This window comes from Methylophilus sp. VKM B-3414, assembly GCF_032248435.1.
Lineage (GTDB): Bacteria > Pseudomonadota > Gammaproteobacteria > Burkholderiales > Methylophilaceae > Methylophilus > Methylophilus glucosoxydans.
Genome location: NZ_JAVTLI010000010.1, coordinates 168,883 through 225,837, shown reverse-complemented (window position 1 = coordinate 225,837; position 56,955 = coordinate 168,883). Strand labels below are relative to the sequence as shown.

Genomic DNA, 56,955 nt, shown 5'->3' with positions numbered 1-56,955 from the left:
ATAGGCAACCGGATCTTTGGTGGCCAGCCACAGGTCAAGTGCATATTTGCGCAGGGCAGGGCTGGCCTGAATGTTTTCCTGGATTACCTTGGCAAAACTGTTTAGCTGGTCAAACTGGAGGATGTCGGCTGGCACATTTGAAATCAGTTGGTCTACATCATGAAAGCGCGTATCAAAAATCAGGGATTCCATAATGTCGTGTGCAGGCGGCACCACGATTGGAATTTCCATCATGAAACGGTCGCGCGCTGCTGAAGGAATATCAAAGGTTTCTTCACGCTCTACCTGGTTGCGGTCAGCAAACACCAGCATGTGCGGGAAATAATGTTCTTTGTTAAACGCGGTCAGTGTCCGTTCCGCCATCACGCGCAACATGAGGGAGTGCACTTGTGGCCGCGCGCGGTTGATCTCGTTAAAGAAGAAGATCGACAAGTCCTGGCCTGACATCAGCAGCGGACCGGGGCTGACATGAGGTTTGCCATCTTCGCCCAAATAAGTGTGATACACCAAATCATTCGGCATCAGGTCTATGGTGCCTTCAATTCGCTGGTAGCCACCGCCAATGCCACGGGTGAATGCGCGCAGCAAGGTGGTTTTGCCGACGCCCACATCACCTTCCAGCAGCACATGGCCACGCGCAAACACGGCCGTGGTAATCAGGCGTACCGGGGTTTCCTGACCGACGACCACTTTGTTGACTTCTGACTCGAGTGTGAGCGCATGGGTACGCCAATCGTTGAGTTGTTGTTCTTGCATGCCTGATTTCCTGATGATTTGAATGTATTAAGTGATTCTGATTGTAACTAAATTGTAACTTTAACGGGGTGAAAAAATCACGAATCCTTTTTTAAACCCCGTCAGACAGCCGGTTTTTAATATGTAAAATTCAGTAACAATTTTGGGAATGTTACCTGTGTTTTGAAGAAAAGTATACAGGTCTGTATAGTCTTTGCGTGACAAAAGGCTTTCACTAAACGCAATTTCCGGCGAAAATATTGTTTTATACTAAAAATCTAAAAATACATGACTAGAAAAAGTAGTTTCAGTAAAGAGGAGTTGCTGTCTTGCGGTCGCGGCGAAATGTTTGGTGAAGGCAACGCGCAATTGCCACTGCCTCCTATGCTGATGTTTGACCGGATCGTAAAGATTTCTGATGAAGGTGGAAAATATGGCCAGGGCGAAATTATTGCTGAGCTGGATATCCGTCCTGACCTGTGGTTTTTTGAATGCCACTTCACCGGAGACCCTGTGATGCCAGGCTGTTTGGGTCTGGATGCGATGTGGCAGCTGGTAGGCTTTTTTCTGGGTTGGAAAGGTGGGCCTGGACGTGGCCGCGCGCTGGGTTCAGGCGAGGTGAAGTTTACCGGTCAAGTCCTGCCCAAGGCCAAGTTGGTGCGTTATCACATTGATTTAAAACGCGTGATCATGCGCAAACTGGTGATGGGGATTGCAGATGCACGGATGGAGGTGGATGGTCGTGAGATTTATTCTGCCAGCGATTTGCGTGTTGGGCTGTTTACCACCACAGACAATTTTTAGTACGGATCATTTTTAGTATTCGTGACCGTTTTTTGAAGTTTAAGGGAGGCGCAATGCGTCGCGTAGTGATTACAGGATTTGGTATCGTATCAAGTCTCGGTAATAACAAACAAGAAGTGCTGGAGAGCCTGAAAGCCGGGCGCTCTGGCATAAGCTATCAGCCGGAGTATGCCGAGCGCGGTTTGCGCTCGCACGTGGCGGGTTCGATTAAAAATTTGGATATCGAAGCCCTGATTGACCGTAAGTTGTTGCGTTTTATGGCCAAAGGCCATGCTTATGCCTGGTTGGCCATGCAGGAAGCGATTGCTGATGCGCAACTGCCAGCGGAACTGGTGTCCAATGTGCGTACCGGCCTTATTGTCGGTGCCGGGGGGACCTCCACCGAGAGTATGCTGGAAGGCACCAATACACTGGCCGAAAAAGGGATTCGTCGTGTGGGACCTTACATGGTCACCAAAACCATGAGCAGTGGCATTGCTGCCTGCTTGGCGACCGGGGCGAAAATCAAGGGCGTCAATTACGGTATCAGCTCTGCCTGTTCAACCAGTGCACACTGTATCGGCGCCGGTGTAGAGCAAATTCAATTGGGTAAACAGGATATTGTGTTTGCTGGCGGCGGCGAAGAAGAGCACTGGACCATGAGTTATCTGTTTGATGCCATGGGCGCCTTGTCGAGCAAGTATAACGAGACGCCTGAAAAAGCTTCCCGTACTTACGATGTGGATAGAGATGGGTTTGTCATCTCCGGTGGAGGCGGCATTGTCGTGCTTGAAGAGTACGAACATGCCAAAGCCCGCGGTGCGCAGATTTATGCTGAAGTGATCGGTTACGGGGCAACCTCTGATGGCTACGACATGGTCGCCCCTAGTGGCGAGGGGGCGGTGCGGTGTATGCAACAAGCCCTGCAAGGGATTAGTCCGGACGAGATTGATTACATCAATACGCATGGCACCAGTACCCCGGTTGGTGATACCAAAGAGCTTGAAGCCATTCGCGCTGTTTTTGGCACGCAAAGCCGGGCAGCGATTGCCTCCACCAAATCACTGTCTGGTCATGCGCTTGGGGCCGCCGGTGTCAATGAAGCCATTTATACCTTGCTGATGATGCAGCACGGATTTATTGCGGCCTCTGCCAATATTGATCATCTGGACCCGGCGGCTGAGGGCTTGAATATTGTGCGTCAGGCCATTCCATCTGCCAAGGTGCAAACCGCACTTTCAAACAGCTTTGGTTTTGGTGGCACCAACGCCACATTGACCTTGTCAACCAAACATCTTTAAGCTTGGGTTGAGCTGTGAATAGCCGTGTGTGATTTCAACACACGGCTTTTTTATTTTTGGCGCTTGTTGGAGGTGTTATTAGCAACCGCTGCTGTCTGTCTGGATCGTCAGGGGCTGAGTGCTGTTTGCACCAGAGGTCAGGATATATTCCAGCTTGCAGTGTGCGCTGTTTCTGGCCCCTTGCAAATAATAGGTGGCATGCTCACGATCTGACAGGGATGGCTGGATAGCAAATTTCCCAGTGTCTAGTAACTGGTTGAGGGTGCCTGCACCATCACTATTGCCCAGCCAGCCGACAGGATAGCTTTGGCTGAAGTAAATAACATTGCCCTCTATCGTAGTTGACGGTGCCACTTGCTGGCTGTCACATTGCGGGTCGGACATGCATACGCCTTTGGCCATGATGGCAGTCGCTTGTACGTTAGCTTTGAAGGCTGACAAGCTGGCTTGTCTGGCCTGTGAGTCGACCTGTGAAATACGTGCATAGGCAGTCACAGCCAGCGCTGATAGAATCAGCATGACCACAATCATTTCTACCAATGTAAATCCAGGCTGGAGGCGATGTTTAATTTCCATAGCGCACGATCTTATCGTATCCTCTGTGAAGTGTTTTCGATTTTTGTTGAATGTTACAAGTGTTAAATAGGGCTTACAAATGCGTCAATTAATCGGGCTTTGCCTCAGTGTTTTGCTAGTGTTACTCCTCTCGCACTGTGTGAGTCTGGGCGAGCGCACCTTGCATATTAATACGGCACAATTACAGCAAAAGTTGAATCGAAAACTGGAAAAACCGATCACACTCATGCGTATATTTCATCTTCAGCTTTCTAATGCACTCGTGTCGGTCGAGCCTGGCTCTGGCCGCATACATGCCTTGATGGATGCGAATGTCCGTAGCGATTTGCTGGCCAACTCTGCGACCGGCAAACTCGGTCTCTCTGGTTTGTTGCGGTTTGATCAGGCGCAACAGGCGGTGGTGCTGGATCAGCCTGAGGTGGATTCGTTACAGCTGGATGGTGCCGGCAGTGAGTGGAGCAACCTCGCCCAGCAGTTGGCTAAAGACATAGGTCGGCAATGGTTTAAGCAGGTCGTGCTATATGAAGTGAAGCCGGAAGATTTGAGTTATGCCGGGAGAAAGTATCAACCCGACCAGTTTAAAGTCACCCCGGATGGGCTAAGCGTGACGCTCAAGCCGCAGTAAGCGGCTAACTTGCGTCCGAGAGGTGTTTTTCAAGTAGCAGGGCAGCCACCACTTTTCTATTTTCTGCGCTCAAAATGTTGAAGGTACGGCAAGCGGCTGCAGTGGTCATGCATTCCACAGCGATCAGTTCAGATAAAAAGGGCTGCAGGTGTTTGGGGTGAATAAAGCGCTGTTTGTCTCCCGTCCCCAATAACACGACTTCTGGTTTGAACTCCAGAATGACTGATAAAGCTTGAGCGTCCAGCTTTTCCCATGGGCCATGAAACCAGTCAGTGCGCAGTGCTTGATCGCTGACAATGACTGGTTGTGGATAGCACTGCTGATTGATGGTGACCGCATCGCTATCGACGCCATGAATCTGGTATTGCTGTTCACCGGTATGCAGATGTAGTTTCATAAGTTTGAAGCTCAATTGTGAGGTGGCTGAATGTGCAAGGACTATCCAATCCAGACCCGATGCCGCGTACTAGGTTCATTGATGTAGCAAGGGTTTGCAGGTAGAATGAAAGTTTTACTTTAAGAGCTTAACACACGCCAGATGTGTTTGTTAATCCGCTATGCAGCCAGTCAATAAATCCAGCAAACTCAGTAATGTCTGTTACGACATCCGCGGCCCTGTATTACAGCGCGCACGCCAGATGGAGGAAGACGGGCAGCGCATTATCAAGCTGAATATCGGTAACCCGATGCCGTTCGGTTTCAACGCGCCAGAAGAAATTGTTCAGGACGTGATTCATAATATGGATCAGGCCTCTGGCTATACCGATTCCAAAGGGTTGTTTGCCGCACGTAAAGCCATCATGCATTACACCCAGCAAAAGAATATTACTGGCGTGACCATAGACGACATTATTATTGGCAACGGCGTGTCCGAGCTGATTGTCATGGCTATGCAAGGCTTGCTCAATAATGGTGACCAGATTCTGGTGCCCATGCCCGATTATCCACTGTGGACGGCGGCTGTCAATCTGGCGGGCGGCACCGCACGGCATTATGTGTGTGATGAGCAGTCTGGCTGGTTGCCTGACCTTGAGGATATTGAGAACAAAATCAATGCCAATACCAAAGGTATTGTGATTATCAACCCCAATAACCCCACCGGTGCCTTGTATCCTAAAGAGACGCTGGAAGGCATTATTGAGATCGCCCGCCATCACGGCCTGGTGATTTTTGCCGATGAAATTTACGACAAGGTCTTGTACGACGGCAATACACATACTTCGATTGCCTCTCTGGCCGATGACGTATTGTTTGTGACCTTCAATGGCTTGTCCAAGAACTACCGGGCTTGTGGCTACCGGTCTGGCTGGATGATTATCTCTGGCGATAAAAAAGATGCCAAGGACTACATCGAAGGCCTGAATATGCTGGCCTCAATGCGCTTATGCGCCAATGTGCCTGGCCAACTGGCGATCCAGACTGCGCTGGGTGGATATCAGAGTATCAACGACCTGGTGGCTCCCGGTGGCCGGCTGTGCAAACAGCGTGATCTGGCCTATGACATGTTGACCGCGATGCCGGGGGTGACCTGTGTCAAACCCCAGGCTGCCATGTATTTGTTCCCCAAGCTGGATGCCAATATGTATCCGATTGCGGATGACCAGCAATTTATTCTCGACTTGCTGCTCGAAGAAAAAGTGCTGCTGGTACAGGGGACCGGTTTTAACTGGAAGTCGCCAGACCACTTCCGTGTAGTCTTCCTGCCTAATGTGGACGACCTGACCGAGGCCATGACACGTATCGGGCGTTACCTTGATGGGTATCGAAAGAAACATTCAAAATAAAAGGTGTGCCAGTGGGCATGCCATCAATGGTGAGTATTAAGTATGAAAGAATTAAAAGTTGGATTGTTGGGCATAGGCACAGTAGGCGGTGGTACTTATACCGTGCTCACCCGTAACCAGGCGGAAATCGCGCGCCGGATTGGGGGCAATATCCGTATTGTGCAAGTGGCTGACCGCAATCTGGAGCTCGCCAAACAGGTCACGAATGGGCAGGTTGCACTGACTGACGACGCCTTTGCCGTGGTCAATAACCCGGAGATTGATGTGGTTGTCGAGTTGATCGGCGGCTACACCATTGCCAAGGAGTTGGTGCTGCAAGCCATTGCCAATGGCAAGCACGTGGTCACCGCCAACAAAGCCTTGCTGGCCGTGCATGGTCACGAAATTTTCAAAGCTGCGGCCGATAAAGGCGTGATCGTGGCGTTTGAGGCGGCGGTCGCAGGTGGTATCCCCATCATCAAGGCTTTACGTGAAGGCTTGAGTGCCAACAGAATCGAATGGGTGGCTGGCATTATTAATGGCACCACCAACTTTATCCTGAGCGAAATGCGTGACAAAGGCCTCGCCTTCGCAGATGTGCTCAAAGAAGCGCAGCGTCTGGGATATGCCGAGGCTGATCCGACGTTTGACGTCGAAGGCATTGATGCCGCACACAAGCTGACCATCATGGCCAGTATTGCGTTTGGCATGCCCATGCAGTTTGAACAAGCTTACACTGAGGGCATCACTCAACTCAGCATTCAAGATATTAGCTATGCGGCAGAGTTGGGCTACCGCGTTAAATTGCTGGGCATCAGCAAGAAAACCAGTGAGGGCGTCGAGTTGCGTGTGCATCCGACTTTGATCCCGGAAAAACGCCTGATTGCCAATGTCGACGGCGCCATGAATGCCGTTGTGGTGAAAGGCGATGCCGTTGGGCCTACCTTGTACTACGGCGCCGGTGCGGGCGCTGAGCCTACCGCGAGTGCTGTGGTGGCTGATTTAGTCGATATCGCTCGCTTGCAGGGCACGCAGGCCGAACAACGCGTGGCCTATTTGGGCTACCAGTTAGATCAGCAGCAAGCTTTGCCCGTGTTGCCGATTGCAGAAGTGTATTCTGATTACTACTTGCGTTTGCGTGCATCGGATAAACCCGGTGTCATGGCCGATTTGACCAAGATTCTGGCTGATCTGCAAATTTCGATTGATGCCATGCTGCAGAAAGAGCCCGCAGATGGGGAGTCAGAAGCGGATATCGTCATTCTGACCCATACCACCCAGGAAAAAACCATGGATACCGCGATCGCCCGTATCGAGGCCTTGCCCGCCTTGACTGGTAAAGTGACAAAAATCCGTGTCGAATCCTTGTCGCGCTAAGTCAGTCTAATGTTGACCCGGCCAAATTCAGTGAGTGTCATACAATGAAATATATCAGTACCCGCGGGCAATCGCCTGCTTTGAGTTTTAGTGAGATTTTGCTGGGTGGCCTGGCGCCAGACGGCGGCTTGTATCTGCCTGAGCAGTATCCGCAATTCAGCGATGCTGACCTCAATGCCATGCGTGGCATGAGTTACCGTGAGCTGGCGTTTGCGGTTTTGTCACGCTTGGTTGATGACAGTGATATTCCACACGCAGATCTCAAAGCCATTATTGATAAAACCTACCGGGCTGAAGTCTATCAATATGCGCGTGCTGGCCAAAATGCCGAGGACATTACACCTACACTCAAGCTCGAGGATAATCTCTACCTGCTGAGTCTCTCAAATGGGCCAACGCTGGCGTTTAAAGACATGGCGATGCAGCTGCTGGGCAACCTGTTTGAATACGTGCTGGAAAAAACTGGCCAGACCACCAATATTTTGGGCGCAACGTCCGGTGATACAGGCTCAGCGGCCGAATACGCCATGCGTGGCAAAAAAGGCGTGCGTGTCTTCATGCTATCGCCTTACCAGAAAATGAGCCGCTTCCAGACGGCGCAGATGTTCAGCCTGCAAGATAAAAACATCTTCAATATTGCGGTTAAAGGGGTATTTGATGATGCACAGGATATGGTCAAAGCCGTCTCAAATGATCATGCATTCAAGGCGCAATACAAAATCGGCGCAGTCAACTCCATTAACTGGGGGCGCATTGCAGCCCAAATTGTGTATTACTTCAAAGGCTATTTGGCTGTGACCACAAACAACAGCCAGAAGGTCAGCTTCACCGTGCCGAGTGGCAACTTTGGTAATGTCTGTGCAGGGCATATTGCGCGCATGATGGGCTTGCCCATTGATCAATTGATCGTTGCTACCAACGAAAATGATGTGCTGGACGAATTTTTCAATACCGGCGTTTATGCGCCGCGTGGTTCAGCCAATACTTATCATACCTCCAGCCCGTCCATGGATATCAGCAAAGCCTCCAACTTTGAGCGCTTTGTCTATGACTTGGTGGGGCAAGACAGCGCAAGGGTACGCGAGCTTTGGACCGCTGTGGATCATGGGGGCAAGTTTGACCTGAATGCAGATGGTTATTTTGAGAAAGTGGCTGACTTTGGGTTTGTTTCAGGCCATAGTAACCATGCCAACCGGATGCAAATCATACGCACTACCAAAGAAAAATATGGCGTGACTATTGATACGCATACTGCCGATGGCTTGAAAGTCGCTCTGGAACACCGTAAGCCAAATGTGCCCATGCTAGTATTGGAAACGGCATTGCCGGCCAAGTTTGAAGACGCCATCGTGGAAGCTCTAGGAGAAAAACCTGAGCGGCCAGCCAGCCTGCAAGGCCTGGAAGACTTGCCGCAAACCTCGACCGTCATGGACGTCAGTGTCGATGCGATTAAAGCATTTATCGTCGCCAATACCTAAATTAGCGGGAGCCTGTCTATGCAACAGTATCATGATTTACTGAACCACGTACTTGCGCATGGTCATGTCAAAACTGACCGCACCGGTACAGGCACGATCTCGGTGTTTGGCTATCAGATGCGCTTTAATCTGGCAGAAGGTTTTCCATTATTAACGACCAAAAAGGTACACCTGAAGTCGATTATTCATGAGCTCCTCTGGTTTTTGCAAGGCAGTACCAATATTGCCTATCTCAAGGAACAAGGCGTCACCATTTGGGATGAGTGGGCAGACGAACAAGGCAATCTCGGCCCGGTCTATGGTTATCAATGGCGCAATTGGCCCAAGCCGGATGGCAGTCATATTGACCAGATTTCGCAGGTTATAGAGCAGATCAAAAAGACCCCTGACTCTCGTCGCTTAATTGTGTCTGCCTGGAATGTGGCCGATGTTGAGCGGATGAAGTTGCCGCCATGCCATGCTTTTTTCCAGTTTTATGTGGCAGATGGCAAACTGTCCTGCCAGCTCTATCAGCGAAGTGCGGATATTTTTCTCGGCGTGCCGTTTAACATTGCCTCATATGCTTTGTTGACCATGATGGTCGCGCAGGTGTGTGATTTGCAGCTGGGGGATTTTGTGCATACGCTGGGCGATGCCCACATATACAGCAACCATATGGAGCAAGTCAAAGAGCAGCTTGCACGCACACCACGTGCCTTGCCTAACATGCGCATTAACCCGGCAGTTAACGATATTTTTGCCTTTAAGTTTGAAGATTTCACACTGGAAAACTACGATCCTTATCCTGCTATCAAGGCGCCAGTTGCGGTCTAAAGAGGCTGGTGAAGGGCGTGAAATGGTTGATTTAAACCATTTTGTTAATAAGGTGTAATATTTGCAAAACCCCTGTTTGTTTTTGATATCCTTTGCATCGTTGTGAATGTGTCAAGATGCGTCCCTAGCGCAGTCTTGCACGATGAGTTCATGACTTAATCTTAGGAGATCATTATGCAAATCAAAGCGTCATTCATCATTGCCGCTGTATGCGGTGTATTGTCAGCGCCAGCATTCGCTGACCATGAAACTATCAAACCAAAAGCCTACGACAGCCTGGGTAAGTGCGTAAAAGCGGCCTTGTCTGTGCATGATGGCAAAATTGTAAAAGTCGAAGCCAAATCTGAGCGCAAGCAATTGGTATACGAGTTTGATGTGCAGTCCAAAGACGGCACTGCTTGGGATATCGAGTGTAGCGCCAAAACAGGTAAAGTCACAGAAGTAGAGCAAGAAGTGACCGCGGATGACGAGAAATTCAAAGCCTTGGCTAAAGTTTCAGAAGCCGATGCCAAAGCCACAGCTCTGGCGGCGCATGCCGGTAAAGTGGTTGAAGTGGAGTATGAGCTTGAACCAGATGGCAAAGCCTCTTACGAATTTGATATCCTCGAAGCAGACAACGAAGAAGTCAAAGTTGAAGTTGATGCGACAACCGGTAAGATTGTGGAAACCAGCTACGAAGTGTACCAAATCGGTCAAGAGTAATTGGGTTGTGTCTGTCTCTCCGTGAGGCAGATCCAGTCTCAAAGGCAGAATAAAAAAGGCAGCGCAATTGCGTTGCCTTTTTTATTCTGACTAAGATCAATATGCAAGTTTGGGAGTGTCTACCCCGATACCGGCGGATATGCAGTCTGCTGGTATCGGTCCTAGTGATAGCTCACTCCCGGCTTGAACTTAGCATTTCTCATGCCAACTCTATAAATTCAATTTAACTCAATGTTTTAAAAATCTATTTTTAAAGTAAATAGGATTTTTTCCCGAAAATTTGGTGGTTATTAATAGCCGATTTTCGCCTTTGTTTGGTTCCTTTCAACCAATTTGGTGCGTGGCTGATTGCTTAGTGTGCGTTTTTGTTTAAGCCATGGTGCGATGTATTGTGGTCACCAGTTTTTTATACTCACCGCGTTTAATCAGGTCACTTTGCGCCAGCATATTCAAGAGCAACGGAGATTGTGAATGGGCGTCCATTTCATTCAAGAACTTGTCTGTGAATCCCAGATTGCTCGCCACATAGCAAATGTTGAACATCTCGCAAAAGGTACCATAGAGGCTGCCGAGTAGCAGGCTGCGTGCGTACTTTGCTGCTAGTGGCGGTTGATGCTCAAGGCCCAGGGGGAGGCGGCTACGCTGGTCATCAATGAGCAGCAGGCCATAATCGGACAATTTTTGTGCAATCAGGGTGTGCTCGGCTTCCAGGTGGTCTGGTGACACAATCTTGCTGCTATCACACCACACTGCGGATACCGGAAAATTGATGCAGTATTTTTCAACCTGATCAATAAACTGCTGAGTCTGGTTACATGCCATTTCAGGCAGTTTCATGACTGGAATACCGTGCTTTTTCAACGCGCGCTCCAACCCTGTCCCGACTTCGGCATCAATCAATACATAACCATGGGCTGCATCCAGATTGCAGAGGATCGCCTGTTGCAGGCCATGCCGCGCGCCACAGGCAATATGTTCCGGCGGCACCAGATAGCGCCGTTCATGTGCCAGCAAATTTGCCAGCAAATGCTTGAGATGATGCAAGCCCGTGACATCGTAATCTGCTTGCCGCAATTTGTGCAGATGCAATGCTGCCCGGCGCAGATGATGAATACTGCTTTTTTGGATCAGGCTTTCTATGTTGCTGGTTTCGGTGAGTGGTGCGGGAGATGACTGGCTCTGGCCCGCCATCACTTTGTCTGCTGAGCCGGCCCGTTTGGTGGTCTCGGCCACAAAAGTGCCGCGCTTGGGTTGAGTGTAGATCAGTCCTTGTGCAGAAAGCTCTTCGTATACGCGTGAAACCGTTTTTCGGTTGATCCCCAGGCGTTGCGCAATATCGCGTGAGCTGGGCAAGGGACTACCGCCTAACCAGTCACCTGCTTCTATCATAGACCTGAAGTGATCTATGAGTTGCTGATGTATGGAGGAAGGGGAATCTTTATCTAATACCAGTGAGTAATACCAGGGTCTCAGCACGTCTGCGTTTGCCTTATGTTCAAGAAAAGGGTGCCTGCACATCACATTGGGCACGCTTACCTGAAGGGCACACTAGGACATGGCCTTCCGTTACCAGATGATACAAAAAAAAAGCAATTCAATAAAGTTTTCGGAAAAATTCCCGCTCTGGCCCATGAATAAAACCTTAAACTGGCTGGCTGTCATGGGCGGTTATTTATATTACAGTTACAAGCGCTTAATAAAGTGACATATATCCGTTACAGGATGTTTCAGCTCTGGAAATCCTAGTGCCAGTGGCAACTTAAGCACCGCGCAATTGATGTTAACAATTGCTACCTTGTGATTATCTCGGAGATATAACTATCATGAAAATCAAAACTGCTTTTGGTATTGCTGCCAGCGTTGCGCTTGCCGTGCCAATGCTCGCATTCGCTGCTGCTGATCAAGAAGCTGCGATGAAAGATCCCAACAACTGGGCACATCCACGTGGTCAACATAATAACCAAGGCTACAGCGCTTTGGCACAAATCAACAAGGGCAACGTTAAAAACCTGAAAATGGCGTGGACATTCGCGACTGGTGTAAACCGTGGTCACGAAGGCTCTCCAGTCGTTGTTGGCAACATGATGTATATCGTGACTGCTTTCCCAAACAACGTGTACGCACTTGACCTGAACGACAACCAGAAAATCGTTTGGACCTATTTTCCTAAACAAGACCCAAGCGTACAAGCAGTATTGTGCTGTGACAACGTGACGCGTGGTCTGGGTTTTGGTGACGGTAAAATCTTCTTGCAACAAAACGACGGCATGCTGGTTGCTTTGGATGCAAAAACCGGTGCTAAAGTTTGGGATGTTAAAAACACTGATCCAAAAGTCGGTGCAACTAACACCAACGCACCACATGTGATCAAAGACAAAGTACTGACCGGTTGCTCAGGTGCTGAGTTCGGCGTACGTTGCTTTATCGCTGCATACAACCTGAAAGACGGTTCGCTGGCATGGAAAGCCTACTCTACAGGTCCTGACGCTGAAACACTGCACGACGCTAACACAAACAAAGATAACCCGCTTTACAACGCACTGTCTGTTTATCAAGACGTGAATGGTGGCAACAAAGAAGGCGGTTCTTTCAAGCGCTTGTCAGCTGACCAAATCAAAGGCGGCGAAAAAGAGTTGGGTACTCGTACCTGGTTGAAACCACAAGCGATTAAAGACGGCTGGCAACATGGTGGCGGTTCCGTATGGGGCTGGTGGCCATATGACGCACGTACAAACCTGGTTTACTACGGTGCGGGTAACCCATCCGTATGGAACCCAGATGTACGTCCAGGTGACAACAAATGGTCTATGACTGTGACTGCGCGTGATCTGGATACTGGTGTTGCTAAGTGGGCAATGCAAATGACACCACACGATGAGTGGGACTACGACGGTGTGAACGAAGTGATTCTGTTCGACAAAGGTGGCAAAACATACGCATGGCACCACGACCGTAACGGTTTTGCTTACACCTGGAACGCACTGACCGGTACTTTAATTGCCGCTGAAAAAGTACATCCATTCGTTAACTGGGCAAATGATGTAGACCTGAAAACAGGTGTGCCAAGCAAAGATGGCCGTTACTCAACACACCAGGACTATAATGCTAAGGGTATCTGCCCAGCAGCTTTGGGAACTAAAGACCAACAGCCAGCAGCCTACTCACCAAAAACCGGTTTGATGTACTCTCCACTGAACCACGTATGTATGACATACGAGCCCGTTGAGTCCAAATACGTTGCTGGTCAACCATGGGTTGGTGCGACACTGACCATGTTTGCTGGTCCAGACGGCGTGATGGGTGGTTTCGGTGCTTATGACCCAATGACCAACAAAAAAGTTTGGTACAACAAAGAGAAGTTCTCTGCTTGGAGTGGTGCTCTGACTACAGCTTCAGACATCGTGTTCTACGGTACATTGGATCGTTGGTTCAAGGCGGTTGATGCGAAAACCGGTAAAGAACTGTGGAAATTCCAAGTCGGTTCCGGTGCAATTGGTAACGCTTTCACTTACGGTAACAAAGGCAAGCAATACGTGGGTATCTTGTCTGGTATCGGTGGTTGGGCTGGTGTTGCGATGAACTTGGGCATGACGACTGACACAGACGCACTGGGTGCTGCTGGTGGTTACAAAGAGTTGACCAAGTACAACGCTGCGCCTGGCGGCGGTGCATTGAACGTATTCGCACTGTAATCAACTCAGCTTATGACCGATCAAGTCATTGGTCGGTTAAAAGACTAAACACCCTGCTTCGGCAGGGTGTTTTTTTGTATCTAACGCTGAGGAGTGTAGAAGATAACGGAGGTTAACCGTAGACTTGTACGCTATTTTCGCTACGGATTTGCTGGAATATTTGTAAGCGTTCGGGGGGGATGCTGCCTGCTTGGACAGCCTTCAGAATTGCGCAGTCTGGTTCGTGCGTATGCGTGCAATTATTGAATTTGCAGTGACCAATAAAAGGCCTGAACTCGACAAATGCATATTCAAGCTCGGTCTCATTAATATGATACAGCCCAAACTCCTGCAGGCCTGGCGAGTCAATAATGGCGCTGTCCTGATCAAGATGGTAGAGATGGGTGGCTGTCGTGGTGTGTTTGCCACTATCCAGTGTGGTACTGATCTCCTGTGTTTTGCTGCGTGCTTCAGGGAGTAGGCTATTGATAATCGTAGATTTTCCCATGCCAGATTGTCCTACCAGCACACTGGTATGACCTGCCAGCAACGGTTTCAGTGCCTCTACCGATTGCCGTGCATTGAGTTGCAAAGTGAGGTAGCCAAGCGCTGCATATTGCTCCAGCTTTTGTAGGGCTTGCGGGTTAGGCAAGTCACATTTGTTTAGCAGAATGACAGCCCGAATGCCAGCGGCTTCTGCAGCGACCAGGCAACGGTTGAGCAGGTCTTCATAAAAGCTTGGCTGTGTTGCCAGCACAATCAATATCTGGGTGACATTGGCTGCCAGCACTTTGCTTTTATAAGCATTGCTGCGATAGAGCAGGGTGGTCCGCTCTGCGGTTTTCTCGATGACGCCTTCATTGCTGGCAGTGAGGGTCACTGTGACGCGATCACCTGCTGCATTATCGACTTTTTTGCCACGCGTGACACAGCTAAGAATACGCCCATCGGGCAATTCTACGTTATAGCGCTTGCCATAGGCAGCGACAATCAGGCCTGGATACGACATGCTAGAAATGATAGTAGGTATGATTCAAGTACTGTACCACTTGCTGCTCTTCATCATCGAACCATTTAAGGTTGAGCATGGTATTACAGTTGGTGACTTGAGCTTTTAAACCATTGAAAGAACGCACTTTGCGGTAGTCACGTGTATAAATGCCGCTACCATCGCCGCCATAGCTGCTGGCATGACAACTGATGCAATGGGTGTCGATCAGTTTTTTTCCTGCTTGCAGCTGGGCTTCAGTTGCGCTTGCATCATGGCTGGCGAGCAATAAAGACCAACTGATCAGCAGGAGCGCTTTCATGCGTACGTTTGTAACTTGGCAATCCGCAGGCTCGCCGGTGGATGCGAGTCATAGAATGCAGAGTGGAGTGGATCCGGCGTCAACGTAGACGCATTGTCACGATACAGCTTGACCAGTGCATCAATCAGAAACTGTGGTCTGGATTGTTGTGCCGCGTAGTGGTCGGCTTCAAACTCATTGGTTCGGGAGTAAGCCGCCATGACTGGACGCAGAATAAACATGAAGACGGGCGAGACCAGCACGAACAACAGCAAAGCCATGTGGTTACTCGGTGCCGAAATCCCCAGCCCTGTAAAGAACCATTCCTGTCTGATCAGGTAACCCAATAACGCCAGTCCTAACAGGCTTAATCCAAACATCATGATAATGCGTTTAATGACATGCTGGTGTTTGAAGTGACCAAGCTCATGGGCCAACACCGCTTCAATTTCATCGGCACTGAGCTTTTCCAGCAAGGTGTCAAAGAACACAACACGTTTGTTTTTGCCAAAACCGGTGAAGTAGGCATTGCCATGACCAGAGCGGGTGGATCCATCCATCACAAACAAGCCTTGGCTGGCAAAGCCGCATTTTTGCAACAGGGCCTCAATACGTGCCTTAAGGGATTGATCCTGCATGGGCGTAAATTTGTTAAACAGTGGCGCAATCCAGATGGGATACACTGCCAGCATAAACAGGTTAAACGCACTCCAGATCAGCCACAGGTAGAGCCACCATAAGTCGCCAGCACCTTGCATAAGCCAGAGCGCGACAAACAAGATTGGTCCGCCCAGCATTAAGCCAACAACGGTGTGTTTAACCAGGTCACTAAAAAACATGCTGCGTGACATCTTGTTAAAGCCAAATTTCTCATCGACTTTAAAAGTCTGAATGTAATCAAACGGCAGGGTGGCTGCACCCGAGATCAACATGGCCGAGCAAATGACCAGTGCACCACGAATGATTTCATGGTCAGGCAGCCATTGTTGCCAGGCCTGATCTAGCAGTTGTAAAACGCCGCCTAGCGTGAGTGCCAGCAAAATCAATGACTCCATGACGGTTTCACTCAGGCGCAGTTTTACCTTGGCGGTCGTATAGTCTGCAGCGCGTTGATGTGCCTCCAGGCTGATTGTTTGACTAAAGGCAGCAGGCACTTGTGCACGATGTTGCTGGATATGGCGAATATGGCGCAAGCCCAGCCAGACACGTACTGCCAAGCTGATTACAATCACAGCGACAAAAATTTGAGTAAATAATCCGGACATAACAGTAATGAGGATGAATGATTTCAGTTAGCTATTTTGATGGATTTAACTCCACCTTGTTCACTGAACTGAATATAATGTTTCATTTTAATGGAAATCATGACGAGAGGCACACAATTGGCAACTAATCAGGACAATTTAATCTGGCTGGATATGGAGATGAGCGGTTTACTGCCTGACACGGACCGCATTCTGGAATTAGCTGCCGTCGTCACCGATGCACAATTAAATGTGATTGCAGAGTCCCCTGTGCTGGTCATTCATCAGTCTGATGCAGTACTCGATGGAATGGATGCCTGGAATAAAGGCACGCATGGCCGGAGTGGCTTGATTGATAAGGTCAAGGCATCGACCCTGGATGAAGAAGCGGCAACAGATGCCATGCTGGCATTCTTGAAAGAGCATGTGCCTGCAGGCAAGTCGCCGATGTGTGGCAATTCCATCTGCCAGGACAGACGCTTTATGGCGCGTTACATGCCACGCCTGGAGTCATTTTTCCATTACCGCAATCTTGATGTAAGCGTGTTTAAAGAGTTATCACGTCGCTGGCGCCCGGATATTTATGCGGGATTTAAAAAAGCCAGCCGTCACGAAGCCCTGGCGGATATTTATGAGTCGATTGATGAGCTCAAGTATTACCGCGAACACTTTTTGAATATGACACCACCTGCGGCTGCTGAATAATCGACTGAGTCTGAATTCAGGCAAAAAAAAGACGCCTATTCGGCGTCTTGAGGGAGGAGAAGTTAGCTTTGGAGAAGCTTGATTAGTAATAAGCAGCTTCCGTGCCAACTTCTCCTTTTTGTCTCTCTGGCTTTAAAAATCAGGCTTTTGGGCTTGAAAGCACGTTTTGGTACAGCGTTTGATAGTGTTGGGCGCTGGTTTCCCAGCTCACATCCTGTTGCATCGCTTGCCGTTGCAGCTGTTGCCACTGACCAGAATTGGCATAAACCTGTATCGCAGTTTGTAATGTGACCAAAAGTGTCGATGCGTCATTGTCAGCCATGACCCATCCAGTCATCGTGCCGGGAACTCCTTGTGCATTGATTTCGCCGCCATGCACTGAGTCTGCCAGTCCACCAGTATTGGCGACTACCGGAATCGTGCCATATCGCAAGCCATACATCTGGTTCAGCCCGCAGGGCTCAAACCGCGAGGGCATGACAAAAATATCGGTACCGGCCATGATACGGTGCGAGAGTGGCTCGTTATAGCCGATGGTCACGGCCACTTGTCCAGGATAGCGTTGCATTAAACTCAGATACTGCCGTTGCATGCTGGCCTCACCACTGCCAAGCACGGCTAATTGACAACCGCTGCCAAGCAGTGAGTCAGCAATCTCGATCAGCATATCCAGCCCTTTTTGATAGGTGAGGCGACTAACGACCCCCAATAGTGGCGTATCTGCTTGCTGACGCAGTCCTAATTCTGCCTGCAAGGCTTGCTTGATCGCTTGCTTGCCGGATAACGCACTGGCAGTGTAGTGTGCTGGTAAGTAAGGGTCTTGTGCGGGATTCCAGATTTCGGTATCGATGCCATTCAAAATCCCGGTTAAATCTGCCGCACGATGCTGCAGCAAGCCTTGAAAACCAAAACCAAACTGATCGGTTTGAATTTCACGAGCATAGGTTGGGCTGACGGTTGATAAAGCATCGGCGTAAAACAGGCCGGACTTCATGAATGAGACCTGGCCATAAAACTCGTAGCCTTCTGCCTGATAGTCCTCAAGGTTGAGGGTTAATCGATAGCGCCAGTCAGCATGAAAGTTGCCTTGAAACGCCAGGTTGTGGATGCTGAACACGGACTTGGCCTGACTGCCCATTTGCTTGAGGTAGTAGGGTGTTAATCCAGTTTGCCAGTCATTGCAATGGACGATCTCTGGCTGCCAGGCCTGCAGCATGTTAGGCATCGCCAGCATAGCTGCCACTTTTGACAACACCCCAAACCGCAACGGGTTATCTTCCCACTCCCCATGAAGCGGGTGATGGTAAGGGCCGCCATCCCGGTCATAGAGCGCAGGGCAGTCTATGAGCAGCAAGGGGATATTGGTGCCTGGTAACAAAGTTTTGTAGAGCTCGCAGCGGATATCATGGAGGGGCTGTAAGCTGCCCAAGTGTTTGGGTGAACTACATTGCGCCAGCATGCCACGATAAGCCGGTAACAGAATTTGAATCTCTGTGTCACTGCTAGCGAGGGCGGTGGGGAGTGCACCACTGACGTCTGCCAAACCACCTGTTTTGATTAACGGGAAAACTTCTGAAGTAACGAATAGTAAACGCAAGGCAATCTCTTTAAATCAACGGGCGGTTGAAGCTGAATGTTTTTAAACTTATGATACATTGCCTGTTCACGTTTTAGAAGGATATTCAAATGAAATCATGGCTAGCAGTCGCATTCGGTGCCAGTGTTGGTGCATGGATCAGATGGGGCCTGTCATTGAGCTTGAATCAAGGTGGACTGATCCCGCTCGGCACTTTTCTCGCCAATGCCATTGGTGGCCTGTTAATGGGCATTGCGTTGGGTATCTTGCAGGTGATTCCAACCCTGTCTATGGAGTGGCGCTTGTTGATGACAACCGGTTTTTTGGGCGGGTTAACCACTTTCTCAACCTTTTCGGCAGAAGCTTTCAGCTTGTTACAAAAGCAAAATTACGGTGGAATGTTGCTTTATGTCACCTCGCATGTGGTGGTCTCTATCTTGCTGACGATAGTCGGCTATTGGAGTATCGTGCGTTGGCACTCCAGTTGGTAATACCATTGATGCCATAAAAAAAGAGGGCCTGACAGGCCCTCTTTTTTATCAGACTCAGTTTGATTACTTCTGCGTCTCTACCATGACCAGTCCATCTTCACCGGTGCTGGCTTCGTCTTTTTTCCATTTAGCCGCATTACGTGGCTTTTTGGTTTTTTGGGTGGCTTCCACGCCCGTATTCACCACTTCTGCTTTGGTCTCTACCAGTTGAATGCCACTGTCTGCCTGGGCTTCTGTGGTTTTTGCCGTGGATGGCTTGCGTTTACGGGCCGGTTTCTTTTTCGCGTCCGCTGGAGCTTCAGTGGTTTCAGTCACCACAGGGGAGGACGTTGCAGCGGTTTCCACCAATTCAATCCCGCTGGTGTCTACCGCCTGATCAGCCTGTTTCGCTTTGGCTTTTCCTGCTGGCTTGCCTGCTCTTGAACGATTGCGCGCAGGTTTTTGTGCCTTGGGCGCTTCAGTCTGATTGTCATCTGCGCTTTGGATGGCGGTGTCTTCAACGGGCGCTTCCACTGCGGCAGCCGGGTTCTCTACGATTGGTGCGGCAGCCACTACTTCTACTGGGCTAACTGCGGCAGTTGTTTCTGCCACCGCAAACGTAGGCACTGTGTCAGCAACAACTGGTGCAGCGGCAAGATTGACGGATGCAGCAGTTTCAGTCACCACACTGTTTTCAGACTCTACAACGTTCTGGTTGAGCGCTTCATCACGGTTACGGCGATCACGGCGGCCATGACGGTTACGGCGGTTGCCGCGCTCACCACGTTCCTGCTTATTGTCGCCTGATTGCGCGGTCAATGCGGGCTGATTGGTCTCTGCTTTGACTTCTTGATTGGCTTGGCGCTCTTGACGTTCTCTCTGCGCAGGTTTTTCCTGTGCCGGACGCTCCTGGCGAGGTTTGCTACCATGCTGCGTTTCCTGTTGCTCTTTGCCTGCACGTTCATTGGCTGGACGCTCATTACGCTCTTGGCCGCGGTCACGCTGACGGTCACGACGGTTACGGTTTTTGTTCCGGTCACGGCCATGCTCTTTGCTTTCGCGCGCTGGTTTTTCAGGTTCTGAGGGCACCACTTCTTTTTCGTCCAGACCAAGCCAGGACTTGATCACGCCAAAGAATGATTTTTTCTGCTCAGTCACTTGTACCGGCGCAGGCGCAGGTTTCTCTTCTACAATCGGGGCAGATGTCGCAGGCGTAATGCCTTTGACTAAAGCTTCTGCTTTGGCAGGGGCTGCAGCCTGTTCCAGGCGATGCTGGTAATCAGACTCGCTTGGCAAGTCCACCATCTTGTAGCTGGCTTGCGTGGTTTCTTCGTTCACATCATCATGGCGGATACGCAAGATGTTGTAATTTGGCGTTTCCATATGGATGTTAGGAATCAGGATCACTTCCACGCCGGTACGTTGCTCAATCTTGTGGATGTCGGCACGTTTTTCATTGAGCAGGAAAGTGGCGGCTTCAACCGGCAACTGTACCTGAATGATGGCGCTGTTGTCCTTCATGGCCTCTTCCTGCGTGATACGCAGGATATGCAAGGCCGTGGATTCGATACCGCGGATATGACCTGTACCGTTACAACGTGGGCAGGTCATGTGGTTGGTTTCGCCCAGGCTAGGACGCAGGCGCTGGCGGGACATTTCCAACAGGCCAAAGCGTGAAATCTTGCCCATTTGCACGCGTGCGCGGTCGTGATGCAAGGCGTCGCGCAGGGCGTTCTCGACATCACGCTGGTTGCGCTGATTTTCCATGTCAATAAAGTCAATGACCACCAGGCCACCCAGGTCACGCAGACGCATCTGACGTGCCACTTCTTCGGCCGCTTCAAGGTTGGTATTAAACGCGGTTTGTTCAATATCTGCGCCTTTGATGGAGCGGCCAGAGTTGACGTCGATGGACACCAGTGCTTCGGTGTGGTCGATCACGATGGCCCCACCGGAAGGCAGACGTACTTCACGCGCAAACGCAGATTCGATCTGATGTTCGATCTGGAAGCGGGAGAACAGCGGAATTTCGTCCTGATACAGTTTGACGCGGGTGACATTGCCTGGCATCACGTGGTTCATGAACTGCAAGGCTTGCTCGTGTACGTCAGCGGTATCAATCAGGATCTCGCCGATATCAGCACTGAAGTAGTCACGGATGGCGCGGATCACCAGGCTGCTTTCCTGGTAAATCAGGTAAGCGCCAGGCTGGAAATTGGAGGCATCTTCAATCGCTTGCCACAATTGGGTCAGGTAATTCAAATCCCATTGCAGCTCTTCTGCATTGCGGCCAATGCCAGCGGTGCGGGCAATGATGCTCATGCCGTTAGGCACTTCCAGTTGCGCCATGGTGTCGCGCAACTCATTGCGATCTTCACCTTCCACGCGACGCGAGACACCGCCTCCGCGTGGATTGTTGGGCATCAAGACCAGGTAACGGCCAGCCAGCGAGATAAAGGTAGTCAGCGCAGCGCCTTTGCTGCCGCGCTCGTCTTTGTCTACCTGCACAATGACTTCCTGACCTTCTTTGATCACGTCCTGAATACGGGCGCGTCCTTGATCCGGTTTTTCCTGGAAGTAACTGCGGGCGATTTCCTTGAACGGCAAAAAGCCGTGTCTGTCAGTGCCGTAGTCGACAAATGCGGCTTCGAGAGACGGTTCAATACGGGTGATCACCCCTTTGTAGATATTACTTTTGCGCTGTTCTTTACCAGCGTGTTCAATATCCAGATCGATGAGTTTTTGTCCATCGACGATCGCAACGCGCAATTCTTCTGATTGCGTTGCGTTAAACAACATTCTTTTCATGCAGGGCTCCTAGACGAAGCCACAGAATAGAGATGTGCGCAGGGCGGGCCGTGGTCGTAAACAACCACCAGAACTTAACGAAGTGACCAAGATGTCACCGGGGATGTGCAATGGCTTTTGCAAGGTGCGCTACAAGATTGTCAGCGCAGCAGGCAGGCATCAATATGCACTTGAGTGCAGCCAACACTGAATGTGGCTGAAGACTCGGTTTCTGCAAGGGGCAGTGTGTGCGTGGCAGGAGTGTGTGACCTGTATTGTCCAGCGCGATAGACTGCAAAAATAAAACCCTAAACAGAGGGCAATTTCGTTAAAATTCGGGTTGGCTAACGCCGAGCTCATTTCTTTGGTTATTCTGCGTGAGCTTCGCGTTAAAACATTTCTAATTAATTATCGCTACTTGATGGCGAGCGGTATTCACCAAAATTTTTTTGATTCTGAATGCAGTGACGAGACCCAAAATCTGGCGAGTCCGGATATCAGGGCTCACAGGTCAGAGATGAAAACAGTTTGTCATCTCGAAATCGGCATGGCAATGTTGTCGCTTTTGCCGGAAAACCATTGATTCAGAATCTCGACAGTATATCCATAAGTCCTGATAAAGCAAAGCACGACCTGCAACTATGAGCTCACAATTACGATCATCCACATCCGCGACGGCCGCAATGGCTTCCAGCCTCGATTCCGAGCCCAGGCCCGCCAGTGATCGAGTCACATTCTTGATGGTGGACGAGGCGTCTGAAACACAGCGGGTAGATAACTTTCTGACCAAGGTGCTCAAAGGCGTGCCTAAAAGCCATATTTACCGGATTTTGCGCAGTGGCGAAGTCCGCGTCAATAAGAAGCGCGTTGATGCAGAATACCGATTGCAACTGGGCGATGAAGTGCGCGTGCCGCCCATTCGCCTTGCGGAAGCCGCAGCCAAGCCAGCCGCTCCAACGGTCAAGGCCAAGTTGGCCGAGCAAGTGATTTATGAAGATGATGCCATGTTGGCGCTGAATAAACCGGCCGGGATGGCGGTGCATGGTGGCAGTGGCATCAGTCTGGGCGTGATTGAGCAATTGCGCCTGGAGCGGCCGCAAGCCAAATTTCTCGAGTTGGTGCACCGTCTGGACCGTGAAACCTCTGGTGTATTGATGATTGCCAAAAAACGCTCGGCCTTGACTGCCTTGCACGAAGCCATGCGCCATCATCATATGGATAAACGCTATTTAATCCTGGTGCAGGGGCAGTGGACAGAGGCGAAAAAGAAAGTCACCCTGGATTTGCAGAAATACGTGACAGAAAGTGGTGAGCGCAGGGTGCAAGTCGTCGATGAACCTTTGCTCAATCACGAGGCGGGCGGCAGAAAGTCACTCAAGGCAAGTGGCTTCACCGCCAAGCGACACGCGGCCAAAGGCAAGTTTGAGGTAGAAACGCAAATCTCTGAAACCTGGTTTTACCTGCAATCCGTGTTGGGACAGTACAGTTTTTTACAAGCCAAATTAATCACTGGACGTACGCACCAGTTGCGGGTGCAGTTGTCTCATTTGGGCTTCCCGATTCTGGGCGACGATAAATATGGTGACTTTGCCTTGAACAAGCAATTAAGCAAGCAGGGCTTGAAACGTATGTTTTTGCATTCCAGCGAGACACGGATTGGCCATCCGCTGACGGGCGAGCCCTTGCATTTGGTGGCACCGTTGCCGGCAGAATTAGAAAGCTTTTTGCAACAACAACGTCAACTTCAGGCCGTAAAATAAAGTTGGTCGTGTGTTCTGGCCGCATCAATGTTGAGTTTTAAAGAAAGTTTGCTGAGTGAAGAAGTCTGATTTAGTGAAACAGTTTGATTTAATTGTCTGGGATTGGGATGGCACCATTGCAGATTCTACCGGTTTGATTTCTCAGGCGCTGATCAAGGCCGCAGAACAGGCAGGCCTACCCGGCCTGACCGAAGCTCGTGCGAGCAGCATCATCGGCCTGGGCCTGCGCGAATCCATAGAAGTACTGTTTGGAGATATTCCAGAGTTTCAGGCACAGGCCCTGGTCGCCAATTACAACCGTAACTATTACAACAATGAAAACAATATTGTATTGTTTGAAGGAATTGCCGAAACGATTATTGCCATCGACCGCAAAGGCTGCAAGCAGGCGGTCGCGACAGGCAAAGGGCGGCGTGGCTTAAATACCGCTTTGCAACAATCGGGCCTGGCCAGGTGCTTTAATGCCACCAAAACCGTGGATGAGTGTTTTTCCAAACCGCATCCGCAAATGCTGGATGCGCTCATGGACGAACTGGTGGTGATGCCAGAGCGTACCTTGATGATAGGCGACTCACAATATGATATGCAAATGGGCAAAAACGCAGGGGTGATCACGGCTGCGGTCAGTTATGGGTCGCAAACAGCTGAGCATTTACAGCAGTATTCCCCGGATTACTTGTTTCATGATGTGGCAACATTAAGCGCCTGGTTATTGGAGCAGACATGAGCCTGAACGCCGTCACTTTTGACAGTGCCGCCTTGCCTGAAAAAGGCGATGGGTTACGCTTTGATATCCCGGCGCTCGGTCCCCATGCGACCGGCTTTGTTGTCCGCTTTGAGGGCAAGCCCTATGCGTATGTTAATCGCTGTGCGCATGTGCCGGTGGAGCTGGACTGGGAGCATGGTAAATTTTTTAACATGACACAAGAGTGGTTGATCTGTGCGACGCATGGAGCCATGTACGCGCCAGAAACCGGCTATTGTGTGGTGGGGCCATGCCAGGGCAAGCGCCTGTCATCCATCCCTGTTACTGAAGCAGATGGCATGATCACGGTCCATCTCGATCAGTTTTAGTGATGAGGATTCGTCCGTGTGACAGCCTCTGCCTCATTGCTTAAATAGCCAACGGCGAGCACACAAATATTGCTAGAATAGCTAAAAATTAATAGACGAAAGTTGAATGATGCAAGAAAACCATACGCCATCCTCAGACACACAACCGAGCCCTGCCTCGCAGGATTGGGCTTTGCGCACGGTAGAAAAAATTGCACTGGCCGGATTGCAGGAGCAAAAAACAGCCAGACGCTGGTCTGTGTTGTTCAAGTCGCTGACGTTTATTTATCTGTTCTTCCTGCTCATGATGTTGTTGGGCTGGGTCGGGCAAAGCAAAAGCACCTCTATTGCCCACACCGCCCTGATCGACATTTCCGGCGTGATTGAGGCCGGTGGCCAAGTCAATGCCGATGCGGTGATCAGCAGCCTCAATGATGCTTACGACAACAAGGGCACCAAGGGTATTATCTTGCGTATCAACAGTCCAGGTGGCAGTCCGGTACAAGCAGGCATCATCAATGATGAAATCCACCGTCAGCGCAAATTGCACCCGGAAATTCCCGTTTACGCTGTGGTTGAGGATATCTGCGCTTCGGGTGGCTATTACATTGCCGTCGCAGCGGACAAAATATTTGTCGATAAAGCCAGTATCGTTGGCTCCATCGGCGTGCTGATGGATGGCTACGGTTTTACTGAAGCCATGAAAAAGGTGGGGGTAGAGCGCCGTTTGATGACCGCTGGCGAAAACAAAGGCATGCTGGATCCATTCTCACCGGTCAATCCAAAGCAGCAGGCGTTTGCGCAAAGCATGCTCAATCAAATCCACCAGCAATTTATCACCGTAGTGCGTGAAGGCCGCGGTAGCCGCCTCAAGGAAGATGCAGACACCTTTAGTGGCCTGTTCTGGAACGGCGAAGAAAGTATCAAGCTGGGTCTTGCGGATGCGCAAGGCAGCGCAGAATACGTCGCCCGTGAAGTGATCAAGCAGGCTGAGATCGTTGATTTCACCTACCAGGAGACGGTTGTGGATCGCTTTGCCAAGAAGTTGGGGGCCAGCATGGCACAAGAGCTGGGCGTGAGCGCAAAAAATCTGCTGCCCACCTTGCGATAACCTTTGAAAGGGATACAAAGGGACCGCAAGGTCCCTTTTTTTGTTTGCCGTATGACTGAAGGACTCTCATGACACAACCATCCCGTTTCCATATTCGTCCAATCGCTGGTGAAGATCATGCCGAGTGGTCAGCCTTGTATGCTGACTACGCCAGGTTTTATGCTGTGAATCAGTCAGTCGCCATGCGGGAACAGGTCTGGCAGTGGTTACACCAGCCGTCTCCCGCCATATTTGCTTTGGTGGCAGTGGATGCGCAGGGGCGCCTGATTGGATTTGCACATTATCGTGCTTTTGTTAGACCCTTGGCGGCGAGCATGGGCGGTTATCTCGATGATTTGTTTGTAGCATCCGCGGTCAGAGGGCAGGGTGTTGGCACCGCTTTGATCAAGGCAGTGGTGCAGATTGGACAACTGCAGGGATGGTCGGTGATCCGTTGGGTGAGTGCTGAGGATAACCAGCTGGCACGTGCCTGCTATGATAAGCTGGCAAGGCATACAGGCTGGCAAACCTATGAAATCAGCTTGAAATAAGTCTGATTTCAAGTTGAGCACTCAAGAGGCGTGCTGCCAGTGCGTGTGAGCTTGACTGCGCAGGATGGAATAAAGCAAAAGCCCATCCTGAGCGCCCAAGCAATTATTTTTTGGTTTTATTTTGCTCGTTGCGCGCTTTCAGCTTGGCGCGCATTTCATTTTTACGTCTACGCATGGTGACCAGGCCTTCGCCTTTTTTGCGCTCTTCTTCTTTATCAAACGGGTTTTCACCCTGATGGTATTGCACGCGCAGCGGTGTGCCTACCAATTGAAAGGCTTTTCGGAACACCCCTTCGAGAAAACGCGTATAGCTCGCTTTGACGCCATCAATGTGGTTACCGTGTACCACCACAATTGGCGGGTTGCTGCCACCCTGGTGTGCATAGCGCAGTTTGGGGCGAATACCACGGCTGATGGGTGGTTGATGCTGGGTGGTGGCCTCGCCAAGCACGCGCGTCAGTTGTGGCGTGGCTAACTTGGCCATGGCTGCCTTAAAGGCAACATCAACTGAGTCCAGTAACTCATTCAGGCCTTTTTTACGCAGCGCCGAGATGTAGTGGAATTTTGCAAAGTCGAGGAATTGCAGTTTGCGGTCGATTTCGCGTTTGATCCATTCGCGCTCATCATCCTGCAAGCCATCCCATTTGTTAATGGCGACGACCAGAGCACGTCCGGCATCGACAATATAGGCCGCAACGTGTGCATCCTGCTCGGTAATGCCCTCTTGGGCATCCACCACCAAAATAGCCACGTTGGCGTCTTCAATCGCTTGCATGGTTTTGATCACGGAGAATTTTTCAACCGCTTCAAAGACCTTGCCGCGTTTGCGTACGCCCGCAGTGTCAATAATCGTATAGTGCTTGCCGTTCTTTTCGAGCGCGATTTCAATCGAGTCGCGAGTCGTGCCTGGCTGGTCAAAGGCAATCACGCGGTCTTCTCCCAGCAGCGCATTCACCAGTGTCGATTTGCCTACGTTAGGGCGGCCAACAATTGCAATGCGGGGATTGTCCGGATTCACAGGCTCGGCAGCTTCGATTTCCTTATCGGCGATGGTTTCCAGCGCCAGTTCAATCAAGTCTCTGACCCCTTCGCCATGCGCGGAAGAGATGGACAGGGGTTCACCCATGCCCAGTTCATGAAAGTCAGCGCTGACGATGGCTTTGCGCATGCCTTCGGTTTTGTTCACTGCCAGCAGTACCGGCCGCTGGGCCTTGCGCAAGGTTTGCGCAATGGTAAATTCTTGCGGTGTCAGGCCAGCACGGGCGTCGACCAGGAAAATAATGACATCGGCTTCATCAATGGCAAGCAAGGTTTGCTTGGCCATTTCTTTCAAGATACCCGTATCTGCGGTGGGCTCAAAGCCGCCAGTATCAATGACCAGATAGGGCTGGCTGGCGCCCAGGCCTCGGCCGTAATGCCGGTCACGCGTGAGACCAGGCAAGTCGGCGACCAGCGCATCTCGCGATTTGGTCAAACGATTGAATAATGTAGATTTGCCGACATTGGGTCGGCCAACAAGCACGATGGTAGGTAGCATTATTTATATGTCACTGCGTAAAGGTGACCGTCACGCGATTGTGCAAGAAACTGGTTGGCATTGGTGCCTGCGATCAATGCCATAAGGGGTTTGGAACCTAATTGCAGACGACCAACAAAGCTGCCGTCATCCTGGCTCAGTAAATGGACATAGCCTTCCAGGTCACCAACAGCCACAATATTGCTGAGTGGTAGAGGCACAGTCAGGTTGCGGTAGCCCAGGTTGCCCTGGCGCCAAAAAGTTTTGCCATTGCTGGCATCCAGTGAGTAGACTGAGCCGATGGTGTGGCTCAGGTACACTTTGTTATTTTCTGCGGTCAGGCCGACATAGCTTGAAATATCGCGGCTCCACACCACTTGTCCACGCTGACGGTCAACGGCGGCGACTTTGCCCTGATAAGCTACCACATACACCAGCGGGCCATCGACAAACGGCAAGCTGGTGATGTCTGCAATGCGTTCGATTTCGGTCACGCCTTTGGGTTGGGCAACCGTTGCTTCCCAAATTAGTTTGCCATTGTCGGCACGAATCGCCACCAGTTTTCCACCTGGAAAGCCTGCATAAATCGCGCCGCCATCTACGACGATGCCGGCATGCGTTTTGAGCGAGAGGGAAGGGGTGGCACGTTCATAAGACCATTTGCGTCGGCCATCCGCCGCATCAATACCGTAAATGTGGTGATCGGTGGTACGCACAATTACCGTACCATCATAATAGCGCGGGGAGCCTTGTATTTCACTGGAGAGCACGGCGCTCCAGAGCTTTCTGCCATTCAGGTTGAGTGCATAGACGTGGCCTTTGCTGGTCCCGACCAACACCAGGCCACCGCCCAGTCCTGCACCACTGCTGATGGGCTCGCCTAATTCTGTTTGCCACAGCGTTTTGCCATTTTCTGCAGAAAGCTGCATCACGCTGCCTTCAGCATTGACGGCATATACCATGTTGTCAGCCAGGACAGGCACGTAGCTGAAACGGCCTGCCTCGCCCACATCGGTGGACCACTGTACGCGTGTCTCGTAAGAGGATTTGATATCCTCAAGCTCTACAGGCGGGTTGGCAGGCTCGGCACCAAAAATACTTTCACTTAAATTGGTTTTAACGTCGTTGAATGCCGTACACGCAGTCAAACTGCTCCCGATGACACACAGGGCAACCAGTGTCCATTGTTTGAGACGGTGAGACGGGACAGGCATGGCGGCAACATTCAACTTCATTAGCAATTATCCTAAAGCATCCAGCTTCTGCTGGGTCAGGTAAAACAATTTTCCTTCAGGATCAAGCGCTTGCAATGCTTTGGTATAGGCTTGTTTCGCTTCTTTTTCCTGTTTTTTCGCCATCAGGATATCGCCAAGCAAACTGTTTTTAATGCCATCAAAGCCTGGGTCATTGATGCCTTCCAGGGTTTTCTTGGCATCGTCGAGTGCATTGCGCTCAATTTGCAAGCCGGCAATTTCAATGGCGGCCATCTGTTTAATGGCGGGTTCTTTTGCTTCAGCCATCGCCCAGCGCAATTGCTTTTCAGCGGCTTCTGACTGCTTGGCTTCATGCAATGCGCGCGCTGCAAACAGGGCGGCACGGCCTGCATAAGGGGTCATGCTGTAGTCTTGCTCAATGGCTTGCGCTTCTTTGCTAATTTGCTCGGCTTTTTTGCTATCAACATCCAGCAATGAGCTGCTGATCAAGGTCTGATAGGCGGTAGAGGCGGCAGTGGCCTTGCTATTCATGTAAGACTGGTATCCTTGCCAGCCGCCATAGACGACGACCGCTGCAATCACCAGGCGGGTGACCAGTTTACCGTTTTTGTTCCACCAGGCTTTAAACTCGTCTAGTTGTTCCTGTTCTTCCAAATCGTATGCCATTGAATTTCCTGCGTATTCTTGTATTAGGATCTTAATTATGCGGCAGCCCCGCGCATGCCTTGACCAGGAATTGCGCTGAGCAGCTGTTGGGTATATTTTTGTTGGGGAGCATTATAAATGGTTTCTACGCTTCCTTGCTCAATTACTTTGCCTTTTTGCATGACCAGAACCTCATCGGCAATATGCCTGACCACGCGTAAATCATGCGTGATAAACAGATAACTGAGCCCCATTTCTTGTTGCAGTTGCTTGAGTAATAACAGGATTTGCGCCTGCACTGATACATCTAGCGCCGACACCGGCTCATCGCAGATGACCAGCTTGGGCTGCAGAATCAGGGCACGCGCGATGCCGATACGCTGGCGTTGGCCGCCTGAAAACTGGTGCGGATATTTGCTGGCATCTTCAGCTTTTAGCCCGACTTTTTCCAGCATCTCAAAGACGCTGTTTTGTTGTTGTTTTTTATCGCCGACGCCATGGATCACCAGGCCCTCGGCAATGATTTCACCCACACGCATTCTAGGGTTGAGTGAAGCAAATGGGTCCTGAAACACCATTTGCATATGGCGGCGTGCATGACGCAGGCTGCTTTGGTCTAGCGCGAGAAAGTCCTGACCATCGAACAGCACCTGGCCTTGGTCTAGCGGCAACAGGCGCAAAATGCCGCGAGCCAGTGTCGATTTTCCGCTGCCAGATTCGCCGACCACAGCCAGCGTACTGCCGCGTTTGAGTTGCAGGCTGACATAGTCGAGGGCATGTATGGTCTGGGTATTCAGCCCGAGCGTGCCCGTCCGCTGACGGTAACTTTTGCTTAGATGATGGGCTTGTAACAGGAAATCCGTCATATCGACCTCACGCAGGCGTCAGCCAGTCATAGCGCATGGGCTGCAACACTTTTTTGCCCTCAGCATCGGGCACGCAAGCGAGCAAGGCACGGGTATATGGATGCTGTGGCGCATCCAATACCTGGCTGACCGGGCCAGCTTCTACGATTTCACCTCTGAACATGACGATGACATCGTCGGCAATATCCGCGACCACACCGAAGTCATGGGTAATAAACAGCATCGCCATATTCAGCCGTTGCTTGAGTTCATCGAGCAAGCGCAGCACCTGTGCTTGCACGGTAACATCAAGCGCAGTTGTCGGCTCATCGGCAATCAGCAGGGCAGGTTGGCAAGCAATGCTCATGGCTATCATGACACGCTGACGTTGCCCGCCTGAAAGTTCGTCGGGATAACTGTTGGCGCGCGTGGGATCAATGCCCACTTGCGTTAGTAATTCAGCGACTTTTTGTTTAAGTGCGGCACCTTTAAGCGCTAAATGCGTTTGCAGTGGCTCACCGATCTGAAAGCCGATGGTGAGTACCGGGTTTAACGAGGTCATGGGCTCCTGAAAAATCATGCCGATTTGTCGACCACGGATGGCTTGCATTTTGCGCTCGCTTAATTGGCTGAGATCCTGGCCCTGAAATACCACGCGGCCTTGCATGCGCAATTGCGGGGAAAGTAGCTTCATGATACTGAGCGCAGTGAGGCTTTTGCCGCTACCAGACTCACCCACGATACAGGTTGTCTTGCCACGGGCGAGGCTGAGCGAGCCCTGTTTGACCAAGTAGCGCCCTGGCGCATTGGCCGGGTAAATATTGAGGTCCTGGATATTTAAGATTTCGCTCATGTTGATAGATCAATCACCAGATTCACAAAATTACGGATTTATCGCCATGCCAGCGACCGTTGTTGATATTTACCAGCCTTGCTATTCAGACCAGTCATCATTTAAACAGAACACTGCCGCCAATCAGCCCGCATTAACGATGGAGGCGACTTGATCAAAGCTGACACGTGCTTGCTCGCCTTGACCGAGCATGGGTTTTAAGGTCAGTTCGTCAACGGCTGCTTCATCATCCCCAAAAATGCCGGCAAAGCGCGCACCACTGCGGTCGGCCTTTTTCATTTGTGATTTGAAGCTACCGCCACCGGCGTGCAAGACCACCTTGAGTCCCATGCTACGCAGTCTTTCGGCCAGCGTAAAGGCTTTTTGTGTCGCCAACTCGCCCACATTGACCAGGTAAATATCGGGTTGGTTCTGGGCGGTGACGCCATATTCCTGCATCAACAGGAATACGCGTTCCAGACCAATGCCAAAGCCGCAAGCTGGCGTTTCGCTACCACCAATGCGTTCTACCAGCGTGTCGTAGCGTCCGCCGCCGGCAATGGTGCCTTGCGCGCCAAGTTTGGTGGTCACCCATTCAAAGACTGTGCGGTTGTAATAGTCCAAGCCACGCACCAGTCTATGGTTAATCGTGTAAGCAATGCCTGCCTGATGCAATATATTGCAAAGGCCATCAAAGTGTTTTTTACTCTCATCTCCTAAAACGTCTAAAAGCTTAGGAGCTGCTTGACACATGTCTTGCATGCGAGGGTTTTTACTATCTAGGATTCTTAAAGGATTTGTATACAAACGACGCTTAGCATCTTCATCCAATATATCTACATGGCGTTCGAAATATTCAATGAGCCAGTTTCTATATTTTGTACGCTCTTCGGCATTTCCAATGCTATTTAACTGTAATTCAACGTCGGCAATGCCCAGCGCTTGCCACAGTCTGGCCAGCAATACGATTTGCTCGGCATCCACATCGGGCCCTTCAAAGCCAAAGGCTTCTACGCCGATTTGGTGAAACTGGCGCTGACGGCCTTTTTGTACGTTTTCATGACGGAACATGGGTCCCATATACCACAGGCGTTGCGGGCCATTGTAAGTGAGATTGTGTTCCACCACGGCACGTACGCAACCGGCCGTGCCTTCCGGGCGCAACGTCAGTTTGTCGCCATTGAGCTTGTCTTCCCAGGCGTACATTTCTTTTTCTACGATATCTGTATGCTCGCCTACGCTGCGCACAAACAACTCGGTCGGCTCGACCAGTGGCATGCGGATATTGTTGTAACCATACTGGCTCAAGATCCGGCGTGCCGTATCTTCAAGCTTGAACCACAAGGGCGTGGCTTCTGGCAGGATGTCGTAAAAACCTTTAATGGATTGAAATGTTTGACTCATCTTGTACGAATGGGGGAGGTGGATGGCTTATACGGCCACAATCGGGATCACGGGCGCTTTGTTTGTGCGGAGTTTGCCACCTTCGGCATAATGCGTGCGCACATACTCATCCACGATCTGTTGAAACTCTTCAGCAATATGGTCGCCTTTAAGGGTGACGGTTTTTTCACCATCAACAAACACCGGCGCCACCGGCGTTTCGCCTGTGCCCGGCAGGCTAATGCCGATATTGGCTAATTTGGACTCGCCAGGGCCATTGACCACGCAGCCCATGACTGCCACATTGAGGGTTTCCACGCCGGGGTATTGGCTACGCCAGATTGGCATCTGATTACGTAACCAGCTCTGGATTTGCATCGCCAGCTCCTGGAAATAGGTGCTGGTGGTCCGGCCGCAGCCAGGGCAGGCGGTCACCAAGGGCGTAAATGAGCGGATACCCATGGTTTGCAGGATTTCTTGGGCGACCACCACTTCTTTGGTGCGGGACTCATTCGGCTCGGGGGTCAGTGAGACGCGGATGGTGTCGCCTATGCCTTGCTGTAACAGAATCGCCAATGCGGCAGTGGAGGCAACAATGCCTTTGGAGCCCATGCCCGCTTCAGTCAGTCCCAAATGCAGGGGATAATCACAGCGTTGCGCCAGCGCCTGATAGACCAGTACCAGATCCTGCACGTTGCTGACCTTGCAAGAGATGATGATCTGATCGGGGTTTAAGCCTAAATCGACGGCTTGCTGGGCACTTTCGAGCGCGGATTGAATCAGGGCTTCGCGCATCAAGGCATCGGCCGAGAGCGGGTTGGCAGACTTGCCATTCTCATCCATCATTTGTGCCATTTTGGCTTGATCCAGGCTGCCCCAGTTCACGCCGATGCGGACGGCTTTTTTGTATTGGATGGCGGCTTCTATCATCGCCGCAAACTGTTCGTCACGCTTGCTGCCTTTGCCGACATTACCAGGGTTGATCCGATACTTGGCCAGTGCTTCGGCGCAATCCGGGTAAGCTTGCAACAGCTTGTGGCCGTTAAAGTGAAAGTCGCCCACCAGCGGCACAGAACACCCCATCGCATCCAGGCCTTTGCGGATGGTGGCGACTTGCGCGGCAGCTTCGGCGCTGTTGACGGTAATCCTGACCACTTCAGAGCCGGCCTGCCATAAGGCATAGACCTGCGCGATGGTGGCAGCCGCATCGGCGGTGTCGGTATTGGTCATGCTTTGCACGACCACAGGCGACACCTGTGTACCATATAAGCCACCGCCGACCGCAACGTGTCCGACCATGACCTGACGGGTATGTCTACGGGATATCATGATTATTTCAATTGAATACGCGCAACACGACCACGTGTGGCTTGGGTTAAATCGTAAGGCTGGTTATCAATGGTCAGTTGGGTGCCTGCGGCATGTCCAACCGTGATATTGACCGGTTTGTCTGTCACTACCTGACGTTCTGAACCGGCTGGGAGTACCTCACTAAATAATTTTTTGCCTTGCATATCTTCAATGCGCACCCAGGAGTCTTCAGTCACTTTAAAGCTCAGATTTGCCTTTTGCGGATCCACGGCTTTGAGCGTGGTCGTTTCAAGCGACTGACCAGCCGCCGGTGTCGGTGTGCTAACGATGGTAGGCGTGCTGGCAACCGTATCAGCCGGGCTCGCTGGCGGCATGCCTGCGGCCGGTTGCATGGCTAGACTGGCTTCTGCGGGCGCCTCTGCCGAGGCTGTACTCGCAGTATTACCGGTTTCTACGGTCGCGCTATTGCTTGCTTCGGGGGCGGTCGCAGTTGCCGGAGGCGCTGGAATTTCGATTTGCTGCCCCGTTGTTTCACTGATTTCTTCCACATCCAATGCCAGTGAAGCATCTTTGAGTGTGTGCGGCTTGATATGGTTGATATAAAAATAGGCGGCAATCGCGGCTAATATCAAAAAGATCAGCAAGGTGAGCAAGCGTTGCGGACGCAAGACGCGCACCGGTTTATCAATCACCGAACGGCTGGCATTCGAGCGGACACTCAAGGGCAGCGGGGTCTTGTTAGGCACGATGCGTTGATAGGCCTCGATGATGGGTGCCACATCAATATTGAGCAACCGTGCGTAGTTACGGATAAAGCCGCGCACAATGCTTGGTTGTGGCAACTTATCAAAGTCATCCTGCTCAATGGCCTGGATTTGCTTGACGCCCAGGCGCAATTGGCCAGACACTTCATGGATACTCAAGCCCTGTGCCTCTCGTGCCGCTTTGAGGACATTGCCGCAGCCAGAACCATAAGCGATGGACGGGTTCACTGCTTGTTGCGGGATGCTTTCCAAGCCCATGGCGGCACCGTACTCTTCAGGCGCATCGGTAGGTATTGGATTGAGACTGCTAGTATCGTCAGGTGTGATATCCATGCGCGAAGCTTCTGCGGCTGCTGCTTGCGCAACCGAGACTGCTGCAGGCGTTTGCTCCAGGCTCACCGCAGTCTCTGTTGTGGGCGCCTGGCTGGCTGCCGTCTGCGTGGTGGCAGCATTCTTGGGCCGACGGCCACGTCTGGGTTTTTCTGCCGGTGCAGGATTGACGTTGGTGGTATCTTCTGACGTCACGTGCATTTACTCCGTTTTCAGCAATTGTTTGGTTTCATTGGCATTCGGGAACAGTTTGTGCAGTTGCACACTGTAATAATTTGCATCATCGGCCAATTGTAAGGACCGGCAAATTCGGACTGCCAAAAAGAGGGACTCTGGTGTCGGGGCAACGTTCACACTATTTTGCACGGTGTTGAGTGCCAGTTGTGCCTCGCCGCGTGCAAATTGCAGGTTGGCCAATTGATAAGCACTGGCGTGGGCCAATGGGTCCACTTGCAGTGCCTGATAAAAATAGTGCTCAGCCTGTGGTTTTTGCTGGGCACGCAAGGCACAGACGCCGGCGTTATATAGCGCAATTTGCGGTGTTTTATACAACGGATTCTTCACCGCGAGCAAAAACTCTTTTTGTGAGGCGTCGTATTGACCTTGGTCACACAAAAAACGGCCATAGTTGTTGTGTGACTCCGAGTTAGCTGGTTGCAGTTGAATCGCCCGCTTGAATGCGGCTTCTGCGCGTGCTTTTTCACCGAGGGCCGCATAGACCAGGCCTAAACCGTTGTAGGCAAGGGCATAGGTCGCGCTGCGTTCAAGCGCGGTATTAAACTCCTCAAGCGCCACATCGTATCGTTTGAGCCGGAAATACTCCGCGCCAAGTTCGGTATGCACGCGGGCAGATTCCATATCGCCGCTTTCGCGTCCGATAGGCTGCTGGTCATAAGGTTGAGCTTGAGCGTTGGACGAAGGGTTTTGCGCACACCCTGACAGCCACAGTAACAAGGTCACTGCAGAGATGACCACGAAAGGCTTGTACAAGGGGGCTGTCATCACTTACTGTTCCGGGTGTATCGCTATGGTTTTCTCGGTGCGGCGGGTTTTATCGAGCACTTTACCTGCCAGTTGCCCGCAGGCCGCATCAATGTCGTCTCCGCGGGTTTTACGCACGGTGACTACAAAGCCTGCCTGCATTAACATATCACGAAACGCACGCACCTGCATGGGCTTGGACGTCCCGTAACCACTGTTAGGGAACGGGTTGAATGGGATCAGGTTAAATTTGCAAGGGACATCGCGCACGATATTCATCAGTTGCTTGGCGTGTTCCAGGGTGTCATTGACGCCGTCCAGCATGACATATTCAAACGTCACGAAATCACGTGGTGCTTTGACTAGGTAGCGCTCGCAAGCGGCCATCAGATCTTTAATTGGATATTTTTTATTAATTGGGACGATCTCATCACGTAGCGCATCATTCGGCGCATGTAACGACACCGCCAAGGCGACGGGGCAATCTTCTTTGAGTCTGTCCATCGCTGGCACCATGCCGCTGGTCGACAGGGTGACGCGGCGACGGCTTAAGCCATAAGCGCTGTCATCCAGCATGATTTGCATCGCCGTGACGACGTTGTCATAGTTGGCCAATGGCTCACCCATGCCCATCATCACCACGTTGGAGATAATGCGCTCACCGGGTGGCAGCAAGTCATAGCCAGGCGCCTGGCGCAGGGCGTGATTGGCAATCCATAGTTGGCCGATAATTTCGGAGACGTTGAGATTGCGGTTGAAGCCCTGGCGACCGGTGCTGCAGAATGTGCATTCGAGTGCACAGCCTACCTGACTGGAGATACACAGCGTGCCGCGGTCATCTTCAGGGATAAAGACGGTTTCCACACTGTTAGACGTGCCGTCTCTTAAGTTGTTTGTGCCGATCAGCCATTTGCGGGTGCCATCATCTGACACTTGTTCCAACTGCACGTCTGGCAGCGCAAATTCGGTTTCCTGACGCAGTTTTTCGCGCAGGGTTTTGGCAATATCTGTCATCTGGTCGAGGTCAAGTACCCCGAAATGATGCATCCAGCGCATCAATTGTTTGGCGCGGAAAGGCTTCTCGCCGAGACTGGTGAAGTACTCGGCGAGTTGCGATTGGTTAAAATTCAGTAAGTTAACCAAGTGTATTCCTAGTTCGGTATCAATGTGATCGTCGTTAAGTGACGAAGGGTGTGATTAACCGAAGAAGTATTTGATTTCGATGGCCGCATTTTCCAAAGAGTCGGAACCGTGCACGGCGTTAGCATCAATGCTTTCAGCGAAGTCAGCACGAATGGTGCCAGGGGCTGCGTCTTTAGGGTTAGTTGCACCCATCAGTTCACGGTTTTTCAATACCGCGTTTTCGCCTTCCAAAGCCTGGATCATCACTGGACCGGAGATCATGAATTTAACCAGGTCGTTGAAGAAAGGACGCTCTTTGTGCACAGCGTAGAAGCCTTCAGCTTCAGCTTGAGTCAGGTGGGTCATTTTAGCTGCAACAACTTTCAAACCGGCGTTTTCAAAACGGGTGTAGATTTGACCAATCACGTTTTTTGCAACGGCGTCTGGTTTGATGATGCTGAGTGTACGCTCTAAAGCCATGAGAACTCCAAATAAAGTAATGAACAAGAAAAACAAACGACTATTCTACTATTTTTACTGTGATTGATAAACCTTAGATACGGATGACAGGCTTTTATTGCGTTAAATAGCAGGCATTCATTGCTTTATTTTTTTTATCTATTGTCAGCAGATGTTTTATGATGTGATGGTTTCCCACGGTCAGGTGGATATTCAGGATTGAATACATAAAGATCAAAACGAGAGACTATAAAGCCATGACAAATCAACAAAACAGTATGCATGCATGCCCGGCTTGTGGCTTGCTATGTGACGATATTTCGGGGGAGGCCATTGCCAAACAGCAGTTTTCGTGTGGCAAAGCCGCAAAGTTCTATGCGCGAACGAGTAATGGTGCGCAACCTAGGGTGGCGGGGCAACCCGTGTCGCTGACCCAGGCCGTACATACCGCCGTCGAACTGCTCAAGCAAGCCAAAACGCCATTGATCGCCGGCAGCAGTACCGATGTCCACGGTGCGCGTGCTCTGGTCAGCCTTTCGCATCATACGCATGCGTCGATGACGCATATCAATGCCAGCAGCACGCTGCGCAACATGCAGGTATTACAGCATCGCGGCTGGCAGACCACCACCTTGACCGAAGTACGCAACCGCGCAGATGTCATCCTGATGATAGGCACTGATGTGGTGAGCCACAATACCCGTTTTTTCGAGCGCGTGGTGTGGGTGCCTGAGGCCATGTTTACCGCGCCTGCCGCCCGCAAGATCATCTACCTGGGCGGCGATGACCTGAATACCAAGCCTGGCGTCTCTCCCGATGGACGCGCACCTGAAGTCATTCCTTGTGCGAGCGAACAGTTACCGGAGGTGGTCGCCACCTTAAGGGCCCTGGTGATGGGCAAGCCAGTGACTGCGGAAACAGTGGCCGGGGTAGACGTGAGCCGTTTGAGAACCGTGGCTGAGACCCTGAAGGCAGCCAAGTACGCCACTTTGGTGTGGGTGTCCAAAGACCTGCATTATGCGCATGCCGAATTAACCATTGAAAATATCACTGAAACCGTGGTCGCCTTGAACCAGAAGAGCCGCGCCATGGGTTTGTCGCTTGGCGGCAGTGATGGCGATACCAGCGTCAACTACGCACATACCTGGCTCAATGGCGTGATTATTGATACGCCAGACTGGGAAAGCCATGACGCGGTGGTATGGGTCAATAGTTACAGCCCGGATGCGATGCCGCCTGCAGGCACTAAACCTGTGATTGTGCTCGGTGCTGCTGACAGCCAATTTGAAGAGACGCCAGCGGTGTTTATCCCCGTTGCGACGCCAGGGCTAGACTGCAACGGCCAGCAATTCCGTGTCGATGGCTCGGTTACCTTGCCGCTCAGCGCAGCCAAGCCTTCTGACCTGCCTACCTTGTCACAAGTGATTGCCATGATAGAAACAGAACTTAAAGGAGTGACGGCATGATTACCGTACTCAAGAACGCGAAAGTGATTGACCCCGCGCACGGTAAGGATGGCGTGGTGCAGGATATTTATATCCGTGATGGCCGCATTATTGCCAAACCGGCCGACAGTGAAAAAATTGCGCAGGTGTACGACCTGAATGGCAAGATCGTCATGGCAGGGGCGATTGATATGCATAGCCATATCGGCGGCGGCAAGGTCAATATTGCGCGCATGCTGCTGCCTGAATACCAGGCCATGCGCAAGCTGGAAGAGCCTGAAGCTCACATCTGCGGCGCCAACTGTAGCCACCATGCGACACCGAATACCACCGATACCGGCATGCGCTATATCGAGATGGGCTATACCGCTGCCTTTGAGCCGGCCGTGCTCGCCGTGAATGCGCGTCAGGCGCATATGGAAATGGGTGACACGCCGATGATTGATAAAGGCGGCTACGCCATGCTGGGTAACGATGATTACCTGCTGCGTTTGCTGAGCCAGAATGCTGACCAGAAAACCATTAATGACTATGTGGCGTGGACTCTGCATGCGACGCAAACCATAGGCATCAAAGTGGTCAATCCGGGCGGCATTTCCGCGTTTAAATTCAATGAGCGCCGCCAGGACCTCGATCAACTGCACAGTTATTACAACATCACGCCGCGCCGCATTTTGCAGGCTTTGAGCCGTGCCGTAAATGAGATAGGTATTGCCAAACCTTTGCATGTGCACTGTAATAACCTGGGCGTGGCTGGTAACTTTCAGACCACGCTGGATACCATGGGCGCCAGCGATGGCATCCCCATGCATTTGACCCATATCCAGTTTCACAGTTATGGCACCGAGGGCGACAAGAAATTTTCTTCTGCCGCCGCCAATATTGCCGAAGCGATCAACAACAACAAACACATCACTGCGGATGTCGGCCAGATTCTGTTTGGACAGACCGTGACCGCGTCTGGCGACAACATGATGCAGCATTTAAACGCCAAAGTGGCCAACCCGAAAAAATCGGTGATCATGGACATTGAATGCGACGCAGGTTGTGGCGTGGTGCCGTTCAAATACCGCGACCAGAACTATGTCAACGCCTTGCAATGGGCGATTGGCCTCGAGGTATTCCTCAGTGTGGATGACCCCTGGCGCATTTTCCTAACTACAGATCACCCGAACGGTGCGCCGTTTACCAGCTATCCGCATTTGATCCGTTTGCTCATGGATAAAACCTTCCGTAATGATGCGTTTGACAAGCTCAACCTCGATGCGCAAGCCATGAGTAACCTGAAATCATTGGAGCGCGAATATAGCTTGTATGAAATCGCCACCATGACCCGCTCAGCCCCGGCCAAGTTGATTGGCCTGCAAGACCGTGGCCATTTGGGTGTGGGCGCTGCGGCTGATATTACCGTCTATACCGATCAGGCTGACAAGGAGGCCATGTTCGCCAAGCCAGACCTGGTGTTTAAAGACGGTGAGCTGGTGGTGAAAGAGGGCAAAGTGGTCAAGGTGGTGTGGGGCGCAACACATAGCGCCAAACCAGCCTTTGATCTGGGTGTGGAAAAAGACATCAAGCAGTATTTTGACCACTACCACACCATGCAAATGCACAACTTTAAAATTTCGGATGACCAGATTGCGGAAGATGGCCGCAACCATGTCATTAACCATAGCCAGGGGTGAATATGCAGTTAAATGGCGTAGACATAGACGATACCTTTGCTGAAGCATTTAATATGCGCGGCACGCGTATCCTGATTACGGCGCAAAATTTGCGCTGGGCATATAACGCCGCCAATGCCATGACGGGTTTTGCCACCAGTGTGATTGGCTGTGGCGTCGAGGCGGGCATAGAGCGGGAGTTGTCCGAGGATGAAACCCCGGACGGTCGTCCGGGCGTTAGTGTGCTCATGTTTGCCATGGGCAGCAAAGTGCTTATGCAACAACTCGAAACGCGCATGGGCCAATGTATTCTCACTTGCCCAACCGCGGCCGCCTTTGCCGGGATTGAGTCAGAAGACATGATTAGTCTCGGTAAACATTTGCGCTTTTTTGGCGATGGTTATCAGGTGTCCAAACAAATCCCCGATGCCACGGGCAAGCTTAAGCGCTACTGGCGTATTCCGGTGATGGATGGCGAGTTTTTAACCGAAGAAACCACCGGCATGGTACGTGCCATTGGTGGCGGTAACTTTCTGGTCTTGGGGGCCAGCCAGGCACAAGTGCTGACGGCCTGTGAAGCTGCCATTGATGCCATGCGCAAACTGCCCAATGTCATTATGCCTTTCCCGGGCGGGGTGGTGCGCTCTGGTTCCAAGGTGGGCAGCAAGTACCCCAAAATGTTTGCCAGTACCAACGACGCATTCTGCCCAACCCTTAAAGGCGTGGTTAAGAGCGAGCTCGATCCACGGGTGGAAAGCGTGATGGAAATTGTGGTCAATGGCCTGACTTTTGAAGATATTGCTGTTTCGATGAAAGCTGGGATTGAAGCGGCCTGTAGCCTGGGTAAAGACAATGGCATCTTGCGTATTTCTGCCGGTAACTACGGCGGCAAGCTGGGCCAGCATCACTTTAAACTGCGTCCAATTTTAAGCGGGGAGGTGACCGCATGAGCCATATCGTATTAACCGCCAAGCCACTTTCGCGCACGGTCGATTGCCGTGCCTTATTGCCGCTGGCTTTGCAAGGCAAAACCGAGACCGATATTGGCGCCATCAAACTGGCCGCCAATTTGTCTGTTGCCGACGCGTTTGAGGTGAGTGTGGACGCAGCCACAGAGGCAACTAAGCTGACTTTTAAAAACACAACTTCTTCGCACCAATACATCGGCTTCGGCATGACGGCTGGCCAGCTGGTAGTCGAGGGGGATGCGGGTGACTTTTTAGGGGCGCAACTGCAAAACGGGATTCTCATTTGCAAAGGCAACGCTGGCGCACGTGCAGGCGACCGTATGCGTCGCGGCATGCTGTTGATTGAAGGTAATGCCGGTGACTATTGCGGCTCGGATATGATGGCGGGGACGCTGGGTGTACTGGGCAGCACAGGTGTCTATCTGGGTTACGGTATGAAACGCGGGACTTTATTATTGGCACAATCGCCAGCGCCGCAGGCGACCTGGATAGACTGTGGTTTGCACAAGCTGCCTTTCCTCAATATTCTGTATAAATCCTTTAAGTTGCTAGATAGCCGCTTTGCGCAAATCAGCAGTCAGCGCGTACAACGCTGGATGGGGGATATGGGTGGCCTCGGTAAAGCCGAGATACTGGTGATTCAGCCTTAAAGCCAATCAGTGTGCGTATGAAAACGGGCCGCGTGCCCGTTTTTCTTTTTGCATCAGTGGGTTAGAGTGGTAAAATCGCGCTTTTGCAATCAAGCCAGATTTATCATGAGCCAATATCTCACCGCTGCCCTCTATAAATTTGTCACGCTGGATAATTACAAAGACCTGCAACAACCGATTTTAGAGACTTGCCAGCAACACCAGATTAAAGGCACCTTGCTGTTGGCCCATGAGGGGATTAATGGCACCATTGCTGGCAAGCCGGAAGATATCCGCGCCGTGCTCACCTACTTGCGCCAGGATCCGCGACTGGCCGATCTCGAGCACAAAGAATCCTGGGCCGATTCTCACCCGTTTTACCGCATGAAGGTCAAGCTCAAAAAAGAGATCGTCACCATGGGCGTGCCTGAGGTAGATCCGAATTTAGTGGTAGGCACCTATGTAAAACCGGAAGACTGGAACGCCATTATTTCTGATCCTGACGTGATCGTGCTCGATACCCGCAACGATTACGAAGTACACATTGGGACTTTTAAGGGCGCGGTTGATCCTAAAACCACCACCTTCCGCGAGTTTCCCAAATATGTTGCCGAAAACCTGGATAAAACCAAGCACAAAAAAGTAGCAATGTTCTGTACCGGCGGCATCCGTTGCGAAAAAGCCTCTTCTTTCATGAAGCAACAAGGGTTTGAAGAGGTGTATCACCTGCAAGGCGGCATCCTTAAATATCTGGAAACCGTGCCCAAAGAGCAAAGCCTGTGGGAAGGCGAGTGTTTTGTCTTTGACCAGCGCGTGGCGGTCAAGCATGGCCTGGAAGTAGGGGACCATGACCAGTGTTATGCCTGCCGCATGCCACTCACCGCAGAGGAAATGCAAAGTGAGCAATATGAAGCCGGTATTTCTTGCCCTTATTGCTATGACAAATTGACCGCAGAAAAGAAAGAGTCTTTGCGTGAGCGTCAAAAGCAGGTGAAGCTGGCCAGATTGCGCGGCCAAAATCACATCGGCGACAGTCAATAACCCTTTGATCAGCGCGCTTGCGCTGATGGCATAAAATTAGTAGTGTTACAAAAAATTTAATTTTATGAATTGACATAAAAGCAAATTGACATGTCATTCATCTATGCTCTTTGCCTAGGGGGTTGTGATGAAATGCCCAGTAATACTTGCTAATGAACCGCAAAGGTTGCAAGCGCTATTTGACCATGGCCTGCATCAGCCAGAAGTCATTGCCAATCTGGAGCCGGTAGTAGACATTGCGGCACGCATGTTTCGCATGCCGATTGCGGCCGTCAATATGATCGGTAGCGACCATGTGTTTTTCGCCGCCGCCGTCGGTGCTGGCGAAATGGATATGCGCCGTGATGTTTCTTTTTGTGCCCATGCTATCAACGAAAACCAGGTCATGGTCGTCCCAGACGCCTTGCTGGATGAGCGCTTCCATGACAATCCGCTGGTCACGGGTGAGGCGAATATTCGTTTTTATGCTGGGGTCAGGTTGCTTTCACCAGAAGGCCTGGCCTTAGGCGCCTTGTGTATTGTCGACCACCAACCTCATTTTGATTTTTCTTTAGAAGACCAGGCCAGATTGAGGGCGCTGGCGCAAATGGTATCTGACCGGCTTGAATTACGCCGCATTGAAATTTCAGCCAGCCGTACCCGGCCAAACTTTGAAGAATATGCGGCGCATGCTGCGACCCCTATCGTCTGGTTTAATGCCGCCAAGCAGATCATTGCCTGGAATCAGGCCGCGGCCAATATGTTTGGTTACCGTCTCATCGAGGGTGAGGGCCGCCCACTGCAAACATTGTTTTCCAGCTCGGATGCTGCGCTTTTACAAGAGAAAATAGACACCATATTGCAGTCTCGGTCACTAGACCGTGTGGCGAGTTCGTGTGAGCTCACAGGGCTTCATAAAGAGGGGACGAGCTTTCTGGTCAATCTATCGTTATTTTCCTGGCAAGCTGAAGGCCAGCTGCAATTCGAAGCAGTGCTCAAGCCCGTGCCAGCCACTGCAGCCACGCTGCAAGCAGAAAGCAAGCAGTCGTTGCTCGATACACTCACCGGCCTGTATAACCGGGTCCGCTTTTACCGTTTTGTTGAAGAAACACTCAGCCAGCCACATGCTGCCGCGGTGTTTATGATAGATCTGGATGGTTTTAAAGATATCAATGACACCATGGGGGGGACCGTTGGCGATGCCGTATTGAGAGAAATCGCGCAACGGTTATTACGGATTGTCCCTGCGCATGGTCTGGTGGCGCGTATGGGTGGGGATGAGTTTGCGGTCGTCGTGCCCGGCCTGCAAGTGCCAACTGATGCCACTCAGTTTGCGCAGCAACTGATTGATGGCATTGAGCAACCGATGCAAATGCAAGGCCAGTCTGTGAGGGTGATTGCCAGTTGCGGGATTGCGCTTTCGCCCTTGCATACGCTTGAAGCCTTAGAGTTAGTCAGCAATGCCGACCTTGCTTTATTCAAAGCCAAGGCACAAGGACGTGGCCGTGCCTGTTTGTTTGTGCCTGAGCTGCGCCAGGCCGCGGTATCGCGCCGCCAACATGCACTTGAATTGCATCGTGCTGTCGATGAAGGCGAGTTTTTGTTGTATTACCAGCCTCAAGTGAACCTGCAAACTGGCCTCATCACTGGCGCTGAGGCCTTGATCCGCTGGAATCATCCACTACGCGGTCTTCTGCCGCCAATTACTTTTTTATCCGCACTAGAGAGCGGGCCACTGGCCGCCACGGTGGGCAGCTGGGTACTTGATGAAGCCTGTAGCCAGTTGGCATTTTGGCGCCGCCAAGGTGCCGGGCATTTGCAGGTAGGGGTGAATTTGTTTAGCGCGCAGTTTCATACCGGCGAGTTGGTCGATGAGGTCATGCTGGTGTTGGCAAAACATGGCCTACCCGCGCAAGCGCTGGAACTCGAAATCACCGAAAATATCGCGCTGGATCAAGATGAGATTGTGTTAGCCACGCTACGCAAACTCAAGCAGCACGGCGTCGGCATTGCCTTTGACGATTTTGGGACCGGTTACGCCTCGCTCAGCCTGCTCAAGACTTATCCCCTCACACGCATTAAAATCGACCGCACCTTTGTCAATGGTATGCTGCAACACAAAGAAGACGACTCCGTGGTGTGCGCGACCCTCGATATCGCCCATGGCTTTGATTTACAGTCGATTGCCGAAGGCATAGAAACGGCAGAACAATATCAATACCTTAAAAGCAAACAATGCGAAGAAGGGCAGGGGTATTTGTTTGGCAAACCCATGCCCGCGGATCAATTTTCCCAATTAATCGGCTGTGAAAATCTCTCGATGATAAAGCAAACGCCTTAGCGGGACTTGATTACACAATTGGTTTGATCACATCAAGCGGACTGGACACACCGCTCCCGCCAGTGTTGACCAGTTGCGCATAGACTTTGGTGTTTGCCTCATTGGCATGACCCAATAAGCGCTGCACGGTCTGCAAGTCGTGGCCACCTTCCAGCAAGTGTGTGGCAAAGCTGTGCCTCAGTGTATTCGGCGTCACGGTTTTTTTAATGCCTAATTGCTTGGCCACATTTTTCACCGCCCGCTGTATTGGCTTTTCATCCGCATGGTGGCGGTAAACTCCGCCTGATTGCTGCGCAACCGATAAGCGGCTGGAGGGAAACACATATTGCCACTGCCAATCCTTACCAGCATTGGGGTAGCGTTTAGCCAACCCCTCAGGCATCCAGACTTCCCCTAAACCTTTACTCAAATCCTCGGCATGTAATACCTCAATATACGCCAAATGTGTTTTTAAAGGATGCACCAACGTTCCTGGTAATAATGTCGTACGGTTTTTATAACCCTGAGGGTCGCGCACCAAAATTTCCTGCCGATCAAAATCAATATCCGCCACCCGCAAGCGCAAGCACTCCATCACCCGCAAGCCGCTACCGTATAGCAAGCTCACCATCAACCACATCGTCCCCTCCAACCCAGAAAGTACGGCCTGTACCTCCTGCTTGCTCAATACCACAGGCAACTCTTTTTTTGCCGGGAGCTTGGTCAAGTTTTCAAGTTTGGGTAGATTCCGCTCCAACACCTCATCATACAAAAACAGCAGGGCGCTTTTAGCCTGGCTTTGCGTGCTCGCCGCCACTTTTTTCTCTACCGCCAGATGATTCAAAAACGCCTCAATTTCAGCCGTGCCCATGTCTCTGGGATGGCGCTTGTCATGAAATAAAATAAAGCGTTTAATCCACTGTATATAAGCTTCTTCGGTGCGGTTGCTGTAATTTTGTGAACGTAATCGCTCTACAATTAAAGGAAACAACTTTGGGGCCGGTTTTACCTCAGATGTTTTTTCCATACTGCGATCCTTTTTTCAAGGTGTAATAAAAAACGACTAAGTATTAATTTTATTATGACAGATTATTTTATTATTTTTATAGCCACTGACCTGAATAAAATTTTAGGTTCGTTTTTGGGGTCTAATTAATGTATGCCTACTGAATTCGACCTACTCATCATTGACGACTCTGGTTTGCTCGGACTCGTCGATTGCGCAGCCTACAACTCCTATGTTGCAGAGGATTGGGAGTACGAGCAACTAATGCGTCACTTCGTGTCAGAGATGACAGGGCGAAGTATCCTTGTGTGGGACTGCGGGGATGGAGGCGACAACTACCGCATACGAATTAGAAATCAAATAACCGCGCAAACTGGTTGGCGAGAGACGTTTGGTGAAATACTCGCTACTGGAGAGCAATTCCACTTGGCGTCATACACCGCATTGACCATGTGCGCTCAATTCAACGACTATCATCTACCGGAGAAACATGAAAGCAACCTTGTCGTGTCGGTCAGTCCCGGCCTGTACAGGGTTCGTATTGCGCAGATGTACGATCCTGCCAAGGTTGGAAATTTGAATGATGACGAACCCCACTTCCTCGTCGAACTGGAACGTGGTGACGGCCCCTCATGGTCAGAGGTGGCTTGGCGTGCGGCATAACATGGCGCTCAACCTAGATCCCTTCGGTCGCTGGACGCTGCAAAATAAAGCCGCGCAGCGCTGGTTAGCTCTATGTTAGACGGCAAAACCAATGTTTATCCTTGAAGCCATATTAGCTGTTCTGCTTTTCTCGGTTTTATGGGCTGTATTTGCTTCACCATTTCTTGCCATTAGTTTTTTTATTGCTAAATATATGCGCAAAAAACTACTATCTTCTGGTGCTTACGTTTTGGGTTTATCTTTATTAACCTCAATAGTAGTTGCACCAGTTCCTACTCCAATCATTACTTTTTTCGTTCCTCTTATCTCGCTGCTTTTTAAACCAGTTCCATACAATCAATTCTTTGCTCCAATTTGGCACTTTGTAGCAGTATCATTTACTCTTAGTTGGTTTGTAAGTTTCGTTGTTTTATCACGTTACTTAAAACCGTCTAACCCATCATTCAAGCGGGATTGGCAAAAGCCAGCCCCTTAATTCAAACTACAAGGGCTTCCCCATTCTTAGCAATAGTCATCTTTAATATTTTTGTGTGTTTTAAGTTTTTCGACGCATAAGTACTTTTTGCTGTAGCCAGTGTTAAGCAAGAAGGTGAAGGACTGCGGTACTACAACCGGTCATATTGGGCATGATTGGCCCGGACCCCTGATGAAAGACGCGCGTCTAGGCCTCATTCGTTAGTCGGGTATATCAGCTCCCCTAGAATTAATCAGGCTCCCCGGCGCGGGCTCAACCCGCTACACATCAAGGCCTGGCAGTTCAGCTGCGATTCTGAACAGCTCCCCGTTTGCTCTATTAATTAAAAATTAGTAAAGTCCCTTACAATCACTTGTGAAACCAACACAACAATTATTGAGCACCTAAATATGAATCTGCCCGTAAAAACAAAACAATATATCGCCTTTGTCTCATTTTCTTTTTGGATCATGGCAATTTCAGGCTGCACTTCCCAGTCTTGGTATGAGGGTGTCAAGCGTGGCGCTGAGAACAATTGCCGCAATCAACCCCCGAGTGAGGTTGACCGTTGTTTAGAGAATTTGAACAAGAAAACCTATGAAGAGTATGAAAAAGAGCGCTCCAATCAAAAATAGCTGGCTTGTCGCAGCTTTCCGTTTAGGCACCGTCTAACGGCACACTGGGTACACGTTAGAGCCCAGACTTTCTTTCCAAAACGCTATGAAGCTGTTCGTTAATTTGATGCGCCGGTTGATAATGTGGCCGTTTCGGAGGAGAGATTTTTCAGCCATTGCCAATATCGGGCCTCAAGAGTTTGACTGTGTTTTGCCCCAGCTTGAGCAGATGGGGTGGAAAGTTTATGCGCGTTACGGTGGCTTTGATGCGGGCATTGATTACGACTGCATCCGCTTAAAACGGGCTGGCATAAAGCTTAAATGTGAGTGGGATCCCTGTGATGAATGGCGCATTGGGGGGGCGGTAGAGGTCATCGAAGCAATTGCAAGTCAGTTTGATCTTGTCGCAATATCTGAGTAAGGGGCCTATGGCGATTTCAACGGTTCAAGCGATCAAGTTGGCGATTGTGAGTGTCACGGGCCTTTCAAAAGACGCATTGCATATTTACGTTGGGTTGATGGTATTTTTTGCTGCGATGCGCATTTTTCGTAGGCAGGTGCATCGTTTTATGCCCTTACTCGCTGTGTTTATCGTCGCCTGCTGCGGTGAGGTGTTAGATATGCGGGATGACCTGCATAGCTTGGGATATTGGCGCTGGGATGCCAGTTTGCATGATGTGATCAATACGCTCTTTTGGCCTTTTGTGATTGCTGTGTTAATGCGCAAAAGTTGGTTATTTAAACCGTAACCTTAGCCTGAAACTTACGTGGGTGTGGTCGTGAGTTCCGAAAATCCATGCTGGACGCGTGCAAGTATAGCCTTTACCATGAGCATCAATGTATTGCGTTAAGGCAGAAAGGATACACGTGGCCATTCAGTTTTTACCCATTCTTAAAGCCGTCGCGCCATATCTGGCACAGGTGGCAACGGCTGCCATTCCGGCATTTACCGCCAAGCCTGAGGCGGAAAAGGTTGATCCTGTATTGACCAAGCAGATTGAGGAGTTACAGACAGCAACGGTTCAGAATGCCGAGTCTATTCACTTGCTGGCAGAAAAAATGCAGCAGGCGATCCTCGCTCTGGAAGACGCCGCTGAGGAGGCTAGAACACAGGTGGCGACATACAAGACCATGTTGTTTTTGTCGTTGGGGTTATCTGCGACAACAACGATCGCGATGATCTATTTACTGGTTAGATAGCGAAAGGGGCTCAGATGTCAACTCTCCAGGTCACTGAAATTAAGGCGTTTGTGCCGAGCAAAGACTTTGCGTTATCCAAGCAGTTTTACCTTGATTTAGGTTTCAAGATGGCCTCGGAGGGTGGCGGGGTAGCTTATTTTCACTTTGAGCATGTGAGTTTTTTGTTGCAGGATTTTTGTGCAGAAAATCTGGCAGAAAACTTTATGATGCATTTGCTGGTCCCGGATGTGGATGCCTGGTGGCAGCAGATTGAGCAAACGGGCATCGTGCAAAAATATGGCATCAAGCTCTGGCCGATTCAGTTGCAGCCATGGGGGATGCGCGATTTTTGTCTGACAGATCCTTCCGGCGTGTTGTGGCGCATCGGCCAGAATGTGGATTAGGTCGCTTTAAGTTTATATAGGACGGGGAGGGTGTAAATGACGGGCGATTGGTTTTTCTGGGCGGCGCTGTCGGCCTGTTTTGCCGCCTTAACGGCGATTTTTGCCAAGGTCGGTATTCAGGGCATAGACTCAGACTTTGCAACATTGATTCGTACCGTGCTGATTACGCTGGTGCTGGCGCCCTTTGTCTGGCTAGCAGGTAAGTGGAGTAATCCCTTGAGCTTGCCGGGACGTGCCTGGCTGTTTTTGAGCTTGTCAGCGCTGGCGACGGGCGCTTCCTGGCTGTGTTACTTCCGTGCCCTGCAATTGGGTGATGCGTCGAAAGTGGCACCGGTGGATAAATTCAGTCTGGTGCTGGTTGCATTATTTGCCTGTCTGTTTTTGGGTGAGCGTTTGTCTTTGCGCGAGTGGCTGGGGTTGGCACTGGTTGCCGCAGGCGTGTTGCTGCTGGCCTTGAAGCGTTAGTTTTACCCAGGGCTGATAGCCCCAAATGGCTATTGCTTGCGCTGTGAATTTATTGATAAATGCATGCGGTGATCACGGCGAATGAAGCTTTTTTATGCTTGATGACGTGATGCCTAGCCAACAAACCAGCGTTGAAAGTATTCAGCATGCCATCTTCACTGTCCTTTTACCGTGCTTTTGCCGTCACCCTGGCCTTGTGGCTGGCTGGATGTTGTACGCCAAAGCCGACCAGCATTACCCAGCCTATCCCCCTCAAATCTGCCGCGGAATCTAGCGTGGCTTTGCATGTCATTGGCGTTTACCAAGGCACATTGCCACCAGAGGCAGACCAGCGACCCAGGTGGGCGCAATGTCAGGCAGCCAGGGCGGCAGCGGGCAAGTTGGGGCCACTTGTGCCAGGTGAATGCGATGCGTTTTTACTGGCGGGTCGAGATCAGCGCATAGTCACTGTAAATATCACTGACGATAGCAAACCCATGATTCTCGGCCTGATGGCTTATGAGCCTGTCACGTGGCATATTCAGCTGGCGTCGGGCGTGGTGATTCAGAAAGTCATCCTGGGGGCTTATCACACGCAACGTATCGTCGGGCTGGATGAGGTGCAGGTGGACGTATACAGCTATGACAATATTGCTTGTCCGCGCTGCACTCAAAAAGGGCACGCGCTTTATTCCTACGAACATGTCCCACTGGAAATGGAGTTAGTGGCAGGCATGCGGGCGACTTCGTTTCAGGGCAATTATACGGGCGGCACTTACCAGATTTTTAAAGGCATGCAGTAGTCTATCCGTGCAGCCCACTTTACAATGCTGGCTTTAAGTATTTGGGATTGGGTGACGCTGTGTTGCGAGGCTTAATTTACGGGTTAACCATTTTGCATTTAGGTCCAGGCTTTGCCTTTGCCGTGGTTGCATTTGGGTGCGATGCGTCTTTTGCCGCCTTGCAAGGGGTTTGCCAGCAGGACGCATTTGCCGCCTTTATTCAGCTCACCTTGATCGCTTGGGGCGTACTGATCGCCGGACTATTGCTTAAAATTTATATCACAAATTACTTTAATAAAAATAAATAATATATTGTTTAAAAATACCTTTTAATTTTATTTTTAAACTTTTTTAGCAAAGGCTACTCGAAAAAATAAACTAATAGGGAGCCTTCATTGCATTATTCACTCAAAAGCGCGAGCCGTGCCTCGCGCGTATCTTTGATTCATTTTTTCTTTGTTTTGCTGTTGTCCGGGTGGTTGGGCCAGGTGCAGGCAGACGATGCGACAGTGCCCAAGTTATTGCTCTCTGGCAGTGATGCTGCCCAAGCAGATAAAGAGGCAAAGCAGGAGCCGGAGACACCAAAGATTGTGTCCGTGTTTGGGACGCAAGCCCTCAAAGAGTATAAATTACCGTTTGAGGATCAGTACCCGACGGGCCCGTTTGAGCGCCTGGATAAAAAACTATTCCTGTTTATCAGCAAGTGTGGCGAGGTTTATTTTGTTCGCCAGAATGAAACCATGGAGCTGGTGAAGCCGGGCAAGCCGCTGGCGAAGTTTATTCCGGGTGAAGAAACTTCTGCCGATGAAAGTAGCAGTAAATCGCTGGTGTATTGCCGTGAACTGTCAGGTGTCAAGGATTCATTACTGGTGGGTAAGACCCTGTATGTGGCTTATACCGCCTGGGATCAGGCCAATAACGGCGTACGACTGGCTGTCAGCGAATTTGAGGTCGACGTAGAGAACAGCGAAGTCAGTTTTAACCGCGAAATTTATATTAGCCGGCCGGCGATGAAAGAGCCGATACTCGGACATCAGGTGGGTGGCAAACTGGCGCTGGGCGAAAACGAGCGGACCTTGTACCTGAGCATAGGCGATTTTTCCAAACCGGACCGTGTGCAGGACAAGACCACCTCGGTTGGCAAAGTGATTCGTATAGACTTGCAGCGCTTGAATGCAGAGGTGTATGCCAGTGGTTTCCGCTCCCCCTCTGGCGGCTTGTATTTTGACCGCGACAGCAATGAGTTATGGTTGACGGATCATGGCCCCAGGGGCGGCGACGAAATCAACCTGATCAAACGTGGCAAAAATTATGGCTGGCCGATTGTCAGTTATGGCACTATTTACGAGCGCGACGGTATGAGTGGCTATTATGGCAACAAGTTTAATAGCCACGAAGGCTACGAAAAACCGGCCATGACGTTTGTGCCTTCCATCGGCATCGGCCCGCTAGTGAAGTATCCGGCCACTGGCCGCAATGATTTTTGGGACCATGATTTGTTTGTGGCTGGCATGGGTAATACTACGCTGTATCGCGTGCGCAAAGAGGGCACGACTCTGGTGTATGCCGAACCTGTGTTAAGTGGTTACCGGATTCGTGCCATCCAAATTGACCAGAATGGGACGTTTTATCTTAAAACGGACCATAATCAGCTGCTGATTTCGGAGCAGGAATGATAGTTAACGGCGCCGCCAACGGATATCAAACTCAAGTAATGCAACTCATCTGCCCCTAGTCATGATGGCGTCGAGAAATGTATTGCGTCCGCATAGTTCTGGTTGTGGCTGGTCGAAGTAATACGGCCATCAGCCCAGGTTTTTTTGGGGCTGCCATTGCTGTAATTGGCATGGCAATTATTATGCTTGCGACTAGGCATATCGAACTTCGTAGCCTGTATTGTCAGCACAGGCCACTGCTATTTGCGGGACAATTAGACGATTTTAAAAGTCTATGGTCGCTGAAATCAATGCTGTACGTGGAGCGCCCATCGTGATAAAGCTCCGAGATACTGAGTTCCAATAACTTTTATCTGCCACATTCATGATGTTTGCACGTAATGTCACTTTGTTACCTGAAACTTGTGTGATGTAACGGGCGCCTGCATCAAACGTTGTCCATCCAGGAATGCTTTGTGTATTGCCAACATCGGCTTGTGCTTCGCTGAAGCTGGAAATCCGACCTGTCAGCGTTAAACCCGGTACCGCAAAAATATCGTATTCCCCATTAATCACAATATTGACTTTAGGCACACCAATGGCATCTTTGCCATCATTGACACCATTAAGAGTTTTGGTTTGTTCTGCATCAATGAATGTGACACCACCCAACAGCCGAACGCCGCTGAATGGTTGACCGAATGTAGATAATTCAAGACCACGGTTGCGTTGCTCGCCATCATTCACAAAACGGTTGGCGGCATTGGTAAATGCACTAGGTTGGGTGATTTGGAATATGGCAGCCGTCATGCCGAATGTACCGGCGTTATATTTCACGCCAAGCTCATGTTGCTTGGCAACAAATGGCGCCAGATTTTCGCCTGCATTCACGGTCGTGTTTGGCGCAGTTGCTCCTTGCGACAAGCCTTCACTGTAATTGCCGTATAATGAATAATTGCCGAGTCTGACGAGTAGGGCGCTGGTAGGAGTCACTTTATTTTCATCGTAAGCGCCTGTTTTAATGCCAGCAGAAAAAATACCGCTATAGAGTGATTGATTACGCGCACCTAAGGTCAGCAATACGTTATCTTGGAGGAAACCAAACGTATTGATGAGGCCAATGCTATTTAATTGCAAGTCACCATTCTGTGGAATCACTCCAAAATTTACTGTAGGTTTAGGCATGGTGGGGCTCTGGTAAATATTGCCGGTATATACACCTGTTGCATGAACGACGGAGCCCCCTGCAATGCGGTCAAAATCGTTGAAAGTGAGTGCATAATTGGTACTGACACTGCCAAGTTGTACATTGCCACGTAAGCCGACCTCATAGGTATCCACTTCGTACCAGCCTTGGTAGCCACCAACGCGAGCAGTAAAATCACCGGCACTGTTGATAATACGACGGCCTTGCGAGCCAGCATAAAAATATTCTTCATTGCCCTTGGCCTGACCATAGTTGATATAGGCCGTCAGTGCTGGGTTGAACTCATATTCGACTTTGGTCATCCAGTAGTGCGAGTCGCCTTTGAAAAATTCCCAGTCGTTGACATAGTTTTTATCATTTTTCATCGCACGCGGCAGTGCAAAGCCCTGGTTATATACAATGTTGGCCGAGTATCCTTTGGTTAAGCGGTCCTGGCTGGCGAGATCAACACTTGCCGTCAGTTTTTCACCCCGGTAGTCAATCGCCAGTGAGCCAATATGCATACGATCAGATTGGCGGCTGATTGGTGTATCACCGTCACGGGCCAGCAAGTTCAGACGCACCCCCCAGGCATTGTCCTCTCCAAACCGGCGTCCCAGGTCCAGATGCCCGCCGAGCTGGCTGTCTGAAATATAACTGGCAGTAAACCGGTTGAGCGGTGTATCAGCGGCTCGTTTGGAAACCAGGTTGATATTGCCGCCGGTGACGCCGAATGGGCTGCTGCCATTCAGCATGGAAGCGGGGCCTTTTAACACATCCACTCGCTCGTAAAAATCTGGGGCAATGCGACGCAAGTCTGTCATGCCATAGAGCCCATTGATCCCAACTTGATTAGTGAATAAGGGAAAGCCGCGGATATGGTAGGTCTCACTATCACCGTATTCCGCCATGGCGCTTCTTGTGGAAGGGTCCGCTGCAACAATATCAGCTAGTCTGCGCGCCTGCTGGTCAAGTACAAATTGCTCAGTAAAACTTTGGGTACTGAATGGAGTTTCAAAAATATCGACATTACCAAGAATTCCCATGCGGCTGGCTTTTGCCACCTGACCGCCTGCAAACGGCTGCGGTAATGCATTCGGGGAGTGTGTTTTGTTTGCCTGGACACTGACCTCAGGTAGCGTATCTGTATGAATGGAAACAGGGACTGGGCGTGGAATGATAATAATTGCGCCATTTGTTGTTTTCGCTTGTAGACCAGTATCTTTTAACAGCAAGTGTAAGGCCTGCTCGCGAGTCAGCTGATTTTTTAGCTCAGGTGCTGATTTACCTTTGACTTGCACCGCATCAAATGTAAGCGTAATGGCTGATTGTTTTGCCAAAGTATTCAGTGCATCTTCAAGTGTGCCGGCCGGTATCCGGAAATCAAATACCTGGTTTTCTTCTGCGTAAACTATGGCTGGAAAACTGATGCTCAGTGCTGTCGATAAGCCGGCAAATACAGCAACATGAAAAGCCGCAGCAATATGTCGGCTGAGTAGGGATCTTTTTGGAAAGGCGATTGCTTGCATCAGGTTAAACCTCTATTCAATGAGAGAAATAACCCTATGCCGGATAGCATTGAAAAAACCCGCAGATTTTTTCAAATTATTTTTTTCTGATCATGAAGTGATCGCTTTGGTTTGTCACCCGAATGGGTAAAGTTTGCTCAATAATATGCAAAGCATGCTCTGCGGGTTCTTTTCTATTCAACTGGAACACGCCTGATACCTGCAAGCTGGCAGTGTCCTGACTAAAGCGAACGGACAACGCTTGGTAACGCGTGAGCTCTGCTATCAATTCATCCAAGCGCATTTGTTTGGCTACAATCACGCCATCCAACCAGGCTAGCGGATCTTGATGTGGCAGAGCTGTTTTCATGGGTGAAGTGGCACCTTGCATACTATATGATTCATTTGCGTAGGCGCGCACTGGCGTATGCTTGCCACTATGCATGGCCACAATGCCTTCAGTGACGTGCAGGCGAGTATTGTCATCTTTTTGATAGACTGAGAACTTGGTGCCAATCGCTTCGAGCTTGGTTTGTTTTGTGTTTACCCAGAAAGACCGTCGGCCGAAAAGGGCTTGTGTATCTTTACCAGTTTCCAGATAGACTTCTCCTGCATTTAATACGATTTCTCGTTTCAGCAAGGCGTAATGAATGTTGACACTCGTATTAGTGTTGAGTGTTAGTTTCGTGCCATCAGATAGGGTGAATGTTGAACGTTCACCAATTGTGGTTGCCAGATATTCTTCCTGGTGCCAAGGTCCAACTTGAACCAGCACGAGGGCAAATGTGCAAAGAATAGCCACACTCAACAAGCCAATTTGTTTGAATGTCTGTTTTTGTTTGGTTTTGACCGAGTGCTTTTCAATCAAGGCCATTGTTTGCGTAAGAATAGGCCTTTTATTGACTGGAACGGCACCTAACTCTTGTTCCATGGCATGTAATTTTTGCCATGCTGCTTCATTGATGGGATCTTGGGCACGCCATTGCAGGAAATGCTCTTCATCCTTAGCGCTGGCAGAACCTGAACTCAGTTTTACTGACCATGCAATGAGTTCTTCCATGACTGAAGACGGTATCTGGTCAGAGGAGCCTGAATCTATGGCGTGCATTGTGAATACCTGGTTTCAGGAGAGCTTCATGGTGAGTACATGTCGTAACGCGACGGCCATGTGGCTCTCGATGGTGCGTAACGGAATTCCCAATGTCGATGAGATTTCCTGATAAGTCTGCCCCTCCAGTTTGGAAAGCAGAAATACTGTGCGGATGA

57 protein-coding genes (2 of these 57 cut by a window edge) are annotated in these 56,955 nt (G+C 50.6%); 33 read left to right on the top strand and 24 right to left on the bottom strand.

Annotated features, from left to right (window positions below; translation table 11 throughout):
• Positions 1 to 756: the 5' portion of a MoxR family ATPase gene (locus Q9292_RS10925; protein ID WP_313987919.1), read on the bottom strand. Its footprint begins 261 nt before the window's first position; 756 of the gene's 1,017 nt are visible here — the first part of the coding sequence; the start codon lies at positions 754 to 756; its stop codon lies beyond the left edge, outside the window.
• Positions 757 to 1,023: 267 nt separating this feature from the next.
• Between Q9292_RS10925 and fabA the strand changes: the two genes are divergently transcribed.
• Together fabA and fabB are read left to right on the top strand one after the other, a co-directional pair.
• Positions 1,024 to 1,539 carry a 3-hydroxyacyl-[acyl-carrier-protein] dehydratase FabA gene (gene fabA / locus Q9292_RS10920; RefSeq protein ID WP_194747833.1) on the top strand — a complete coding sequence of 172 codons (516 nt, stop codon included), beginning with the start codon at positions 1,024 to 1,026 and terminating at the stop codon, positions 1,537 to 1,539.
• 53 nt (positions 1,540 to 1,592) lie between these two features.
• The gene (fabB, locus tag Q9292_RS10915) at positions 1,593 to 2,819 is read left to right on the top strand and encodes a beta-ketoacyl-ACP synthase I (protein WP_313987915.1); all 1,227 of its coding nucleotides are present in this window, start codon (positions 1,593 to 1,595) and stop codon (positions 2,817 to 2,819) included.
• A 78-nt stretch (positions 2,820 to 2,897) separates the two neighbouring features.
• Here fabB and Q9292_RS10910 read toward each other — a convergent pair whose 3' ends face one another.
• Positions 2,898 to 3,395, bottom strand: coding sequence for a type II secretion system protein (locus Q9292_RS10910; protein WP_194747830.1), 498 nt, complete (start codon positions 3,393 to 3,395; stop codon positions 2,898 to 2,900).
• A 79-nt stretch (positions 3,396 to 3,474) separates the two neighbouring features.
• Here Q9292_RS10910 and Q9292_RS10905 point away from each other — a divergent pair, with 79 nt between their 5' ends.
• Complete coding sequence (locus Q9292_RS10905) at positions 3,475 to 4,020, top strand: DUF1439 domain-containing protein (protein ID WP_313987912.1); 546 nt, start codon at positions 3,475 to 3,477, stop codon at positions 4,018 to 4,020.
• 4 nt (positions 4,021 to 4,024) lie between these two features.
• Here Q9292_RS10905 and Q9292_RS10900 read toward each other — a convergent pair whose 3' ends face one another.
• Positions 4,025 to 4,417, bottom strand: coding sequence for an Mth938-like domain-containing protein (locus tag Q9292_RS10900; RefSeq protein WP_313987909.1), 393 nt, complete (start codon positions 4,415 to 4,417; stop codon positions 4,025 to 4,027).
• 160 nt (positions 4,418 to 4,577) lie between these two features.
• Here Q9292_RS10900 and Q9292_RS10895 point away from each other — a divergent pair, with 160 nt between their 5' ends.
• The 5 genes from Q9292_RS10895 to Q9292_RS10875 all read left to right on the top strand — a co-directional run bounded on the left by Q9292_RS10895 (position 4,578) and on the right by Q9292_RS10875 (position 10,153).
• Positions 4,578 to 5,804: a pyridoxal phosphate-dependent aminotransferase gene (locus tag Q9292_RS10895; protein ID WP_275355510.1), complete on the top strand. Its 1,227-nt coding sequence runs from the start codon at positions 4,578 to 4,580 to the stop codon at positions 5,802 to 5,804.
• A gap of 42 nt (positions 5,805 to 5,846) precedes the next feature.
• Positions 5,847 to 7,160, top strand: coding sequence for a homoserine dehydrogenase (locus Q9292_RS10890; RefSeq protein ID WP_313987904.1), 1,314 nt, complete (start codon positions 5,847 to 5,849; stop codon positions 7,158 to 7,160).
• A 44-nt stretch (positions 7,161 to 7,204) separates the two neighbouring features.
• Positions 7,205 to 8,638 carry a threonine synthase gene (thrC, locus tag Q9292_RS10885; protein ID WP_275355506.1) on the top strand — a complete coding sequence of 478 codons (1,434 nt, stop codon included), beginning with the start codon at positions 7,205 to 7,207 and terminating at the stop codon, positions 8,636 to 8,638.
• A gap of 18 nt (positions 8,639 to 8,656) precedes the next feature.
• Positions 8,657 to 9,451, top strand: coding sequence for a thymidylate synthase (locus Q9292_RS10880; protein ID WP_275355504.1), 795 nt, complete (start codon positions 8,657 to 8,659; stop codon positions 9,449 to 9,451).
• Positions 9,452 to 9,625: 174 nt separating this feature from the next.
• Positions 9,626 to 10,153: a PepSY domain-containing protein gene (locus Q9292_RS10875; RefSeq protein WP_194747819.1), complete on the top strand. Its 528-nt coding sequence runs from the start codon at positions 9,626 to 9,628 to the stop codon at positions 10,151 to 10,153.
• Positions 10,154 to 10,522: 369 nt separating this feature from the next.
• On the opposite strand, the gene Q9292_RS10870 is transcribed toward Q9292_RS10875, so the two are convergent.
• The gene (locus Q9292_RS10870) at positions 10,523 to 11,629 is read right to left on the bottom strand and encodes a GntR family transcriptional regulator (RefSeq protein WP_313987897.1); all 1,107 of its coding nucleotides are present in this window, start codon (positions 11,627 to 11,629) and stop codon (positions 10,523 to 10,525) included.
• 347 nt (positions 11,630 to 11,976) lie between these two features.
• On the opposite strand from Q9292_RS10870, the gene Q9292_RS10865 reads away from it, so the two are divergent.
• On the top strand, positions 11,977 to 13,845 hold the full coding sequence (locus tag Q9292_RS10865) for a PQQ-dependent dehydrogenase, methanol/ethanol family (protein ID WP_313987894.1): 1,869 nt from the start codon (positions 11,977 to 11,979) through the stop codon (positions 13,843 to 13,845).
• Positions 13,846 to 13,957: 112 nt separating this feature from the next.
• Here Q9292_RS10865 and rsgA read toward each other — a convergent pair whose 3' ends face one another.
• The 3 genes from rsgA to Q9292_RS10850 are packed head-to-tail and all read right to left on the bottom strand — an operon-like array spanning position 13,958 to position 16,378.
• Positions 13,958 to 14,833, bottom strand: coding sequence for a ribosome small subunit-dependent GTPase A (rsgA, locus tag Q9292_RS10860; RefSeq protein WP_313987891.1), 876 nt, complete (start codon positions 14,831 to 14,833; stop codon positions 13,958 to 13,960).
• 1 nt (position 14,834) lies between these two features.
• Entirely contained in the window at positions 14,835 to 15,134 is a 300-nt protein-coding gene (locus Q9292_RS10855) for a cytochrome c (protein WP_313987888.1), read from the bottom strand.
• Positions 15,131 to 16,378, bottom strand: coding sequence for a M48 family metallopeptidase (locus Q9292_RS10850; RefSeq protein WP_313987885.1), 1,248 nt, complete (start codon positions 16,376 to 16,378; stop codon positions 15,131 to 15,133). The genes Q9292_RS10855 and Q9292_RS10850 overlap by 4 nt, the downstream gene beginning before the upstream one ends.
• 99 nt (positions 16,379 to 16,477) lie before the next feature.
• Here Q9292_RS10850 and orn point away from each other — a divergent pair, with 99 nt between their 5' ends.
• Positions 16,478 to 17,062, top strand: a complete 585-nt coding sequence (orn, locus tag Q9292_RS10845) for an oligoribonuclease (protein ID WP_275355495.1) — start codon at positions 16,478 to 16,480, stop codon at positions 17,060 to 17,062.
• Positions 17,063 to 17,201: 139 nt separating this feature from the next.
• On the opposite strand, the gene glgA is transcribed toward orn, so the two are convergent.
• The gene (gene glgA, locus Q9292_RS10840; protein ID WP_313987880.1) at positions 17,202 to 18,659 is read right to left on the bottom strand and encodes a glycogen synthase GlgA; all 1,458 of its coding nucleotides are present in this window, start codon (positions 18,657 to 18,659) and stop codon (positions 17,202 to 17,204) included.
• 89 nt (positions 18,660 to 18,748) lie between these two features.
• Between glgA and crcB the strand changes: the two genes are divergently transcribed.
• Complete coding sequence (gene crcB / locus Q9292_RS10835) at positions 18,749 to 19,129, top strand: fluoride efflux transporter CrcB (RefSeq protein WP_313987877.1); 381 nt, start codon at positions 18,749 to 18,751, stop codon at positions 19,127 to 19,129.
• Between the two features lie 63 nt (positions 19,130 to 19,192).
• Here crcB and Q9292_RS10830 read toward each other — a convergent pair whose 3' ends face one another.
• Positions 19,193 to 21,916: an Rne/Rng family ribonuclease gene (locus Q9292_RS10830; protein WP_313987874.1), complete on the bottom strand. Its 2,724-nt coding sequence runs from the start codon at positions 21,914 to 21,916 to the stop codon at positions 19,193 to 19,195.
• Between the two features lie 662 nt (positions 21,917 to 22,578).
• Between Q9292_RS10830 and Q9292_RS10825 the strand changes: the two genes are divergently transcribed.
• From Q9292_RS10825 to Q9292_RS10805, 5 genes are all read left to right on the top strand, one after another.
• The gene (locus tag Q9292_RS10825; protein WP_313987997.1) at positions 22,579 to 23,655 is read left to right on the top strand and encodes a pseudouridine synthase; all 1,077 of its coding nucleotides are present in this window, start codon (positions 22,579 to 22,581) and stop codon (positions 23,653 to 23,655) included.
• Between the two features lie 73 nt (positions 23,656 to 23,728).
• On the top strand, positions 23,729 to 24,382 hold the full coding sequence (locus Q9292_RS10820) for an HAD-IA family hydrolase (RefSeq protein WP_313987994.1): 654 nt from the start codon (positions 23,729 to 23,731) through the stop codon (positions 24,380 to 24,382).
• Positions 24,379 to 24,729: a Rieske (2Fe-2S) protein gene (locus Q9292_RS10815; RefSeq protein WP_313987870.1), complete on the top strand. Its 351-nt coding sequence runs from the start codon at positions 24,379 to 24,381 to the stop codon at positions 24,727 to 24,729. The genes Q9292_RS10820 and Q9292_RS10815 overlap by 4 nt, the downstream gene beginning before the upstream one ends.
• A 109-nt stretch (positions 24,730 to 24,838) precedes the next feature.
• Positions 24,839 to 25,819, top strand: a complete 981-nt coding sequence (locus tag Q9292_RS10810; protein WP_194748439.1) for a S49 family peptidase — start codon at positions 24,839 to 24,841, stop codon at positions 25,817 to 25,819.
• 68 nt (positions 25,820 to 25,887) lie between these two features.
• Entirely contained in the window at positions 25,888 to 26,349 is a 462-nt protein-coding gene (locus Q9292_RS10805) for a GNAT family N-acetyltransferase (RefSeq protein ID WP_313987867.1), read from the top strand.
• Between the two features lie 103 nt (positions 26,350 to 26,452).
• Here Q9292_RS10805 and der read toward each other — a convergent pair whose 3' ends face one another.
• The 11 genes from der to ndk form a co-directional block, all read right to left on the bottom strand.
• Positions 26,453 to 27,886 (bottom strand): ribosome biogenesis GTPase Der, encoded by a 1,434-nt coding sequence (der, locus tag Q9292_RS10800; RefSeq protein WP_275355481.1) that lies wholly within the window; start codon positions 27,884 to 27,886, stop codon positions 26,453 to 26,455.
• Positions 27,886 to 29,100, bottom strand: a complete 1,215-nt coding sequence (bamB, locus tag Q9292_RS10795; RefSeq protein ID WP_228518736.1) for an outer membrane protein assembly factor BamB — start codon at positions 29,098 to 29,100, stop codon at positions 27,886 to 27,888. The genes der and bamB overlap by 1 nt, the downstream gene beginning before the upstream one ends.
• Positions 29,101 to 29,106: 6 nt before the next feature.
• Positions 29,107 to 29,745: a YfgM family protein gene (locus Q9292_RS10790; RefSeq protein ID WP_194747799.1), complete on the bottom strand. Its 639-nt coding sequence runs from the start codon at positions 29,743 to 29,745 to the stop codon at positions 29,107 to 29,109.
• A gap of 35 nt (positions 29,746 to 29,780) precedes the next feature.
• Positions 29,781 to 30,590, bottom strand: coding sequence for an ATP-binding cassette domain-containing protein (locus Q9292_RS10785; RefSeq protein WP_313987860.1), 810 nt, complete (start codon positions 30,588 to 30,590; stop codon positions 29,781 to 29,783).
• 7 nt (positions 30,591 to 30,597) lie between these two features.
• Entirely contained in the window at positions 30,598 to 31,422 is an 825-nt protein-coding gene (locus Q9292_RS10780) for an ABC transporter ATP-binding protein (RefSeq protein WP_313987857.1), read from the bottom strand.
• Between the two features lie 123 nt (positions 31,423 to 31,545).
• Complete coding sequence (gene hisS, locus Q9292_RS10775; RefSeq protein ID WP_313987854.1) at positions 31,546 to 32,805, bottom strand: histidine--tRNA ligase; 1,260 nt, start codon at positions 32,803 to 32,805, stop codon at positions 31,546 to 31,548.
• 27 nt (positions 32,806 to 32,832) lie between these two features.
• Complete coding sequence (ispG, locus tag Q9292_RS10770) at positions 32,833 to 34,113, bottom strand: flavodoxin-dependent (E)-4-hydroxy-3-methylbut-2-enyl-diphosphate synthase (RefSeq protein ID WP_313987851.1); 1,281 nt, start codon at positions 34,111 to 34,113, stop codon at positions 32,833 to 32,835.
• A gap of 2 nt (positions 34,114 to 34,115) precedes the next feature.
• Positions 34,116 to 35,390, bottom strand: coding sequence for a RodZ domain-containing protein (locus Q9292_RS10765; protein ID WP_313987849.1), 1,275 nt, complete (start codon positions 35,388 to 35,390; stop codon positions 34,116 to 34,118).
• Positions 35,391 to 36,191 carry a type IV pilus biogenesis/stability protein PilW gene (pilW, locus tag Q9292_RS10760; protein ID WP_313987990.1) on the bottom strand — a complete coding sequence of 267 codons (801 nt, stop codon included), beginning with the start codon at positions 36,189 to 36,191 and terminating at the stop codon, positions 35,391 to 35,393.
• A gap of 3 nt (positions 36,192 to 36,194) precedes the next feature.
• A complete protein-coding gene (rlmN, locus tag Q9292_RS10755; protein WP_194747785.1) occupies positions 36,195 to 37,313 on the bottom strand; it encodes a 23S rRNA (adenine(2503)-C(2))-methyltransferase RlmN in 1,119 nt (372 codons plus the stop codon).
• Between the two features lie 54 nt (positions 37,314 to 37,367).
• Positions 37,368 to 37,772 carry a nucleoside-diphosphate kinase gene (ndk, locus tag Q9292_RS10750; protein ID WP_275356378.1) on the bottom strand — a complete coding sequence of 135 codons (405 nt, stop codon included), beginning with the start codon at positions 37,770 to 37,772 and terminating at the stop codon, positions 37,368 to 37,370.
• 236 nt (positions 37,773 to 38,008) lie between these two features.
• Between ndk and Q9292_RS10745 the strand changes: the two genes are divergently transcribed.
• The 6 genes from Q9292_RS10745 (at position 38,009) to Q9292_RS10720 (ending at position 45,815) form a co-directional block, all read left to right on the top strand.
• Positions 38,009 to 39,217, top strand: coding sequence for a formylmethanofuran dehydrogenase (locus Q9292_RS10745; RefSeq protein WP_313987844.1), 1,209 nt, complete (start codon positions 38,009 to 38,011; stop codon positions 39,215 to 39,217).
• Complete coding sequence (locus Q9292_RS10740; RefSeq protein WP_313987841.1) at positions 39,214 to 40,878, top strand: formylmethanofuran dehydrogenase subunit A; 1,665 nt, start codon at positions 39,214 to 39,216, stop codon at positions 40,876 to 40,878. Before Q9292_RS10745 ends, Q9292_RS10740 begins: the two co-directional genes overlap by 4 nt.
• Positions 40,879 to 40,880: 2 nt before the next feature.
• Entirely contained in the window at positions 40,881 to 41,807 is a 927-nt protein-coding gene (gene fhcD, locus Q9292_RS10735; protein ID WP_194747781.1) for a formylmethanofuran--tetrahydromethanopterin N-formyltransferase, read from the top strand.
• Entirely contained in the window at positions 41,804 to 42,475 is a 672-nt protein-coding gene (locus Q9292_RS10730; RefSeq protein ID WP_313987837.1) for a formylmethanofuran dehydrogenase subunit C, read from the top strand. The genes fhcD and Q9292_RS10730 overlap by 4 nt, the downstream gene beginning before the upstream one ends.
• A gap of 105 nt (positions 42,476 to 42,580) precedes the next feature.
• On the top strand, positions 42,581 to 43,495 hold the full coding sequence (locus Q9292_RS10725) for a rhodanese-related sulfurtransferase (RefSeq protein WP_313987834.1): 915 nt from the start codon (positions 42,581 to 42,583) through the stop codon (positions 43,493 to 43,495).
• A gap of 127 nt (positions 43,496 to 43,622) precedes the next feature.
• Positions 43,623 to 45,815, top strand: a complete 2,193-nt coding sequence (locus tag Q9292_RS10720; RefSeq protein ID WP_313987832.1) for a putative bifunctional diguanylate cyclase/phosphodiesterase — start codon at positions 43,623 to 43,625, stop codon at positions 45,813 to 45,815.
• 10 nt (positions 45,816 to 45,825) lie between these two features.
• Here Q9292_RS10720 and Q9292_RS10715 read toward each other — a convergent pair whose 3' ends face one another.
• Entirely contained in the window at positions 45,826 to 46,821 is a 996-nt protein-coding gene (locus tag Q9292_RS10715) for an integron integrase (RefSeq protein WP_313987829.1), read from the bottom strand.
• A gap of 132 nt (positions 46,822 to 46,953) precedes the next feature.
• Here Q9292_RS10715 and Q9292_RS10710 point away from each other — a divergent pair, with 132 nt between their 5' ends.
• The 11 genes from Q9292_RS10710 to Q9292_RS10660 all read left to right on the top strand — a co-directional run bounded on the left by Q9292_RS10710 (position 46,954) and on the right by Q9292_RS10660 (position 53,016).
• The gene (locus tag Q9292_RS10710) at positions 46,954 to 47,463 is read left to right on the top strand and encodes a hypothetical protein (RefSeq protein WP_313987826.1); all 510 of its coding nucleotides are present in this window, start codon (positions 46,954 to 46,956) and stop codon (positions 47,461 to 47,463) included.
• Between the two features lie 91 nt (positions 47,464 to 47,554).
• Positions 47,555 to 47,938 carry a hypothetical protein gene (locus tag Q9292_RS10705; protein WP_313987823.1) on the top strand — a complete coding sequence of 128 codons (384 nt, stop codon included), beginning with the start codon at positions 47,555 to 47,557 and terminating at the stop codon, positions 47,936 to 47,938.
• Between the two features lie 389 nt (positions 47,939 to 48,327).
• Positions 48,328 to 48,552 carry a hypothetical protein gene (locus Q9292_RS10700; protein ID WP_275355452.1) on the top strand — a complete coding sequence of 75 codons (225 nt, stop codon included), beginning with the start codon at positions 48,328 to 48,330 and terminating at the stop codon, positions 48,550 to 48,552.
• An 85-nt stretch (positions 48,553 to 48,637) separates the two neighbouring features.
• Entirely contained in the window at positions 48,638 to 48,952 is a 315-nt protein-coding gene (locus tag Q9292_RS10695; protein ID WP_313987819.1) for a hypothetical protein, read from the top strand.
• A gap of 7 nt (positions 48,953 to 48,959) precedes the next feature.
• Positions 48,960 to 49,280 (top strand): hypothetical protein, encoded by a 321-nt coding sequence (locus Q9292_RS10690; RefSeq protein WP_313987817.1) that lies wholly within the window; start codon positions 48,960 to 48,962, stop codon positions 49,278 to 49,280.
• A gap of 118 nt (positions 49,281 to 49,398) precedes the next feature.
• On the top strand, positions 49,399 to 49,731 hold the full coding sequence (locus Q9292_RS10685; protein ID WP_313987814.1) for a hypothetical protein: 333 nt from the start codon (positions 49,399 to 49,401) through the stop codon (positions 49,729 to 49,731).
• A gap of 14 nt (positions 49,732 to 49,745) precedes the next feature.
• Entirely contained in the window at positions 49,746 to 50,114 is a 369-nt protein-coding gene (locus Q9292_RS10680) for a VOC family protein (RefSeq protein ID WP_194747767.1), read from the top strand.
• 36 nt (positions 50,115 to 50,150) lie between these two features.
• Positions 50,151 to 50,579 carry an EamA family transporter gene (locus Q9292_RS10675; RefSeq protein ID WP_194747765.1) on the top strand — a complete coding sequence of 143 codons (429 nt, stop codon included), beginning with the start codon at positions 50,151 to 50,153 and terminating at the stop codon, positions 50,577 to 50,579.
• 146 nt (positions 50,580 to 50,725) lie between these two features.
• Positions 50,726 to 51,361 (top strand): hypothetical protein, encoded by a 636-nt coding sequence (locus tag Q9292_RS10670; protein ID WP_313987809.1) that lies wholly within the window; start codon positions 50,726 to 50,728, stop codon positions 51,359 to 51,361.
• A gap of 59 nt (positions 51,362 to 51,420) precedes the next feature.
• The gene (locus Q9292_RS10665; protein WP_275355444.1) at positions 51,421 to 51,648 is read left to right on the top strand and encodes a hypothetical protein; all 228 of its coding nucleotides are present in this window, start codon (positions 51,421 to 51,423) and stop codon (positions 51,646 to 51,648) included.
• 87 nt (positions 51,649 to 51,735) lie between these two features.
• Positions 51,736 to 53,016, top strand: a complete 1,281-nt coding sequence (locus Q9292_RS10660; RefSeq protein ID WP_313987805.1) for a PQQ-dependent sugar dehydrogenase — start codon at positions 51,736 to 51,738, stop codon at positions 53,014 to 53,016.
• 264 nt (positions 53,017 to 53,280) lie between these two features.
• On the opposite strand, the gene Q9292_RS10655 is transcribed toward Q9292_RS10660, so the two are convergent.
• The 3 genes from Q9292_RS10655 to Q9292_RS10645 form a co-directional block, all read right to left on the bottom strand.
• The gene (locus tag Q9292_RS10655; protein ID WP_313987802.1) at positions 53,281 to 55,710 is read right to left on the bottom strand and encodes a TonB-dependent receptor; all 2,430 of its coding nucleotides are present in this window, start codon (positions 55,708 to 55,710) and stop codon (positions 53,281 to 53,283) included.
• A gap of 76 nt (positions 55,711 to 55,786) precedes the next feature.
• Positions 55,787 to 56,749: a FecR family protein gene (locus tag Q9292_RS10650; protein ID WP_313987800.1), complete on the bottom strand. Its 963-nt coding sequence runs from the start codon at positions 56,747 to 56,749 to the stop codon at positions 55,787 to 55,789.
• A gap of 63 nt (positions 56,750 to 56,812) precedes the next feature.
• Positions 56,813 to 56,955, bottom strand: partial view of a sigma-70 family RNA polymerase sigma factor gene (locus Q9292_RS10645; protein WP_313987797.1) — the 3' end only. 361 nt of this gene lie beyond the right edge of the window; only the last 143 of its 504 coding nucleotides appear in the window; the start codon falls outside the window, past its right edge; it ends in the stop codon at positions 56,813 to 56,815.

Excerpts from the sequence above, each read along its gene's own strand:
- fabA (WP_194747833.1), top strand. The coding sequence starts at position 1,024 with ATGACTAGAAAAAGTAGTTTCAGTAAAGAGGAGTTGCTGTCTTGCGGT.
- fabB (WP_313987915.1), top strand. The coding sequence starts at position 1,593 with ATGCGTCGCGTAGTGATTACAGGATTTGGTATCGTATCAAGTCTCGGT.
- Q9292_RS10910 (WP_194747830.1), bottom strand. The coding sequence starts at position 3,395 with ATGGAAATTAAACATCGCCTCCAGCCTGGATTTACATTGGTAGAAATG.
- Q9292_RS10905 (WP_313987912.1), top strand. The coding sequence starts at position 3,475 with ATGCGTCAATTAATCGGGCTTTGCCTCAGTGTTTTGCTAGTGTTACTC.
- Q9292_RS10900 (WP_313987909.1), bottom strand. The coding sequence starts at position 4,417 with ATGAAACTACATCTGCATACCGGTGAACAGCAATACCAGATTCATGGC.
- Q9292_RS10895 (WP_275355510.1), top strand. The coding sequence starts at position 4,578 with ATGCAGCCAGTCAATAAATCCAGCAAACTCAGTAATGTCTGTTACGAC.
- Q9292_RS10890 (WP_313987904.1), top strand. The coding sequence starts at position 5,847 with ATGAAAGAATTAAAAGTTGGATTGTTGGGCATAGGCACAGTAGGCGGT.
- thrC (WP_275355506.1), top strand. The coding sequence starts at position 7,205 with ATGAAATATATCAGTACCCGCGGGCAATCGCCTGCTTTGAGTTTTAGT.
- Q9292_RS10880 (WP_275355504.1), top strand. The coding sequence starts at position 8,657 with ATGCAACAGTATCATGATTTACTGAACCACGTACTTGCGCATGGTCAT.
- Q9292_RS10875 (WP_194747819.1), top strand. The coding sequence starts at position 9,626 with ATGCAAATCAAAGCGTCATTCATCATTGCCGCTGTATGCGGTGTATTG.
- Q9292_RS10865 (WP_313987894.1), top strand. The coding sequence starts at position 11,977 with ATGAAAATCAAAACTGCTTTTGGTATTGCTGCCAGCGTTGCGCTTGCC.
- rsgA (WP_313987891.1), bottom strand. The coding sequence starts at position 14,833 with ATGTCGTATCCAGGCCTGATTGTCGCTGCCTATGGCAAGCGCTATAAC.
- Q9292_RS10855 (WP_313987888.1), bottom strand. The coding sequence starts at position 15,134 with ATGAAAGCGCTCCTGCTGATCAGTTGGTCTTTATTGCTCGCCAGCCAT.
- Q9292_RS10850 (WP_313987885.1), bottom strand. The coding sequence starts at position 16,378 with ATGTCCGGATTATTTACTCAAATTTTTGTCGCTGTGATTGTAATCAGC.
- orn (WP_275355495.1), top strand. The coding sequence starts at position 16,478 with ATGACGAGAGGCACACAATTGGCAACTAATCAGGACAATTTAATCTGG.
- crcB (WP_313987877.1), top strand. The coding sequence starts at position 18,749 with ATGAAATCATGGCTAGCAGTCGCATTCGGTGCCAGTGTTGGTGCATGG.
- Q9292_RS10830 (WP_313987874.1), bottom strand. The coding sequence starts at position 21,916 with ATGAAAAGAATGTTGTTTAACGCAACGCAATCAGAAGAATTGCGCGTT.
- Q9292_RS10825 (WP_313987997.1), top strand. The coding sequence starts at position 22,579 with ATGGCTTCCAGCCTCGATTCCGAGCCCAGGCCCGCCAGTGATCGAGTC.
- Q9292_RS10815 (WP_313987870.1), top strand. The coding sequence starts at position 24,379 with ATGAGCCTGAACGCCGTCACTTTTGACAGTGCCGCCTTGCCTGAAAAA.
- Q9292_RS10810 (WP_194748439.1), top strand. The coding sequence starts at position 24,839 with ATGCAAGAAAACCATACGCCATCCTCAGACACACAACCGAGCCCTGCC.
- Q9292_RS10805 (WP_313987867.1), top strand. The coding sequence starts at position 25,888 with ATGACACAACCATCCCGTTTCCATATTCGTCCAATCGCTGGTGAAGAT.
- der (WP_275355481.1), bottom strand. The coding sequence starts at position 27,886 with ATGCTACCTACCATCGTGCTTGTTGGCCGACCCAATGTCGGCAAATCT.
- bamB (WP_228518736.1), bottom strand. The coding sequence starts at position 29,100 with ATGAAGTTGAATGTTGCCGCCATGCCTGTCCCGTCTCACCGTCTCAAA.
- Q9292_RS10790 (WP_194747799.1), bottom strand. The coding sequence starts at position 29,745 with ATGGCATACGATTTGGAAGAACAGGAACAACTAGACGAGTTTAAAGCC.
- Q9292_RS10785 (WP_313987860.1), bottom strand. The coding sequence starts at position 30,590 with ATGACGGATTTCCTGTTACAAGCCCATCATCTAAGCAAAAGTTACCGT.
- Q9292_RS10780 (WP_313987857.1), bottom strand. The coding sequence starts at position 31,422 with ATGAGCGAAATCTTAAATATCCAGGACCTCAATATTTACCCGGCCAAT.
- hisS (WP_313987854.1), bottom strand. The coding sequence starts at position 32,805 with ATGAGTCAAACATTTCAATCCATTAAAGGTTTTTACGACATCCTGCCA.
- ispG (WP_313987851.1), bottom strand. The coding sequence starts at position 34,113 with ATGATATCCCGTAGACATACCCGTCAGGTCATGGTCGGACACGTTGCG.
- Q9292_RS10765 (WP_313987849.1), bottom strand. The coding sequence starts at position 35,390 with ATGCACGTGACGTCAGAAGATACCACCAACGTCAATCCTGCACCGGCA.
- pilW (WP_313987990.1), bottom strand. The coding sequence starts at position 36,191 with ATGACAGCCCCCTTGTACAAGCCTTTCGTGGTCATCTCTGCAGTGACC.
- ndk (WP_275356378.1), bottom strand. The coding sequence starts at position 37,772 with ATGGCTTTAGAGCGTACACTCAGCATCATCAAACCAGACGCCGTTGCA.
- Q9292_RS10745 (WP_313987844.1), top strand. The coding sequence starts at position 38,009 with ATGACAAATCAACAAAACAGTATGCATGCATGCCCGGCTTGTGGCTTG.
- Q9292_RS10740 (WP_313987841.1), top strand. The coding sequence starts at position 39,214 with ATGATTACCGTACTCAAGAACGCGAAAGTGATTGACCCCGCGCACGGT.
- fhcD (WP_194747781.1), top strand. The coding sequence starts at position 40,881 with ATGCAGTTAAATGGCGTAGACATAGACGATACCTTTGCTGAAGCATTT.
- Q9292_RS10730 (WP_313987837.1), top strand. The coding sequence starts at position 41,804 with ATGAGCCATATCGTATTAACCGCCAAGCCACTTTCGCGCACGGTCGAT.
- Q9292_RS10725 (WP_313987834.1), top strand. The coding sequence starts at position 42,581 with ATGAGCCAATATCTCACCGCTGCCCTCTATAAATTTGTCACGCTGGAT.
- Q9292_RS10720 (WP_313987832.1), top strand. The coding sequence starts at position 43,623 with ATGAAATGCCCAGTAATACTTGCTAATGAACCGCAAAGGTTGCAAGCG.
- Q9292_RS10715 (WP_313987829.1), bottom strand. The coding sequence starts at position 46,821 with ATGGAAAAAACATCTGAGGTAAAACCGGCCCCAAAGTTGTTTCCTTTA.
- Q9292_RS10710 (WP_313987826.1), top strand. The coding sequence starts at position 46,954 with ATGCCTACTGAATTCGACCTACTCATCATTGACGACTCTGGTTTGCTC.
- Q9292_RS10705 (WP_313987823.1), top strand. The coding sequence starts at position 47,555 with ATGTTTATCCTTGAAGCCATATTAGCTGTTCTGCTTTTCTCGGTTTTA.
- Q9292_RS10700 (WP_275355452.1), top strand. The coding sequence starts at position 48,328 with ATGAATCTGCCCGTAAAAACAAAACAATATATCGCCTTTGTCTCATTT.
- Q9292_RS10695 (WP_313987819.1), top strand. The coding sequence starts at position 48,638 with ATGAAGCTGTTCGTTAATTTGATGCGCCGGTTGATAATGTGGCCGTTT.
- Q9292_RS10690 (WP_313987817.1), top strand. The coding sequence starts at position 48,960 with ATGGCGATTTCAACGGTTCAAGCGATCAAGTTGGCGATTGTGAGTGTC.
- Q9292_RS10680 (WP_194747767.1), top strand. The coding sequence starts at position 49,746 with ATGTCAACTCTCCAGGTCACTGAAATTAAGGCGTTTGTGCCGAGCAAA.
- Q9292_RS10675 (WP_194747765.1), top strand. The coding sequence starts at position 50,151 with ATGACGGGCGATTGGTTTTTCTGGGCGGCGCTGTCGGCCTGTTTTGCC.
- Q9292_RS10670 (WP_313987809.1), top strand. The coding sequence starts at position 50,726 with ATGCCATCTTCACTGTCCTTTTACCGTGCTTTTGCCGTCACCCTGGCC.
- Q9292_RS10655 (WP_313987802.1), bottom strand. The coding sequence starts at position 55,710 with ATGCAAGCAATCGCCTTTCCAAAAAGATCCCTACTCAGCCGACATATT.
- Q9292_RS10650 (WP_313987800.1), bottom strand. The coding sequence starts at position 56,749 with ATGGAAGAACTCATTGCATGGTCAGTAAAACTGAGTTCAGGTTCTGCC.